At 56.0% G+C, this 57,671-nt stretch carries 52 protein-coding genes (1 of these 52 running past the window's edge); 35 read left to right on the top strand and 17 right to left on the bottom strand.

Annotation, left to right across the window (positions count from 1 at the left end; all coding sequences use genetic code 11):
- Nucleotides 1-321, top strand: the end of a protein-coding gene (locus tag DC28_RS05470; protein WP_037546674.1) for a nitroreductase family protein. Its footprint begins 420 nt before the window's first position; 321 of the gene's 741 nt are visible here — the last part of the coding sequence; its start codon lies beyond the left edge, outside the window; it ends in the stop codon at nt 319-321.
- A gap of 151 nt (nt 322-472) precedes the next feature.
- On the opposite strand, the gene DC28_RS05465 is transcribed toward DC28_RS05470, so the two are convergent.
- On the bottom strand, nt 473-1,438 hold the full coding sequence (locus tag DC28_RS05465) for an HAD family hydrolase (RefSeq protein WP_037546673.1): 966 nt from the start codon (nt 1,436-1,438) through the stop codon (nt 473-475).
- Nucleotides 1,439-1,585: 147 nt separating this feature from the next.
- Between DC28_RS05465 and folB the strand changes: the two genes are divergently transcribed.
- The 5 genes from folB to DC28_RS05450 all read left to right on the top strand — a co-directional run bounded on the left by folB (nt 1,586) and on the right by DC28_RS05450 (nt 4,127).
- Complete coding sequence (gene folB, locus DC28_RS05460) at nt 1,586-1,951, top strand: dihydroneopterin aldolase (protein ID WP_037546672.1); 366 nt, start codon at nt 1,586-1,588, stop codon at nt 1,949-1,951.
- A gap of 79 nt (nt 1,952-2,030) precedes the next feature.
- Nucleotides 2,031-2,201, top strand: coding sequence for a 4Fe-4S binding protein (locus tag DC28_RS16190; RefSeq protein ID WP_081941983.1), 171 nt, complete (start codon nt 2,031-2,033; stop codon nt 2,199-2,201).
- A gap of 175 nt (nt 2,202-2,376) precedes the next feature.
- The gene (locus DC28_RS16605; RefSeq protein WP_193382276.1) at nt 2,377-2,550 is read left to right on the top strand and encodes a hypothetical protein; all 174 of its coding nucleotides are present in this window, start codon (nt 2,377-2,379) and stop codon (nt 2,548-2,550) included.
- Nucleotides 2,551-2,568: 18 nt separating this feature from the next.
- Nucleotides 2,569-3,108 carry a dCTP deaminase gene (dcd, locus tag DC28_RS05455; protein ID WP_037546671.1) on the top strand — a complete coding sequence of 180 codons (540 nt, stop codon included), beginning with the start codon at nt 2,569-2,571 and terminating at the stop codon, nt 3,106-3,108.
- A 233-nt stretch (nt 3,109-3,341) separates the two neighbouring features.
- The gene (locus DC28_RS05450) at nt 3,342-4,127 is read left to right on the top strand and encodes a PilZ domain-containing protein (RefSeq protein ID WP_037546670.1); all 786 of its coding nucleotides are present in this window, start codon (nt 3,342-3,344) and stop codon (nt 4,125-4,127) included.
- An 86-nt stretch (nt 4,128-4,213) separates the two neighbouring features.
- Here the strand turns inward: DC28_RS05450 and DC28_RS05445 are convergent, their stop codons facing one another.
- Together DC28_RS05445 and DC28_RS05440 are read right to left on the bottom strand one after the other, a co-directional pair.
- Nucleotides 4,214-5,884 (bottom strand): UTP--glucose-1-phosphate uridylyltransferase, encoded by a 1,671-nt coding sequence (locus DC28_RS05445; RefSeq protein ID WP_037546669.1) that lies wholly within the window; start codon nt 5,882-5,884, stop codon nt 4,214-4,216.
- A gap of 43 nt (nt 5,885-5,927) precedes the next feature.
- A complete protein-coding gene (locus DC28_RS05440; protein ID WP_037546668.1) occupies nt 5,928-7,001 on the bottom strand; it encodes a glucokinase in 1,074 nt (357 codons plus the stop codon).
- 79 nt (nt 7,002-7,080) lie between these two features.
- Here DC28_RS05440 and DC28_RS05435 point away from each other — a divergent pair, with 79 nt between their 5' ends.
- The 14 genes from DC28_RS05435 to DC28_RS05370 all read left to right on the top strand — a co-directional run bounded on the left by DC28_RS05435 (nt 7,081) and on the right by DC28_RS05370 (nt 20,090).
- Nucleotides 7,081-8,016 (top strand): exopolyphosphatase, encoded by a 936-nt coding sequence (locus DC28_RS05435; protein WP_037546718.1) that lies wholly within the window; start codon nt 7,081-7,083, stop codon nt 8,014-8,016.
- Nucleotides 8,017-8,018: 2 nt separating this feature from the next.
- On the top strand, nt 8,019-9,005 hold the full coding sequence (locus DC28_RS05430) for a hypothetical protein (protein ID WP_052078496.1): 987 nt from the start codon (nt 8,019-8,021) through the stop codon (nt 9,003-9,005).
- Nucleotides 9,005-10,165 carry a DUF3179 domain-containing (seleno)protein gene (locus DC28_RS05425; RefSeq protein ID WP_037546667.1) on the top strand — a complete coding sequence of 387 codons (1,161 nt, stop codon included), beginning with the start codon at nt 9,005-9,007 and terminating at the stop codon, nt 10,163-10,165. Before DC28_RS05430 ends, DC28_RS05425 begins: the two co-directional genes overlap by 1 nt.
- A 175-nt stretch (nt 10,166-10,340) precedes the next feature.
- Nucleotides 10,341-10,532 carry a DNA-directed RNA polymerase subunit omega gene (locus tag DC28_RS05420; RefSeq protein ID WP_037546666.1) on the top strand — a complete coding sequence of 64 codons (192 nt, stop codon included), beginning with the start codon at nt 10,341-10,343 and terminating at the stop codon, nt 10,530-10,532.
- Nucleotides 10,533-10,551: 19 nt separating this feature from the next.
- A complete protein-coding gene (gene miaA / locus DC28_RS05415; RefSeq protein WP_037546665.1) occupies nt 10,552-11,466 on the top strand; it encodes a tRNA (adenosine(37)-N6)-dimethylallyltransferase MiaA in 915 nt (304 codons plus the stop codon).
- A gap of 282 nt (nt 11,467-11,748) precedes the next feature.
- Nucleotides 11,749-12,651, top strand: coding sequence for a dihydropteroate synthase (gene folP, locus DC28_RS05410; RefSeq protein WP_238565775.1), 903 nt, complete (start codon nt 11,749-11,751; stop codon nt 12,649-12,651).
- Between the two features lie 27 nt (nt 12,652-12,678).
- Entirely contained in the window at nt 12,679-13,455 is a 777-nt protein-coding gene (gene cdaA / locus DC28_RS05405) for a diadenylate cyclase CdaA (protein ID WP_238565774.1), read from the top strand.
- Nucleotides 13,448-14,473: a CdaR family protein gene (locus DC28_RS05400; RefSeq protein ID WP_037546663.1), complete on the top strand. Its 1,026-nt coding sequence runs from the start codon at nt 13,448-13,450 to the stop codon at nt 14,471-14,473. The genes cdaA and DC28_RS05400 overlap by 8 nt, the downstream gene beginning before the upstream one ends.
- Nucleotides 14,470-14,841 (top strand): holo-ACP synthase, encoded by a 372-nt coding sequence (locus DC28_RS05395; RefSeq protein WP_037546662.1) that lies wholly within the window; start codon nt 14,470-14,472, stop codon nt 14,839-14,841. Before DC28_RS05400 ends, DC28_RS05395 begins: the two co-directional genes overlap by 4 nt.
- 9 nt (nt 14,842-14,850) lie before the next feature.
- Nucleotides 14,851-15,735 (top strand): DUF2225 domain-containing protein, encoded by an 885-nt coding sequence (locus tag DC28_RS05390; protein WP_037546660.1) that lies wholly within the window; start codon nt 14,851-14,853, stop codon nt 15,733-15,735.
- Nucleotides 15,736-15,767: 32 nt separating this feature from the next.
- Nucleotides 15,768-16,520, top strand: a complete 753-nt coding sequence (gene truA / locus DC28_RS05385) for a tRNA pseudouridine(38-40) synthase TruA (RefSeq protein ID WP_052078495.1) — start codon at nt 15,768-15,770, stop codon at nt 16,518-16,520.
- Nucleotides 16,517-17,368 carry a uracil-DNA glycosylase gene (locus tag DC28_RS15305; protein WP_052078494.1) on the top strand — a complete coding sequence of 284 codons (852 nt, stop codon included), beginning with the start codon at nt 16,517-16,519 and terminating at the stop codon, nt 17,366-17,368. Before truA ends, DC28_RS15305 begins: the two co-directional genes overlap by 4 nt.
- Nucleotides 17,361-19,469, top strand: coding sequence for a replication restart helicase PriA (priA, locus tag DC28_RS05375; RefSeq protein ID WP_238565773.1), 2,109 nt, complete (start codon nt 17,361-17,363; stop codon nt 19,467-19,469). The genes DC28_RS15305 and priA overlap by 8 nt, the downstream gene beginning before the upstream one ends.
- Nucleotides 19,470-19,481: 12 nt before the next feature.
- Complete coding sequence (locus tag DC28_RS05370; protein ID WP_037546658.1) at nt 19,482-20,090, top strand: 2'-5' RNA ligase family protein; 609 nt, start codon at nt 19,482-19,484, stop codon at nt 20,088-20,090.
- Here DC28_RS05370 and DC28_RS05365 read toward each other — a convergent pair.
- From DC28_RS05365 to DC28_RS05335, 7 genes are all read right to left on the bottom strand, one after another.
- Nucleotides 20,018-21,109, bottom strand: coding sequence for an NAD(P)/FAD-dependent oxidoreductase (locus tag DC28_RS05365; protein ID WP_037546656.1), 1,092 nt, complete (start codon nt 21,107-21,109; stop codon nt 20,018-20,020). The two genes, DC28_RS05370 and DC28_RS05365, sit on opposite strands and share 73 nt — an antisense overlap.
- Before the next feature lie 3 nt (nt 21,110-21,112).
- The gene (locus DC28_RS05360; RefSeq protein WP_052078493.1) at nt 21,113-21,811 is read right to left on the bottom strand and encodes an amino acid ABC transporter permease; all 699 of its coding nucleotides are present in this window, start codon (nt 21,809-21,811) and stop codon (nt 21,113-21,115) included.
- A complete protein-coding gene (locus DC28_RS05355) occupies nt 21,811-22,632 on the bottom strand; it encodes a transporter substrate-binding domain-containing protein (RefSeq protein WP_063135615.1) in 822 nt (273 codons plus the stop codon). Before DC28_RS05355 ends, DC28_RS05360 begins: the two co-directional genes overlap by 1 nt.
- A 54-nt stretch (nt 22,633-22,686) precedes the next feature.
- Nucleotides 22,687-23,709, bottom strand: a complete 1,023-nt coding sequence (locus tag DC28_RS05350; protein WP_052078492.1) for an ABC transporter ATP-binding protein — start codon at nt 23,707-23,709, stop codon at nt 22,687-22,689.
- On the bottom strand, nt 23,706-25,403 hold the full coding sequence (locus tag DC28_RS05345) for an ABC transporter permease (RefSeq protein ID WP_052078491.1): 1,698 nt from the start codon (nt 25,401-25,403) through the stop codon (nt 23,706-23,708). The genes DC28_RS05350 and DC28_RS05345 overlap by 4 nt, the downstream gene beginning before the upstream one ends.
- A gap of 4 nt (nt 25,404-25,407) precedes the next feature.
- Nucleotides 25,408-26,472: a Fe(3+) ABC transporter substrate-binding protein gene (locus DC28_RS05340; protein ID WP_052078490.1), complete on the bottom strand. Its 1,065-nt coding sequence runs from the start codon at nt 26,470-26,472 to the stop codon at nt 25,408-25,410.
- 353 nt (nt 26,473-26,825) lie between these two features.
- Nucleotides 26,826-27,356, bottom strand: coding sequence for a metal-dependent transcriptional regulator (locus tag DC28_RS05335; RefSeq protein ID WP_052078489.1), 531 nt, complete (start codon nt 27,354-27,356; stop codon nt 26,826-26,828).
- A gap of 193 nt (nt 27,357-27,549) precedes the next feature.
- Here DC28_RS05335 and DC28_RS15300 point away from each other — a divergent pair, with 193 nt between their 5' ends.
- Nucleotides 27,550-28,119, top strand: a complete 570-nt coding sequence (locus tag DC28_RS15300) for a Crp/Fnr family transcriptional regulator (RefSeq protein WP_052078488.1) — start codon at nt 27,550-27,552, stop codon at nt 28,117-28,119.
- Between the two features lie 192 nt (nt 28,120-28,311).
- Complete coding sequence (locus DC28_RS05325) at nt 28,312-29,001, top strand: CPBP family intramembrane glutamic endopeptidase (protein WP_037546653.1); 690 nt, start codon at nt 28,312-28,314, stop codon at nt 28,999-29,001.
- A gap of 211 nt (nt 29,002-29,212) precedes the next feature.
- Here the strand turns inward: DC28_RS05325 and rlmN are convergent, their stop codons facing one another.
- The 4 genes from rlmN to yccX all read right to left on the bottom strand — a co-directional run bounded on the left by rlmN (nt 29,213) and on the right by yccX (nt 33,908).
- Nucleotides 29,213-30,268 (bottom strand): 23S rRNA (adenine(2503)-C(2))-methyltransferase RlmN, encoded by a 1,056-nt coding sequence (rlmN, locus tag DC28_RS05320; protein WP_052078487.1) that lies wholly within the window; start codon nt 30,266-30,268, stop codon nt 29,213-29,215.
- Nucleotides 30,269-30,365: 97 nt separating this feature from the next.
- Nucleotides 30,366-31,178, bottom strand: coding sequence for a ferredoxin reductase domain-containing protein (locus DC28_RS05315; protein WP_037546651.1), 813 nt, complete (start codon nt 31,176-31,178; stop codon nt 30,366-30,368).
- Nucleotides 31,179-31,182: 4 nt separating this feature from the next.
- Entirely contained in the window at nt 31,183-33,579 is a 2,397-nt protein-coding gene (locus DC28_RS05310) for an MFS transporter (protein WP_037546649.1), read from the bottom strand.
- Nucleotides 33,576-33,908 (bottom strand): acylphosphatase, encoded by a 333-nt coding sequence (gene yccX, locus DC28_RS05305; RefSeq protein WP_238565772.1) that lies wholly within the window; start codon nt 33,906-33,908, stop codon nt 33,576-33,578. Before yccX ends, DC28_RS05310 begins: the two co-directional genes overlap by 4 nt.
- Nucleotides 33,909-34,179: 271 nt before the next feature.
- Here yccX and DC28_RS05300 point away from each other — a divergent pair, with 271 nt between their 5' ends.
- The gene (locus tag DC28_RS05300) at nt 34,180-34,617 is read left to right on the top strand and encodes a DUF4032 domain-containing protein (RefSeq protein WP_037546647.1); all 438 of its coding nucleotides are present in this window, start codon (nt 34,180-34,182) and stop codon (nt 34,615-34,617) included.
- A 293-nt stretch (nt 34,618-34,910) separates the two neighbouring features.
- On the opposite strand, the gene mltG is transcribed toward DC28_RS05300, so the two are convergent.
- From mltG to DC28_RS05285, 3 genes are all read right to left on the bottom strand, one after another.
- Nucleotides 34,911-35,939 (bottom strand): endolytic transglycosylase MltG, encoded by a 1,029-nt coding sequence (mltG, locus tag DC28_RS05295; protein ID WP_037546645.1) that lies wholly within the window; start codon nt 35,937-35,939, stop codon nt 34,911-34,913.
- A gap of 57 nt (nt 35,940-35,996) precedes the next feature.
- The gene (gene leuA / locus DC28_RS05290) at nt 35,997-37,733 is read right to left on the bottom strand and encodes a 2-isopropylmalate synthase (RefSeq protein WP_037546643.1); all 1,737 of its coding nucleotides are present in this window, start codon (nt 37,731-37,733) and stop codon (nt 35,997-35,999) included.
- 360 nt (nt 37,734-38,093) lie between these two features.
- Complete coding sequence (locus tag DC28_RS05285; RefSeq protein ID WP_037546640.1) at nt 38,094-39,509, bottom strand: EAL domain-containing protein; 1,416 nt, start codon at nt 39,507-39,509, stop codon at nt 38,094-38,096.
- 585 nt (nt 39,510-40,094) lie between these two features.
- Here DC28_RS05285 and DC28_RS05280 point away from each other — a divergent pair.
- From DC28_RS05280 to DC28_RS05225, 12 genes are all read left to right on the top strand, one after another.
- Complete coding sequence (locus DC28_RS05280) at nt 40,095-41,924, top strand: DEAD/DEAH box helicase (RefSeq protein ID WP_052078486.1); 1,830 nt, start codon at nt 40,095-40,097, stop codon at nt 41,922-41,924.
- A gap of 323 nt (nt 41,925-42,247) precedes the next feature.
- Nucleotides 42,248-43,927: an alpha-amylase family glycosyl hydrolase gene (locus tag DC28_RS15295; protein ID WP_052078485.1), complete on the top strand. Its 1,680-nt coding sequence runs from the start codon at nt 42,248-42,250 to the stop codon at nt 43,925-43,927.
- A 230-nt stretch (nt 43,928-44,157) separates the two neighbouring features.
- Nucleotides 44,158-45,582, top strand: a complete 1,425-nt coding sequence (locus tag DC28_RS05265) for an aminotransferase class III-fold pyridoxal phosphate-dependent enzyme (protein ID WP_037546635.1) — start codon at nt 44,158-44,160, stop codon at nt 45,580-45,582.
- A gap of 378 nt (nt 45,583-45,960) precedes the next feature.
- The gene (locus tag DC28_RS05260; protein WP_037546633.1) at nt 45,961-47,688 is read left to right on the top strand and encodes a glycosyltransferase family 4 protein; all 1,728 of its coding nucleotides are present in this window, start codon (nt 45,961-45,963) and stop codon (nt 47,686-47,688) included.
- Nucleotides 47,657-48,868, top strand: a complete 1,212-nt coding sequence (locus tag DC28_RS05255; RefSeq protein WP_037546631.1) for a hypothetical protein — start codon at nt 47,657-47,659, stop codon at nt 48,866-48,868. Before DC28_RS05260 ends, DC28_RS05255 begins: the two co-directional genes overlap by 32 nt.
- Entirely contained in the window at nt 48,865-50,049 is a 1,185-nt protein-coding gene (locus DC28_RS05250; protein WP_037546629.1) for a WG repeat-containing protein, read from the top strand. Before DC28_RS05255 ends, DC28_RS05250 begins: the two co-directional genes overlap by 4 nt.
- Nucleotides 50,050-50,115: 66 nt before the next feature.
- Nucleotides 50,116-51,288 (top strand): WG repeat-containing protein, encoded by a 1,173-nt coding sequence (locus DC28_RS05245; protein WP_037546627.1) that lies wholly within the window; start codon nt 50,116-50,118, stop codon nt 51,286-51,288.
- Between the two features lie 84 nt (nt 51,289-51,372).
- Complete coding sequence (locus DC28_RS05240) at nt 51,373-53,595, top strand: peptidase domain-containing ABC transporter (protein WP_037546625.1); 2,223 nt, start codon at nt 51,373-51,375, stop codon at nt 53,593-53,595.
- Nucleotides 53,592-54,731 (top strand): HlyD family secretion protein, encoded by a 1,140-nt coding sequence (locus tag DC28_RS05235; protein ID WP_037546623.1) that lies wholly within the window; start codon nt 53,592-53,594, stop codon nt 54,729-54,731. The genes DC28_RS05240 and DC28_RS05235 overlap by 4 nt, the downstream gene beginning before the upstream one ends.
- Nucleotides 54,732-54,841: 110 nt before the next feature.
- Nucleotides 54,842-56,149: a hypothetical protein gene (locus tag DC28_RS05230; RefSeq protein ID WP_037546620.1), complete on the top strand. Its 1,308-nt coding sequence runs from the start codon at nt 54,842-54,844 to the stop codon at nt 56,147-56,149.
- A gap of 18 nt (nt 56,150-56,167) precedes the next feature.
- A complete protein-coding gene (locus tag DC28_RS16920) occupies nt 56,168-56,401 on the top strand; it encodes a divergent PAP2 family protein (RefSeq protein ID WP_081941974.1) in 234 nt (77 codons plus the stop codon).
- A 65-nt stretch (nt 56,402-56,466) separates the two neighbouring features.
- On the top strand, nt 56,467-57,669 hold the full coding sequence (locus DC28_RS05225; protein ID WP_037545877.1) for an IS256 family transposase: 1,203 nt from the start codon (nt 56,467-56,469) through the stop codon (nt 57,667-57,669).
- The last annotated feature ends 2 nt before the right edge of the window (nt 57,670-57,671 follow it).

The following is a 57,671-nucleotide window of genomic DNA, read 5'->3' as shown; positions in this document are numbered from 1 at the left end:
GAACAACACCAGGAGGTGACCAGCCTGCTGACCCTGGACCCCTGGGTCGTCCCCGCTGCCATGCTGGTCTACGGCTACCCCACGGAACAGCAGATTCAGCGGAGAAAACCGCCCCGGTTTGACCCCCGGTACATCGTCCAGACCGACAGCTACAGTCCATTGAGTGAAACCCAGATCAGGCAGATGTTTCAGGAGCGCTCCGGCAGGGATGACTTTGATTTTGACCACTACATCCAAGGCGTCTACCAGCGTAAACACATCTCCGAGTTCGCTCTGGAAATGGCCCGAAGCGTGGAAATCTACCTTAAGGCCTTTGCCTGATCCCGGGGACGGGTTCACTGTCGCGGAGTTTCCCGGGACGCCGGGGACAAGGGCCTGCGCGCCTGAGAGCGGTTTCCGGGGGTATAGCCCTGCAGCCCCCCGATCCCTGGTTTATGGAGCTTGTCCCGGGCTGGAACTCGTACTCGGTGTGCTACTCTCCGTTATAGCCGAATCCTCCCTCGTCCAGAGGGGGCAGGCTTGTCAGAAATTCTTCCTGTAAACGGGTTAACCCCGTCTCCGCGTTCTTGCCCGGAATTTTTCCCGGGACAGCCCAGGAATCTAACCAGATCAGCACCGACTGCCAGGATTGCACCTCCCTGCCCGGAATGATGGGAAAGAAGAGAAATCCCGCCTCCCGGGCTGCCTCAAGATCAGCCGGGGCGTCGCCGAAGAAGATCCCCGGGGGATGCTGGGGCGGGGCGTATTGTGCAGACGGCAGGGCCGGCTGGATTCTATCTGTAGGGCCCGGGGACGGCAGTGGGGGAATCCTGTCCTCGGCGGGGTGCCGGGTTAGGTCTATGAGGCAGTCTGCCTTCTTTCCGTCCTCCTGGCCGAACATTCTATCCGAAAGATGATACCGGGTTATGAGTCCCCGGCTCTGCCAGTGCTGGATAACCGATGTCCGGGGACTCTGGCTGACCACCCCCAGAGTGAATCCCTGGTGCGCCAGAGTGTTCATGGCTTCCTCAGCTCCGGAAAAAATCCCGGGGTCTGCCAGGACGGTTTTCCCTAGATTGTTTACATCCTGGGACCATGCTAAAACCCGGGTTAACTCCTGTCTTGCCTCGGATACTTCCGGGGTATTCCCGATGGCCTGTTCCAGGGCCGGATTAGAGAGCGTTGGAGCGCCGGCAAGCCATTCCCGTAATGCCGGGAGGGTGGGCAGATCGGAGAATCCGTAGTCCTTCCGAAGGGTATCCAGGGTTGCGATAAGTCCGGGGAAGCGGTTGAGCCCCCGGCTGCGGCTGTACAGGTTTATCCTACACCACACCTCGGTCAGCTCCTGTTCTAAGGCCTCAAGACCGAAGTGGCGGACTACCTGGGGAATAAAGGTGCGGCGGTGTTTGGGTTCCATGGTGTCAAAGACGCAGCCGTCGCTGTCAAAAACTGCAAGCATATAGTTCCTCTCGGGGGTAGTATCATCCGATTTTCCCCCCAACGCAAGGCCGGGCTGGTAACCGGGTGCCCAGGGGATTCATAGACCCAGGCCTTGGAACCCGGGGGGGTTGAAGGGTAGGATGGACACGGACAAGGAGGGCTATCAATGAAGGATAACCAGTTTATATGTCAGGTTGGATTCGAGGATTTTGTCTTTGACTGTATTATCGGGGTGTATCCCGAGGAACGGGATCTTCCCCAACCCCTGGCGGTAACCCTCCGGTGCAGTTACGATGCAACCCGGGCGGCCCAGAGTGATGATGTACAGTTCGCGGTGGATTACGCCGGGATGAGCGAGGTCATTATGCAGACTGCCCAGGAGGGGGAATACTACCTTCTGGAGACCCTGGCGCTGGAGGTAATCCGGGCGCTCAGAGCCCGGTGGCCCCAGGTTGTCTCCGGACGCCTGGAGCTGCGGAAGCCCCGGGCCCTTTCTCGAGCCGGGGCAAGCCTGCTGGTAACGGAGTTTTAGCCATGCCGGCATAACGCTGCTTGTCAAAGCCGGTGACTGGGGTCTATAATGGCCCATCCACAGAATAAAGGAGCACGCTATGGCTTATTCAATTAATAGCGAATGCATCAACTGCGGCGCCTGTGAGCCTGAATGTCCTGTAGAGGCCATTTCCGAGCAGGGTGACGTACGTGTGATTGATCCCGAGGCTTGTACCAGCTGCGGAGCCTGCGCCGAGGTTTGTCCTGTAGACGCCATCGACGCCGGTTGATCCAGGGTATTGATCAATTTGGGGGGCGGTCTTCCGGGATTAGCCCCCTTTTTTTCGACTGAGGTATCCGATATCCAGCAAGGGGTGAATGTCCCGCCTCTGCGGACTTGCCTTTTTCCGGCTTATCTGGTACATATTCAGCTCGATTTAACTATACACCGCAAAGGAGATTCTTATGGCAGGTGGTAACATTTCAAAGAACGCACGTCGTGAAGGTGCGAAGGAACTAGTAAGCCGCTGGGGCGGTAAGATTATTATGAAGTCTGTATTCGAAAATGGTAAAATGCGGCACTTTGCCGTGTGTGAAAAGACCGGCAAAGAAGCCCGCAAACCCCGGGATCTGATGTAAGATCCCCTAGTCCTTCCAATGATACTCTCGGGTCGTGAAATTCAGAACAAACTCGGTTCTGAAATAATTATTGATCCCTTTCACCCGGATCAGCTGAATCCCAACAGTTACAATCTGCGTTTACATCAGGACCTGCTTGTCTACGACAATCCTGTCCTGGATATGCGCACCCCCAACCCGGCATCACGGATTACAATTCCCGAGGAAGGACTGCTGCTGGAGCCCCACCGCCTGTACCTGGGACGTACCAAGGAGTACACCGCCACCAACGGCCTGGTTCCCATGCTGGAGGGGCGGTCGTCCATCGGGCGCTTAGGGCTCTTCGTGCATATTACCGCCGGTTTCGGGGATGTGGGGTTCCGGGGTTTTTGGACCCTGGAAATCTTCTGCGTTCAGCCCATCCGCATCTACAGCGGGGTGCAGATCTGCCAGATTTTTTACCACAGTATCCAGGGTGATTACGATACCTACTCGTCGGGGAAATATCAGAACAATACGGGGGTGCAGCCCAGCCTGTTGTACCGGGATTTTCAGGGCGGCGACACCTCGGCACCCTAGGGTTGGGTGCCCATGGTTCGCGGGGCCGCTCTTCCTCGGCCTGGACGGGGGAAGCCCCGTCAGCGTCTGAGACCCCAGGCATGGAAATCACCCTAAAACCGGCAAAAACTGATGCAAAATCCCAAACCTCATGGTATAACTTCACCCAAGGGGCCTCGGATAACGGGTAGCTCCCCGCCCCCGGCTTCGGGGATTAAGTAAAAAAAGAGCATTTCTTGTGTGTAAGGGCTGCCATGATTGAGGGAAGTTCTGTCTTGTTCTTTGCTCCGCCCCCATGGGTTCGGGAGCAGGTTGTTCCGTTATTCATTCGAAAACAAATCCCCACCCTGGTTACCCAGAGCCATGAGGGTATCAAACAATGCGCCGAGGTCTTTCCGGGGAGCATCTTCTTTTGCAACCTGGATGCCGGGGTGCCGGCCGATGAATGGCTGCGTATTATCGGCGGGCTTGCCGGACATCTGAAAACCCGGGATGTGGCCCTGGGCTTGTGCACCAAGGCTGAGGCCGGAATCATCGCCAGCGCCCTGAAGCCCTATGATCTTCCCCACCGGGTGGTGGATAGCCAGCGCAGTCCCCAGGTTGTGCTTTCCCAAATGGGAGAGACCCTGAAGGCCTTTTACAAGCCGGGTAGGCGTAAGCACCTCCGGGTAAACTGTACCGATCAAACCCGGGCGGGATATAACATCAAAACCGACGGTTCGGTCCGAACGGGCCGGATTTATGATATCTCCGTGGCGGGAATGGCCTGTGCCTTTGATCCGGGACACCACATCCACCTGGAGCAGAACCAGCGCCTGCCGGGAATTCAGCTGAATCTCGGAAACCGCTTGGCCCTGGTGGACGGGATCGTGGCAGGGATGCGGAAAACGGATACGGCGACGGTGTATGTTGTCCTCTTCCAACACTCCACAGATACCACAGCCCAGCATAAGATTCTAGATTTTATCAGCCGGGAAATGCAGAGCCAATTTGAACGGAAGGTCCTGCAGGGTTCGCGGCCCATGCTGGGGCTGGGCTAGGAGGCGGTTCTCCGGCTTACTGAACCTGGCTTACTGAACCTGGCTTACTGAACCTGGCTTACTGAACCTGGCTTACTGAACCTGGCTTACTGAACCTGGCCGGCGCCCGGATCGATCCAGGTTCCGTCCTTCTGGATGAGGCCGTACCGGTGGGTGAGCAGGTATTCAAGCCCCTCGTGGAGCTCCCGGGCTACCTGGTAGACCTCCGGGGAGATCTCAGGCCTGGCTGGATGATCCTGTTGGTCCCGTTGGTCCGTATCTGGGGGTGTGGGGAGCAGTCCGCTGGTTAGGTAGGTGTCCATGAGAATTTTGGCAGCCAGGAACCGGTGGTATTTATTCACACCGAACACCAAGAAGCGGTCCAGGAGTGATAGGACCTCCCAGGTTACCTGCTCTGCCTGACTGTACTTTCCGGCATCCTTATTTTGGTCGGTAATCCGGGTCGGCAGCTCCTCAATGATCCGTTCCAGGTGTTCGTCCAGGTAATCCAGACGGAACAATCCGGTAGCGCAGTTGAAGAGGATTTTTGTACCCTGGTCTTCCGCCTGGGATACCTCTTCGGGGCTGATGGCGGGACCGATGTCCGCACAGGTAAGTCCGCCGTCCTCCCGGCGTAGCAGGATTCCCCCCTTGGTATCCACCCTGGTTTTGAAGGCAAAATCAAAGGCAGCACAGGCCCCGTCGATCACCAGGTAGCCGATACTCTGGGGATCGGGCAGAAACCCGAGATTGTCTACATTCCCGAGATAAACGAGGCGTTTTCCCTGGTTAAAAAGGTCCCGGTAGATAGTTCGGAGGGTCAGAAAGTTCTGACCATGGCCGCCGGGCAGGGCAAGGGGGGTATGGGGCTTTCCGTAGGCCTTGAGGAAAATGCTCTTGGGCTCCCCCTCATCGCTATGGGTCAACGCGGCTACCATGGGCTGAATACCGGTTTTCCAGTCGGAGATCTTGATGCCCAGCTCCTCGGCCAAGGGCCTCAGCAGGGGGTGGTTTTCGTACTCCCGGTAGGTGTTCAGGATGGTCTCGGTATTCGCCCGGCTGGTCATTTGAAAGAAGGGAAAGAGGGGCCGCAGGTCCTGGGAGGTTGGCAGTTCTAAGCTTTTGCGGATGGCCAGGCATTGTTTTGCCATGAGCAGGCTGGCCCGCAGCTTGAGAACCAGAAAACTCGGCCCCGGGGAGCCGTCCTGATTGTAGTACCCAGGGGCAATTCCCTTGGGTATGCCCCGAACCTCCTTGGCATGACGGGCAAAGTAGTCCCTAAATGTCGAAAAAACCCCCGGATCGGGTTGTTTGTTCTTCTTTTCGTCGGCATAGCTGGTGGCTGATCCCCCGTTCAGGACCCCAAAACTCACCAGGGGCAGCAGGATCCAGCCCAGGAAGGTGTAATGCCTCGGACTGAGAATCATGAGGGTGTCATGGGCCGGAGGATCCAGGGGTTTGGCCCCGGAGTACTCCGGGGCCCCGATGCTGTAATCCTTCCCCGGAGCCAGCCACTGCAGGTGGATCAGGATGGTATCCTGCTCGGAAGCGGAAATGCCCAATTCGCCCAGGGCCCGCCGGATTTCCGATGCGGGCAGACTGACCGTAGGCAAGGCATCATGGTCCAGGATTCGGTCGCCGTCTAGATTCGGTATCCCGGAAATCGTTTCGGCGTTCCGGTGCAATGCTCCCGTGTTGTAGCGCTCAAGAATGGACAGGGACAGGTCCGCGTCGATACCCTGGTGCTCGAGCAGGGCTGCAAGTTCCTGGTTATTCATGATGGTAACTCCTTTCGCCGTCCGGCCCGGTTATGCCGCCGGGTTACTGGTTAAGGGAGAAGAAACCATGGGCTGCTCCGGAGAGTGAAATCCCATAATCCTCTACAATGTACACGGGTATATTATAGAGGGCTGCCTTCATGGATTCTTTATAATTTTTTAGAAAGGTTTCCATGAAAAAAGAATCCTTGATGAACCACTGCTTGTTTTTCGCTGCGATTCCCCCTGCTAAGAATAATCCGCCCTTGGGCAGGTAGGTCAAAGCCATGGAGCTGGCGAACCGGGCATACATCTGAACGAAGAGCTGTAAGCTCTTTCCGCAGATCGGATCGCTGTCTGAGGCCTTGGAGATCTCTGGGGCGCGCTGATCTCGGGGAAGGCCGAGGATGGCGGTATTGGTTTCATTCAGAGCGGACTGGCGGGAGCAGAAAAACTCATGGATGTTTACGATGCCCTGGCCGGATACGTACTGTTCGGTGCCGGGGTTCGCCCCGATCTTCTCGTGAAGGTAGGCTTGCAGCTCCCGGGTTTCGGGGTCAAAGGCTCCGAAATCGCTGTGTCCGGCTTCGGAGGGGAAGGCTACATAGCGTTGGCCTTCCTTTACGAGGTACCCGATTCCCAAACCGGTACCAGCGCCTACCACGGCCTGCACCGACAACCCGGGTAGCATCTCGCTCTGGGCCGGCATGGTGCCGTCGGGGTGGGGCAGGGGGGTTAGCTGTGCCGGGTCTGCCGGATCCAGCAGGGGGATGCCGTAGCAGATGGCAGAGAAGTCGTTAATAATGATGGTCGGCAGGCCGAATTTCTTCTGGATCGCCGGGCCGTCAATGTTCCAGGGGATATTGGAGGTGTGGCAGATATTGTCCACCACCGGACCGGCCCCGCTCAGGCAGCATCCCCGAAGGCTCGCCTGGGGATGGTCTGCGGAAAACTCATCCAGGGCCTGGGCGATGGCCTCTTCCATGCCGGACAAATCCTGGCTGGAGAACCGTTTGCTGGCTAGGACGGTAAAATCCCCGGCGGATCCCCGCTCCACCAGGGCCAGGGTTGTATTGGTCCCGCCGATGTCGCCGGCGAGTACCATGGGTGATTGGTTTGAGTATGGTATGGTTTTCATGCTCGTATTGTACCGGCAGAATACCGTCTTGCAAAGCCTCATGCTTTCTATTACCCTTTTCGCATACACAGGAGGATCCATGGATCAGACCGCTGAGGGGACCTACCGGCTTCTTACCAGAAGCGATTTTGATGGTCTTGTCTGCGCAGTGCTGCTGCGGGAAAAGGGCCTTGTTGACGAGATTACCTTTGTACATCCCAAAGATATGCAAGACGGGTTGATTCCTGTTACGGATCGGGACATTACCACGAATCTGCCCTATGTTCCCGGGGTTTACCTGGCCTTTGACCACCATGTCTCCGAAACCCTGCGGGTCGGCCCCCAGGCCAATCATATCATAGATCCCCAGGCCCCCTCCGCTGCCCGGGTGGTGTACGATTACTACGGCGGCAGCCAGGCCTTTCCTGCCATCAGCCAGGAGATGATGGACGCAGTGGATAAGGGAGACAGCGCCCAGTTCACCCTGGATGAGGTGTTGAATCCCCAGGGATGGGTCCTGCTCAACTTCATCATGGATGCCCGTACCGGTCTGGGCCGCTTCAAGAACTTCCGTATCTCTAATTACCAGCTCATGATGGATCTCATTGATTACTGCCGGGACCATAGTATCGAAGAAATTCTCGCCCTCCGGGATGTGAAGGAACGGGTTGACCTCTATTTTGAGCACCAGAATCTCTTCCGGGAACAGCTTAAACGCTGTGCCGTCGTACATGAGAACGTGTTAGTAATCAACCTCAAGGATGAGGATCCTATTTACGCCGGAAACCGCTTTGTGAAGTACGCCCTCTTTCCGGATACCTCGGTTAGTATCCAGATTGTATGGGGATTCCAACGCCGTAATACGGTATTCTCCGTAGGACGCTCCATTTTTAACCGCTCATCCCAGGTCAATATCGGTGAACTGATGCTCCGATACGGCGGGGGTGGTCACGCCGCTGCCGGCACCTGTCAGATTGATGGACAGATTGAAGACGAGGTCCTTAAGGATCTCATCCAGTCCTTACACGAGGAATAAGTATGAACATGAACAAACCGGCTAATCTCACCGTGGGCCGATGGGCGGCCATCGCCCTGGGATCCTTTGCCCTTATCACGGCCCTGATGATCATCCTAACCCCCTTGCTGGTGGAGGCCTTTTATCCCCTCCCAGAGGATACCGGAGCCTCGTTCTACGCCTGGCAGACCGAGCAGATGGGTGGGCTGGTGCGCTGGAGCTATTGGACCGGGTATGTCCTCCATCAGGTTGTGGTGTGGTGGCTGTTTTTCAAGGGTCGGAAGATCGAGCCGGAACCCGGCAGGGTGAGCAGGTGGCACATTGCCATGCTGGGAGCAAACCTGGGATTCGTACTCCTGCATCTGCTGCAAACCCACCTCTGGTACGATGGACTTGCCCGGGATGTACCCATCTGGACCAGCCAAGGCTCGGTCATCGTCATGCTCGTATTGGTGTTGTACATCATGATTCCCAAGCGGGGCTTGTTCTGGGGCAGACGGTTTGAACCGCCCCAGGCCATGTTGTCCCTGGTTAAACGCTGGCACGGCCTGTTTATCTCCTGGGCCCTGGTGTTTACCTTCTGGTTTCATCCCATGGATGGGAACTGGGGGCTTGTGAGCGGGTTCGTATACATGTTTTTGCTCTTTATCCAGATGAGTCTGTTTAACACTACCCTGCATACAAACAGGTGGTGGATCGTGCTTCTGGAGGTTTTTGTGGCAGTCCACGGGACCCTCATTACGGTGTATAAGGATAATCCCATTTGGCCCATGTTCATGTTCGGCTTCTTATGGATGTTCGTCCTTACCCAGGTTCATACCCTGAGGATACCTGGATGGCTCAGGTGGGGGCTGCTGGTTCTGTTTCTCGGTGCCATTGCCTGGGTCTACGGATCGGTCCGGGGATTCAACCACATCTATGAAGTAACCTTTATCCCCGTTGCCTTGTACGGCGGGGTAATCGGACTACTTGGCTTGGGTTGGATCTGGGACAGGGTGATTTCGCGGTAATGGCTACTCCTGTTTCCCCGAGAGTCAGCCGTCGGTTTTGGACGGCTGTGCTGCTTTGGATTGGGTGCGCCGGTGTTTTCGGTTTTGCCCAACAGCCCGCCGCCGAGGGCGCCGGAAACCCACCGGTTAAACCATCACCTCGGGAGGTTCTTGAGCTGGTAGAGGGACCGGTTCCCTCGGCTGCCCCGGGGGTCGTAATGCCAGCCCTGGATTCCCCGCGCTTCTCCGCCAGTCTGACGGGGTACGGCGATGCGGAGCCCATGCTCCTGGTCCGGGGATCCGCTAGAACCCGGCTCTATCCCCTGCGGATCCTGCAATACCATCCTGTAGTAAACGATGTCCTCGGCCAACAACGGATTCTGGTCACCTTCAGTCCCCTGGCGGGCACCATCGGAGTGTATGACGCCCGTATTGACGGCATGGATGATCACCTGGAGTTCGAGACCACCGGGGTGATTATGGCCGGGAGCGATATTCTTTGGGACCGCCGGACCGGCAGCCTATGGCTTCAGGCCTCGGGCAAAGCCATCGCCGGGCCCCTGGCAGGCGCTCAATTAACCCGAATTGTCGGAAAACGGATGGGATTCAGCGATGCCCTGACCATGAACCGAACCGGTCCCCTAACCATTCTCAGCGGCCAGACCGGATACAGCAGGCCCTACGGCCAGCCGGCATACCCGGGCTATGATGAGCTGGCCAGGCCGGGGCTTCTATGGCCTCCGGTCCAGGAGGGGTTTTTATCCCAGGAAAATCCCATGGAGATGGTCACCCGGCTTGGTATGGGGGATACCGTTCATATCCTTTCCCACCGCCAGATAGCCGGGTGGGGAGCCCGGAATCTCTGGTTGGAGGAAGGCGAGGAGATGCGGCCCGTGGTAGCCTGGTGGAATCCCGGAGTTGAGTCGGTGTACAGTTTCCGGGACATTCCCCGAACCACCGGGGTGCTGATGGTGTTCCACCGGCAGATCAAGGGGTTCGGTAGCCTCACCTTTGAAGAGACCGGCGATCCGCGCCTTCCCCTCCGGGACCTACAAACCGGCAGCAAATGGAACCAGTTCGGCCGGGCCGTGGAGGGGGAGTTAGCGGGAAGAACCCTGGAAGAAATTCCCGGGCTGGAGTGCTTCCGGTTTGCCTGGGAATTGCTCGCCCCGGTTATGTGAGGCCAAGAAGGAAGAGTGAGGCCAAGAAGAGTGAGGCCAAGACGGGTGCTGATAGAGGCTATTTGCGGTAGCAAAGCCCGACGTGGCAGCCACAGCCGCCGAACAGGGCGGGCCTTGTGTAAAACCGGAGCATTGTGGTATTCTGGCAGGTATTCGAATACATGAGGAGTGCTCCATGATAATTCCCCTTGACTTGCTTATAAGTGAAGAGGAAAACGTGTACGAAATGACGTGCGCAGCCATCCGCCGTGCTTACCAGGTTACCGTTACCGGTGATGAGGAACTGAGCAAGAACAACGGTAAGGTAGTTTCCACCGCAATTAGCCAAATTCTGACCCGGAAGGTTCAGTACCGGCTTGAAGCCTAATTCCCCAGGGAATTAATCCATGCCATCTCCCCGGCCCGTATTGGTTCTGTTCGGCGCCACCGGGGTCGGAAAAACGGACAGTCTCCGGTACCTTCAAGAGGGACTGGGGACGCCCATTGAGGTTATCAGCGCCGATTCCATGCAGGTGTATCGCGGTATGGACATCGGCACTGCTAAGCCCTCCATCCAGTTCCGGTCCGAACTGCCCCACCATCTCATCGACATTCGCAATCCAGATCAGCAGTTTACCTTGGGTGATTTCATTGGCGGCTGCCAGGATGCAGTTTCCGATCTGCACCGCCGAGCCATCCTCCCGGTGGTGAGCGGCGGGACGGCCTTCTATATTAAGCATCTGCTGTTCGGGATGCCCGAGGCCCCGGTGTCTCAGCCGGAGGTTCGCGGGGAGTTAGAAGAGATCCTGAGCCTGCGGGGATTGGAGTATCTCCGCAGGGAGCTTGAGGCGGTGGATCCGGTGAGTGCGGGCCGGATCGGTGCAGGTGATGCCTACCGGATCATCCGGGCCCTGGAGGTTTGGCGGATAAGCGGTAGACCCCTGTCATCCTTTTCCCGGGAGGGACGGATGCGGGAGGATTGGCGGGTGCTCATCCTGGGGCTGGAACGTCCCCGGGAGGAGCTGTACGCCAGGATCAATACCCGGGTGGAGCAGATGTTCCAGGCGGGGTTGGAGGACGAGGTGGCGGCCCTGGTAGACCGGGGATACGGACCCGAGGATCCGGGGATGCGGGGTATCGGGTACCGGGAATTTTTTGCCGCCGAGTCCCGGGCAGAACGGATTGAGCTCATTCAGCGGAACACCAGGAGATATGCCAAACGGCAGGAGACGTTTTTCCGGGGGCTGAGGCAGACGCATTGGAATCACCCTGGAACCATCAAGAAAATGATCCCGGAGATCAGGTCCTGGTACCAGGGTTGACATGGTCTAGGGTCTCGTTCATAATGGCAATTCATTCGAAAAGAACCAGCTTCGTAACGAAGATACCCTATGTGATAAGGAGCCTATAGTGCCTTGCGGAAGAAAACGTAAACGAAAAAAGATCGCGACCCACAAACGGAAGAAGAAGCTGCGGAAGAATCGGCACAAGAAGAGAAAATAAGCCGGCTCTGAAACGCTATATCAGTAATCCGTACCCACAAGGGTGCGATGGTAAAACCCGCTGGATTGTTCTAGCGGGTTTTTTTTGCTAATCTGGGACGCATGCGAGACACCCTGAAAGAGATGCTTGGCCGGATCCATGATCCTGAACAGCCACCCGTGGTAATGGGCATCGTGAATGCCACCCCGGATAGTTTTTTTGCCCCCAGCCGGGTGCCAGGTACCCCCGAGGGGGTGCGGTCGGCCCTTGGGTTGGTTGAGGCAGGGGCCGATATCCTGGATGTGGGAGGGGAGTCCTCCCGTCCCGGGGCTGAGTATGTGTCTGCCCGGGAGGAACTGGATCGGGTGCTGCCGGTGATCCGGGGAATCCGGGAGCACAGTGATGTGGTAATCTCCCTGGACACCAGGAAGGCCGAGGTGGCGCGGGCGGCTCTGGAAGCCGGGGCTGATATAATAAATGATATTTCCGGGTTCCGGGATGATCCCGAGCTTCTTCCCTTGGTTGCTGGGACTAACACGCCGATAGTTATTATGCATATGAAGGGAAGTCCCCGGACTATGCAGGTTGATCCCCGGTATGATGACCCGGTTTCTGAGGTTCGGGGGTTTCTGGCCAGGCAAGTGCGTTTGGCCCTGGCGGCGGGGGTTAACCCCGAGGGGATTATCGTGGATCCGGGTATCGGGTTCGGCAAGCGCTTGGAAGATAATCTGGCCTTGCTGGACAACCTGGGGGAATGTTCCCGCCTTGAGGGGGCTCCGCCTGAGGGCTTCCCCGTGCTTCTGGGTCATAGCCGGAAGGGCTTCATCGGAACCCTCCTGGAGCCGGTGTTAACCGCCGAAGATGATTCGGCTGCCGGGGGGGCTCCGAGGTTGATTGGAACCCTGGCTGCGGGACTGTACGGGATTCTGCGAGGCGCCAGGATTCTACGGGTGCATGACCCCCGGGAAACCCGGATGGCAGTTCAGGTGTGGTGGTCAATACAACAGGGAAGGCAGGTGCAGTAGGTGGAGTGGCTGACCAATATCTGGTATGTGCGAAGCATACTAATTCCCATTATCGATATCTCCCTCTTAACCCTTATTTTCTACAAGGGTTACCAGATCTTTCTGCAGACCAGGGCCATTTCGCTGATCCGCGGGGTGATTTTTCTGGTGGTGCTCTACGGTGTGGCCTATCTGCTTCAGCTCCGTACCCTCCTGTGGCTCCTGAATATGGTGGCCCCCAGTTTGCTCATCGGGGTGGCGATTATCTTTCAGCCAGAGCTTCGGAAGATATTTATCCGGCTGGGTCAGGGCCAGCTCTTTCATTTTCGGGAGAGCGATAAACCCCTCCAGATTGAATCGGTGTTGAAGGCTGCGGGAGTGTTGTCCGACCAGCGGCGGGGTGCCCTGGTGGTATTTGTGCGGAACGTGGGCCAGAAAAACATCATTGAGACCGGAAGCAGGCTGGATGCCGAGTTGAGCCCTGCCCTGCTGATTACCATCTTCGGTCATGACACCCCCCTCCACGATGGAGCGGCGGTGGTGGAGAACGGACGGATTGTTGCCGCCGGGGCGTTTTTACCCCTATCGGAGCAGCAGGATATCCGGAGGAGTTTCGGCACCCGGCACCGGGCGGCCCTGGGGTTAGCCGAGGAGAGCGATGCGGTTATTCTCGTGGTCTCCGAGGAGTCAGGGGCTATCAGCCTGGCATACGATTCCATGCTGCATTACAACCTGGGTATTGAAGAGGCCCGGAGCCGGCTAAGCGAACTTCTGAATGTTGATGCGGTGCCTGAAGAGGCCGGGGACGGAGGATTTGATGAGTAAAAAACGCCTTTCCTCCAGGATTTCACGGATTTTTCAGAACTGGCCGGCCAAGATTTTAAGCTTGGCTGCGGCGGTCTTGTTGTACACCCTTACGGGGATTAATACCCTGGATGAGCGCCACATTACGATTCCCGTGGATGTGCCGGTTCCCGCCGGGTTAGCCTTGGTGGGCCAGTCGGTCCAAAAGGTACAGGTACAGATTCGCGGTGATAGTGAACGGGTATGGGATATCGGCGAACAGGATATTCAGATCGGGGTTGATATGTCGGAGATCCGCGCTGCAGGAATCTACCGTCGGCCCCTGGTGATAACCAAGCGTGGGAACGCCCTGGGGGTTGATCCCCTGGAGCTCACCCTCGGGTATGAACAGGTTGAAGTGGAGCTCCAGGAGTACCTGGAGAAAACCCTCCCTGTCATTCCCAGGTTTACCGGACAACCGGCTCCGGGGTACCAGCTCGGAACCACGGGGGTTAGTCCCGGGGATGTCCGGGTAGGCGGGCCCCGGGGTGTACTGGAGCCCGTTCAGCGCTTAGAGACCGCTTCGGTGGATCTATCCGGTCGAACCGGCAGTTTTACCCAGCGGGTTGAGATACTTCTGCCCGATGAACGCTTGGCGTTCTCGGATCAAGCGACGGTTGAGGTCCGGGGTACGGTGAGCGAGTCTGTTATTCTTACCTCCTTTGAGGATGTGGATGTTATTGTGTTGGATCCCCCCCGGGGGCTGCAGCTATCCGAGATACCTGAGCCGGGTTCGATCCGGGTTCAAGGCTCCCAGGTTCTGATTGAACGTACTACCCCGGATCAGGTCCGTTTGTTGGCCGATGCCCGGACTGTTCCCAGGCCGGGAACCTACCGTCTGCAGGTGCGTCCCGAGGTACCCCGGGGCTTATTGATTCTAGGCTACACACCCCAGGAGGTGGAACTGGAGTTCCAAACGCCCCCTGTTGAGAATCCGGATAATGCGGGGACAGAAACCCCGGATGGGTCGGATGTCCCCGGCGGAGAGAACCTGCCATGATTTACGGTACCGGGGTTGATATTGCAGAGGTGTCTCGGTTCCGCACCTGGGTGGATAATCCGGGATTGATGGAGCGTTTTTTTAATCCTGGCGAGATCAGGGAGGTGTTAGCCCGGGGGCAGGGGGCTGAGGCCCGGTTGGCGGTGCGCTTTGCTGCCAAAGAGGCCTACGGGAAGGCCCTGGGAACCGGGTTACGGGGTATATCCCTGGTGGATGTGTGGGTGCGCAACGATGCCTCGGGCCGGCCGGAGCTGGTATTGGAAGGCCGGGTACGCCAGCAGTACGAGTCCCTGGGGCTGAAGGCCCGGCACGTGAGCCTCAGTCATGACGGCGGTATGGCCATTGCGTTTGTGGTACTAGAGTGGTAGGGAGGCTGTATGGACGGAAAAATTCCGGCTGTTAGTTATTTTCAGAAATCGAAAACCGTGTGTCCGGTATGCGACACGGGGTTTTACCGGGAGGAACTCCTGACCGGTCGGGGCAGGCTCATCGCCGGGAACCTCACCACCGAACTGCGGCGACTCTACGAGCCCAGTAAGAAGTACGGGAAGGTGAATCCCCTGGTCTACCCGGTAACGGTCTGCCCGAATTGTTACTACGCCGCCTGGAAGGATGACTTTCTCCTGCTACCCGAGGCCAGCCGGGAGCGTGCGGAGGAGGAAATAAACCAGCGGATCGATCTGATCGGCCCGGTTCTGGGCGGTATTGATTTTCGGGCCAACCGCCATGTTGAGGAGGGCTTGGCAAGCTTTATTCTGGCTACCCACTGTTATGATTATTTCCGCGGGGAGCAATCCCCGGTTATGAAACAAGGGATTTCCAGCCTTCGCGCAGCCTGGTTAGCCCTGGATAAGCATGAGGACGATCCCGAGGGAAACTACTTGTATCTGGCAGCCCTTTTGTACCGCAAGGCGCATTTCTTTTACGCCACGGCCCTGGAGTACGAGCAGAAAGGGGTGCAGAGTATCGGGGGCTGTCCCAATCTTGGGCCTGATCTTGATAAAAACTACGGGTACGACGGGGTTATCTATCTAACGGGGTACCTCGAGTACCACCACGGGCCGACCAAGGATCCGGAGATCCGCCACAGGAACCTTGAACGGGCCAAGCGTATGGTGGCCCGTATTTTCGGCATGGGCAAGGCAAGCAGGAGTAAACCCCAGGCTATTCTGGACAACGCCCGGGATCTCTACCAGGAAATCAACCGGGTTCTCGGGGTGCGGGATGCTGATCCGGAGAAGGATGCCCAGGCAGATGTCTAGGCGTGGAGGATTGGGAGAGGGGAGTACCGGCTATGCCTAGGGTGAAAATGGTGGTTTCCTACGATGGCACCGGGTTTTTCGGGTGGCAGAAACAGAACAGCGGCAGAACCGTCCAGGGGGTGATGGAGGAACAGATTTCCCGGATGGTTAAGCAGGAGGTCCGGATTATCGCCTCGGGCAGGACGGACTCCGGGGTCCATGCCGCCGGTCAGGTTGTTCATATGGATGCTGCTCTGGAGAGGGTGCCCCAGGAAAAACTTGCGGTGGCAATGAACAGTTTCCTCCCCCGGGACATCCGGATCCGCTCGGCGGTGTTCGCACCGGATAACTTCCATGCCCGTTTTGATGCCCGGTTGCGCACCTACCGCTACTTTTTATACGGGGATGGGTGTGAAAACCCTTTTTACCGCAACTATGCATGGTGGTGTCCCCGTCTTCCGGGACTGCAGCAGCTTAATGAGTATGCCCGGGTGTTTGTGGGAACCCACGATTTCACCGCCTTTTCGGCAGCAAATGAGCAGATCTCCCACCGGATTCGGACGGTGAGCTCGGCGGTCTTCTTCCGTCAGGGGCCGTTTACGGTATTCGAGATCTCGGCCAACGGCTTTCTATGGCGGATGGTACGGTCGATATTAGGGAGCATCCTGGATTATTCAGCAAAGGGCATATCCCCGGGCCGGGCAGCCGAATTTCTGGCGGAGGGTGAGCGTATTGCCGCCGGGCCGAGTGCGCCGCCCCACGGCTTGTATCTTCAGGAGGTCCGGTACGATGAGGGAATGGAATGAGTAGTAAGGGAAACCGAGTTGTTCGGGTAATTCAGGATATTGAGGATGCCATTATCCGGGGAAGCCGCCGGGAGATAGATCCGGTTGAGGATGCTGGGGCGGGGATGGGAACTGAGATCCAGGCTCCGCTCCGGGAAAGTCCGGCACCCGAGGTAGCTCCGCGGTTGGAATCACCCCAGAACAAACCAACCAACCCGCCGGAACCGGTCGAAACGAAAAGGAATGATCCCCCTTCCGGGATGCCCAAGCCCCGGGTCCAGGCCCTGGATGAGTTGTCGGGACGGGTTCGGTCCTGTGAGAAGTGCAGTCTCTGCATCACCCGGATTAATGCGGTGCCGGGGATGGGGCCCCTGCATCCCCTTGTATTGGTGGTTGGGGAGGGGCCCGGAGCCGATGAGGATCGCCACGGACTGCCCTTTGTCGGGAAGGCGGGGCAATACCTGGATCAGTGGTTGAAGGCCATCCACCTCTATCGCCAGGAGAACGTGTATATAACCAATGTGATTAAGTGCCGGCCCCCGGAGAACCGCGACCCTCATCCCGAGGAGATTTCAGCCTGCATCTCCTATTTGGAAGAGCAGGTGGAGATTCTGAAACCCCGGGCGGTGTTGACGGTGGGAAGGATCTCCAGTTCTGTGCTGCTGGGAGAGGGCCACCGGATGGCGGACATCCACGGCCGGTTGTTTGAATACCGGGGAATTCCGGTGGTGCCGACGTACCATCCTGCGGCGGTCCTGCGGAACCGCGATCTGCGCCGGACGGTGTGGCAGGATCTCCAGGTGCTGCATCAGCATTTGTTCTCCCGGGGCCTGCTTCCCGCCCTGCCGGGACGGGGTGACAATGGGTAGAGAGACTGGAGGGGTTCCCGGTGGCCCGGAGACCCCGGATGATCAGGAGGAAATGAAGGGGCCGGATGGTTCCGGTGAGCAGGCTCGCGGCAAGATTGAGCCTGCCGACGGCGGAAGGTGGGCCGGGGTGGTGTTCAATCTTCCCTTGGATCAGATGTACACCTACCGTATTCCAGAGGGGTTGCCGGTGCTCCCCGGGGTGCGCGTCCGGGCTGAACTGGGACGACGGACCCTCATGGGCTTTGTGCTGGAGGTGTATACCGAGCTTCCCCGAGAGCTGGTGGAAAAGGATATTACCCCCAAGGATCTTCTGACCCAGGTGGATGAACTGCCCCTCTTTACCCCTTCCCAAGTAGAGCTGGCCCGGTGGATGAGCACCATGTACTACTCGAATATCGGTGAGTGTTTGGGGGCGATGATTCCCGGAGGAAAACAGGAACGGGCTGTGGTGCTTGGGGGAGAAGAGGAGGCCTACCAGGAGAAGGATGTCCGGCTTTCTGAAGAACAGGAGCTGGGGGTGCGGAGTATTTGCTCCAGCCCCCGGGGTATGTACTATGTCTACGGTATGACCGGATCGGGGAAGACGGAGGTTTTCCTGACGGCGGCCCGGAAGACCGTGGACGAGGGCCGGGGTGTGATCTACCTGGTCCCCGAGATCTCTCTTACCCGGCAGGTCGCTGATTCCATCCGTTCCCGGTTCGGGAGCTCGTCAGCGATTCTTCATTCCCGGCTGACACCCAGTCAGCGTCTTGGCGAGTGGCGGCGGATTGTGCGTGGTGAGGCCCGGGTGGTCGTGGGGGCCCGTTCAGCGGTCTTTGCTCCCGTTCCGGATTTGGGTCTGATTATTGTGGATGAGGAACACGAGGGTTCCTATAAAAGCGGAAGCAGCCCGCGGTATCATGCCAGGCAGATTGCCATGCGCCGTGCCTCCGCCGAGGGTGCACGCCTGGTTATGGGCAGCGCCACCCCCTCGGTGGAGGCCTACCACCTCATGGAGGAGGGCAAGATCAGCCGGGTGAGCCTGAGCCGTCGACTCGCCGGGGGTGATGAGCCGGAAATTCGGGTGGTTAATCTCAAGGGTGTGGAGGGCTGTTTGAGCCCCGACCTTATAACCGAATTGAAACAAACCAAGGACCTGGGGAAACAGAGCATTCTCTTTCTGAACCGCCGGGGGTTCAGTCATTTTTTCCATTGCCGGAGCTGCGGGTACGAGGCGAAATGCCCCCGGTGCTCCGTGGGGCTTACCTACCATAAATCTCGGAACGCCATGGTCTGCCATTACTGCGGCTACCGGACCCCGCCGATGGCCAGCTGCCCGGAGTGCGGTTCCCTGGACGTGGGCTACGCCGGATTCGGTACCGAGCATGTGGAGGAGGAGGTGCGCCGGCTATTCCCCGGGTGGGTTATCGAGCGGCTGGATACCGATTCGGTTAAGAAGAAGGGGAGTCTGGAGCAGATCATCTCCCGCTTCCGCCGGGGTGAGATAGATGTGCTCCTGGGTACCCAGATGGTAGCTAAGGGGCTCAATTTTCCCGGTGTCCGGTTGGTCGGTATCGTTTTGGCTGACACCGGATTACACATGCCGGATTTCCGGAGTGCCGAGCGTACCTTTGGATTAATCACCCAGGTGAGTGGCAGAGCGGGCCGGTATACCCCTGACGGGCTGGTCCTGGTCCAGACCTACAATCCCTCCAGCAGCCCCATCGCCCAGGCCTCCACATCTCGGATATCAGACTTCTACACCCAGGAGATTCAAACCCGCCGGGAACTCGGGTTCCCGCCCTTTTCCCGGATGATCCGGTTACTAGTTCGCTCAAAGAACCACCACAGGGCCTGGTCCTCCGCTCGACAGATCGCCGTCAGGCTCGAGCATAACCGCAGGAATCTTCAAAACCAGCAGCCCTCCCTGGGGGAGACGGAGATTCTCGGCCCGGCGGAAGCCCCCCTGGGAATGGTAAATGGCAATTTCCGGGTGCATATTCTGGTTACCGGGGCTGTTTTCCAGGCCGTTCATCGGATGGTGGGCGCAAGTATTCAGGGCGTTGTCCACCCCCGGGGTGTATATCTAGAAATTGATGTAGACCCCGTTTCACTTCTGTGAGAAAATTATTCCATGAACGAGCATTTCGGAATAATTGCCCTCCTGGACAAGGATCTGACCCACCGGATTCGTGAGCTCTGGAAGAGCGTATCGGAGCAGGGACTGGGCAAGGATCTGTTCAATTCACCCGTTCCGCCCCATATTACCGTGTATGGGTTTTCTACTCTTCTGGACTCAGCCACCCTGGTAGAGCGGCTGCATGATCTGACCCAGGCGGCTAAACCCATCCCCCTGCGGTTCAGTATGACCGGGCGATTTCTGGCTCCGCCCCATCCCTTTATTCTGGTACCCTCTCCGGTTCCCGAGCTCACCCGCCTCCGGGATCGTTTATACCGCACAGCCCTACCGTACACCGCCCATCCCAGACCCTACTTCGAAACCCAGGAATGGATGCCCCACTGCACCCTGGCGGTGGAATATCCCCAGAATCGTCTGGAACAGCTCCAGGCCCTGATCGATGCCCAGATCACCGACGGTCATAGTCTATCCGGAACCATAACCGATATAGCCATCGCACGGTACAGTCAGGACGGCCTCTACCAGCTCCGCTACACCCTGCCCCTGTTAGGAAGCAGATCCTCGGGAAGTGAGTCGGTTCCCCCCAAGGCATCCGCCAACTGAGCTGCCAAACCCGGAGCCGTTAGCAGCCCCCGGGTTCCCAATCCGTTGAAGCAATACACCCCGTTGTTCTCGTACCCCGGAACCGGACCCATGAAGGGCAGTCTGTCCCGGCTCGCCGGCCGAATTCCCGACCAGCAGGCCTCAATCCGGCGGAACAAATCCGCGGCGTCGAATCCCCCGAGGATAGCCGCTGCCCGTCGACAGAGGTCCTGGGCATCATTGGGGGGGGTGGTCGCGTCTTTGTACTCCCGGTGGTAGGTTGTGCCGATTCGTATGCGCCCGGTTCCGGGAATCGGCAGGATGTTCACCGGACCGTGAATGAGCCCCGGAAGCTGCAGTTCCGGAAGATAGAGTTCAATAATCGAGCCCAGGACACCGTAAAAGGGCAGATGAGTTGCCGGCGGCAGCCAGGGCAGACCGTGGCCCTGGCTCGCCTGAAGCCCGGTGGCGAGCACCAGGGCTGAGTATCCGAGGGTCTTACCCCCGGGTAGGGAAATAATACGGTCCTTGAAATTAATGTCCCGTTCTCCCAGGATAGCCGTACGAAGCATGTTTCTCCGAGCCAGGTACCCCCTGATGCCCGATACTAGGACCCGGGTATTCAACCAGGCCCCAAATCCGGCATGAACAATCCGGCCGTCTTCCAGGATGTGTTTCTCGGCATCCCGGCTGTTTGCACCCATCGACCCGGTGTCGGGGGATGCCAAGGCTGGTGATGGACCGGGGGACTTTCCCGAGGGTGATAGCCTATACAGGGAGAGAGGATGCCACACCCGTAATCCTAGCATCGCCTCAGCTGACCGATACCAGCGCTGGGCGGTTTCGAAGCTTTCAAGTCCCCGCCAGGTAGGTCTCTGTTTGGAAAGGACCCAGGGGTGAACGCTTCCCCCTGCCGCTGCGGTGGAACCGAAGATCCATGAGGCATCAAGCACAAAAGGCTTGTACCCCCGCCGGATCAGTTCGAGGGCCAGGGTTGAACCGGCAATGCCCTGGCCCACAATGACGATGGGTTTGTTCATGGGTCAGCCGTGTCCCTCCTGAGAGGATCCCAAGCGAGCCTCGAGCCTTCTCACCAGCCATGATGCAAGAAGGATCAGGGCAAGGTATTCCAGAATGAGAACGGTGTAGATTTCCAGGGGGCGGTATTTGATTAGGGTTAACTCGTTCGCTTTCCGGGTGAGCTCCGCAAACCCGATGACCGACGCCAGGGAAGAAATCTTCAGCATGTATACAAATTGATTACCCAGGGGAGGCAGAATCCGGCGGATAGCCTGGGGAAGAACCACGGATACCATGGTTTGTCCGGGGGTAAGGCCCAGAGACCGCGCCGTCTCAAGCTGGTCCTTCCCGATGGATTGTATGCCACCCCGGAAGATCTCCGCCTCGAAGGCGCTGTCGGTAAGTGCCAGGGCTACCACCGCGGCGGAGAAAATATTCAAATCAATCCCAATGCTGATGGGCAGTCCGTAGTAAACCCAGAGGATCATGACCAGAAAGGGGATCGAGCGGAATAGCTCCACCCAAACCCGGTTGAGGATCTTCGCGGGTTTCCAGGGAATAAATCCCAGCAGGGCGATCACCAAGCCCAGAGCAATGGATACACCGAAGGCGGCCAGGCTCACGCTCAGGGTGGGTAGCAGGCCCTCCAGCATGAAACTCAGGTTGCGTTGTCCCTGAGCGCTGAAGGGCGAAACCTCATACCAGGCCCATGAATAGTCCATTACAGGTTCCAGCGCTGCCGCAACTCTTCCAGCGCCCCGGAATACTCCTGGGATGCAATCCAGGTGTTGAGGAAGTTGATAAGGGTGAAATCACCCCGGGGAGTGAGCATTCCTATGGGGGTCCGGACCCTGGCCGGAAGATCCGGGATGGCGAGCTGGGGATATTGGGAGACTAGGTTGGCAGCATCGATACTGGATGTTAGGGCAAGGTCGGCCTTTCCGGTTAGCACCTCTTGGTACTCCGTTGCCGGGCTGGCAATGGCGGTTATCTGGGCCTCCGGGGCGATGACCCGGCTAAGATCTTCAAAGGATGTTCCCTGACGCACCGCTACCGTAACATTCCCTGAATTCACATCCTCCCAGGTGGAAAACTCGCCGACCCTGGCAGCCAACACCAGGGGAACCGTACCGTAGTCCAGAACCGGATTGGTATATCCTGCACTCCTCGCCCGGCCCATGTTGTAGCTGGCAGCTCCGGTAATATCGTACTTTCCGGCGGCGATTCCGCTAATCAGGTTAGCCCAGTCCGTCTGTACCCACTCCACCTCAATATCAAGATCCTCCGCCAACATTTGAACGAGCTCAATCTCAAACCCGGCCCGTTCACCGGTTTCCGGATCTATAAAACTCAGAAAATAGTCACCCGTGGTGCCGACTCGGATGCTTCCCCGTTCGAGTATCTGGTCGAGGGCTGAACCCCGGGAGCCCGCGGCGGATGAATCACCCCCCTGGGTACCCCCTTCAGACGGGGTACAACCAACCATTAGAATCACCATTACCAATAAAAAAAGACCAAGAACAGGTCTGTATCCGTGTCTCACAATAATCCTCCTGTAGAAATTCCGTGATGCTATCCTAAAACATGATAAAAATACTCATAAAGGAAGGCGCTGCAAAGCACTCTTTCTGAAATACAGGGAAACCACTTGATCCCCGGGAAGGGCGGTTCCGGCGACATAGCAGGAGACAACCTGACCGGCAAACTCGGGAACCTCCGGACAGCGCTGTATCAGCCCCTCCAGTTCCCAGTGATGACCGCGGTAGTAACGCCCAAGGATTTCAATCTCCATGACGCTGGAGGTTTCTTCCGCCAGGGGTGTGAAAACCAGATGCTCCGGACGGATCATATACGTTTCGCCCCTGCGATGGAGCATGGATGCCCGGCCGAAGAACTCGGCTACGTAGCAGCTCACCGGCCGTTCGTAGAGTTCCTGGGGGCTTCCGCTTTGCAGGATTCTGCCCTGATGCATGATGGAAATGCGGTCAGCCAGATCGAAGGCCTCGTTTCGGTCGTGGGTGACCAGGAGGGTGGGGGTTTGGGTGGCTTGGATGGCCTGGCGCACCTGGGGAATGAGATGCTGCTTTAACCGAACGTCCAGGCTGTTAAAGGGCTCATCCATGAGCAGTACTGCAGGCCGGGGTGCCAGGGCCCGGGCGAGGGCCACCCGCTGGGCTTGGCCCCCGGAAATTTCATGGGGGTATTTGCGGCGGAAGGGCCGGAGGTGAACAATCTCCAGCAGCTCATCAATACGCTCCCGGATGGCCGGTTTGGATAACCCGGATGACCGGGTCAGACCGAATCCGATATTTTCCTGGATGGTGAGGTGGGGGAAGAGGGCATGATCCTGAAACACCATACCGATGTTCCGTTTTTCAGGGGCAAGACTTTTTCCCGCCTCTGCATCGGCCACCAACCGGTCCTGAATGAGAACCCGTCCGGCCTGGGGATTCTCGAACCCAGCAATGATCCGCAGGGTTGTGGATTTTCCTGACCCGCTCTCCCCGGTAATGGCATGGATTTCCCCGGCTTGCAGCCCCAGGGTTACCCCCTGGACCGCCGGAGAAACCTCCCCGGGATAGGTTTTCGTGATACTCAGAACATCCAATACATGGTTCATAAGAGCCTCTTTCGTATGAGCAGAACCCCGATCATCCCCAGGATAACCAGCATTGAACTCGGAATCGCCGCCGCATGCACCATCTCGTTCGCAGCAAGCTCGTAAGCCCGGACCGCCAGGGTATTGAAGTTGAAGGGCCGGAGGATGATCGTTAGGGGGAGTTCCTTGGCAATATCCAGGAACATTAATACCAGGCCTGCAGCTGCCGGACGCCCCAGGGTCGGTACATGCACCCGCAGCAGGGTCGCCAAGGGCCCGCAGCCCAGACTCCTGCCTGCCTCATCAAGGCTGCGTCCGGAATGCTCCAAAGCTGCCGATATGGGCCGCTGAGCCACCGAGAGAAAACGCACCAAATATCCGAAGACCAGGAGCATGATTGCCGCCGCGCCGACACTGGTGTTGAGGCCGAGCCATGAGGATACCACTCCGCCCAGACCCAGCACCCCGAGGCTGACGACCGCACCGGGAATGCTGTGGCCCAATAGGGAGATCTCGGAAAACCGGAACAGGACCCCCCGGCCGCTCAGCCTCCTGGCATACCCCAGGAACACACTGAGAACCACCCCGAGAAGGGCCGTTCCCAGGGCGAGCCCCAGGGTATTGCTGATCCCCGCCATCACCGGAGCCCACCGAGCCTCCGGCAGGGCCATCCATGCCCAGGAGAGGATCTGCATCACCGGAACAAGAAATCCCAGCACCCCCGGGAGAACCGCAATCAGCCCCAGGCCGGCCGCCTTCCAGGGGAGAACCCCCATTCGTTCCAGATCACGGCTGCGTCGGTACTCGGCGCTGAACCCCCGGTTCCGGCGAAGCCGCTGCTCCACCCACAAGATCCCCAGCACCAACAAAATCACCATGCCACCCAGACGCCCAGCCGACGCCAAATCGTAAAACCCGAACCACGCCTTAAAAACCCCGGTGGTCAGGGTATCAAACCCGAAGTAGGTTACTGCGCCGTATTCCCCCAACACCTCCATGAGCACGATGCCCATAGCCCCCGCCAAGGCAGGGCGGCTGATAGGCAGCGCCACCCCCCAGAACTGCCGGAAGCCCCGGGCACCCAAACTCCGGGCCGCCTCCAGGGGCGCAGTGAGGCCGTGAGAAAAACGGCTTCGCATCACGATGTACACGTAGGGATACAGGGAAACAGTCAGTACGAATATAAGCCCCGGAAGGCTCTGAATCCGTAGGCCCGAGGCAGCCTCCCGGCTCATCCCCAGAAACACCAGGGCATCATGCAGGGGGCCGAAATAGTCAAACACTCCGGCATAGGCATAGGCGGTAAGGTAACTGGGCAGTCCCAGGGGCAGGATCAGGAGCAGATCTACCATCCATCCCAGGGGCAGGCGGTAGCGGCTCACAATCCAGGCGCTGACGGTACCCAGGATCCCGCTGAGGGGAACCACCCCCGCCACCAGAATGAGGGTGGTGGCGCTGTACCGCCCAAGAACGGTGCCGGCCAGGTGGTCCCAGGCCTTCCCCCGGGGCAGAATCAACTGTGCCAGGGGGCCAGCCAGGGGGATTATCAAGGCCAGGGATACCAATACCAGGAAGAATTTCCAGAATCCGTAGCGACCGAGGCCGTATGGTCTCGGTTTAGGGTGATTCCAACCCTCGGAGATCCCCCAAAATCTGGCAAAACCCGGACGGAGCCCCGGTCCCCCCGGGGCTTCCGGATTTTCCGGCTTCCGCATCTGTCTAGCGCCAACCGGCCTGGTCGAAGATCCGTATCGCTTGGGGACCCAGCTCACCGAGAACCTTCAGATCAGCGGTATCCTCGATAAACTCACCCCAGGCGCTGATGGTTTCCCCGGGTTCGACCCGGGGATTCACCGGATACTCGTAGTTCACCTGGGCGAACACCCCCTGAGCCTCCTCCCCGGTGAGGAATTCCAGGAGCCTGAGGGCATTCTCGGGATTGGGAGCGTGGGCGGTTATTCCCGCACCGCTCACATTGACATGGGCGCCCCTTCCGGATTGGTTGGGGAACAGAATGCCGATCCGTTCTCCCACCCGCTGTTCTTCCGGATCCGAAGAATTCAGGAGCAGACCCACGTAGTAGGTATTTACCAGGGCATAATCCCCGGCGCCGGCCACCAGGGCCTTCATTTGATCCCTATCGTTTCCCTGGGGGGACCTCGCCATGTTTTCCACCACACCCCGGGCCCATTGGGCAGCAGCATCCTCGCCCCGGGCATTGATGATACTTGCCAGCAGGCTGATATTGTAAATGCTGGAACTGGAGCGCACCAGTATCTCCCCGGGCAGATCGGGATCTGCAAGGTCCTCATAGTCCATGGCCCCGGGACCGGTCTTGGTCTTGTCGTAGACAATAACCCTGGCACGTTTCGTCAGACCGTACCAGTAGCCCCCGGGATGGCGTAGATGTGCCGGGACATTCTCTTCCAGGGTTGGGGATTCGACTGTTTGAAGGAGCCCCAGGTCGGTGGCCCGGTGCAGTCTCCCGGCGTCCACGGTAATCAGGAGGTCCGCGGGACTGTTTTCACCTTCCGCCCGGAGGCGTTCGATGAGCTGGTCCGCCCCAGCCTGGACCACATTCACTGTAATCCCCGTCTGCCGGGTAAAGTCCTGGAAGAGCTGCTGATCTGCATCGTAGTGGCGGTGGCTGTACACGTTCACCACCCCGGGTTGCTCGTCACTCCTCCCTTCCTCTGCGCCGCCGGCCGAAACCAGGCCTGCAGTCAATACTATGAAAAGAACCGCTCCGAGAGCCAGTTTCCAATTGTTTCGGTACGTAATCATGGTAAATCCTCCCTCCGAAAACACCTGAATCAACAAAACGGGGCATTACCGGGCATCCACCTCTCGGTGCAGCCAAGAAGGGAACACCGTCCCATCCCGTTGTATCCAGTCTGCTGTCATGTAAACATGACTAAAATAGTCATAATAATAGGATAATTGTTAATGCAAAGAAACTTTTTTGTCAATCCGATGGATGGAGATTTCTGATCATGGGCGGGAGGGGAAGCCGTTGCCGGGTGTTGCTCCTGGGTGTTGTTCCTGGGTGTTGCTCCTGGGTGTTGCTCCTGGGTGTTGCTCCTGGGTGTTGCTCCTGGGTGTTGCTGAGCGGGGGGACGGTATACCCGGGTTGAGGCTCAGCCCTCCGCTGCAGGGCCCTTGGCTGCATGAAATCCGAAATCCGGGTGCCGCATAGCAGCGCAGTTTCTGCACTCCGGGGAATGTCCCTCGCAGAAATACCCCATATCCTCGATAAAGCGGACCTTTTCGCCGGGGCAGGTTTCGTAATACTCAATGAACTTGGTCAGCCGGCTCAGCACCACAGGGCTGACGGCATGTTCCAGCCGGTTTGCATTCTCCTCAGCCACATCCGCCGAGAGCGCCAGAACCGTGGACAGAAAGGTCCGCAGAACCTTCTGGCGCCGCTCGATACTGTCGGCCAGTTCCTGTCCCCGGGCTGTAAGGGTGATAATGTCATAGGGAGCATAGTTCACCAGCCCCTTTTCCGACAGGCTCCGTAGAGCGCTGGTAACCGAGGGACCGGTTACTCCCATGCGCCGGGAAATATCCGTAGCTCTGGCGGCTTGTTTCTCCCTGACGATGCGCCAGATGGTGGTGAGATAGTCTTCTTGGCTGCTGGTTAGCTCGGTTTCATGGGGCTTGTTCACAAATGTTAGAGTACTCTAAAAAAGCTTGAAGGGTCAACGCTGGGGAGGGTATTCTGGGGTACGGGGCTGGGGTCGAAAGCGGCTTGCTTTTCCCCATCCCCCAGGCCATCAAGAATAAATCCGCCGAAATGGCTCTGGCGGGCCGGGAATACCGGATTTCATCGAAAACAGAACCAGGAAGGAGGGTGTAGAGATGGATCAAGGCGTTCGGGACAGGATCATTTCCCAATTTCTCAAACATTTTCCAGCTAATAGGGAGGCAGCCCAGGCCTTCGCGGAAACCAGTCAACTGCAGTCCTGTAAGAAGGGGGACATTGTTAAACGCGCCGGAACCAGGGAGGAATGGATTTATCTCATAGTATCGGGTAGCGCTGGGATTTTTATACCCGGAACCGACAAGACCATCTGCCTGGATCTTTGCTTAGAAGGAGATTTCCTGACCGAATACGAAAGCCTGATCACCGGAGAAATCACCAGCTGTTTCACCCAATGCCTTGAACCCTGTACCCTGGCTAAGATCCCCGTGTCGACCATCCAATGCGATCAAACCGGGAGGCTCCGGGGTATACTCGATTCTGCGAGCCAGGCGATGTTCGTTGACCGTCAGAACCGGTTAATCAGCCTGTTAACCCAAACCCCCATGGAACGCTTCTCCCAACTCCGCAGGGATCATCCCGAGCTCATGGCGAAGGTCTCCGTTACGGTCCTGGCTTCATGGCTTGGTATAAGCCGGGAGCATCTGAGCCGGTTGCGCGCTCGGTAGCCGCCGAAATCCCATGGCCGAGGGCTATCCTAACCTTGAGCCGGTTGCACGCCCCTAGCTACCCCGGATATTCCGGAGCACGGTCTTCAAGAGCTGAGATGGTACGTGCCCCGCAGTTCCCTCGGACGATTGTGATCCTGATCACAGACATGACCACCCCCTGGCCGGTACATTCCCGGGCAGGAGGTAAGAATGACAATGAAACCCATACTACTATCGGGACTCAGCATGGTGTTTTTCGCCCTGTTCATGCTGGTTTTCTCAGAGGTAATTCCCCTGGAGGGTGTTTGGAAGATGGCTACCTATCAGGGGGGTATTCTGATTGTATCCCTCATTTCCTTGGGCATCCTGGCGTTACGGCGCAAAAAACCCCTGGTGTTTCTCCGGAAAGGAGACATTGCAGCCCCGGGTGATCGGATGCGCCTGTTACTCGTCAAGCAGGGGACCAGTTGGACCAACACGGGGTTAAGCCTAACGGTGGTGATATCCCTGGTTCTCGGGGTATTCATGTTCGGGAATGCCTCCCAGAGCGGGGCAGAGTTTTCTTCCCGGGCGCTGCTTCAGCATCTCCCCATCATACTCGCCTTTTCCATCAGCAACGCCTGGAGCGAGGAGCTGTTCTTCCGCCTGATCCCCGGGGAAATCGTTGCAGGTACGCCTGGCGAAGGATATTTCCCCCTACTATCTGCTATCGTGTTTGGGGCCGCTCATTGGTGGGGAAGCCCTGGCGGTCCGGTGGGAATTATCATGTCAGGATTTCTCGGGTATGCCCTGGCACGGTCGGTACTCGAGACCCGGGGCATGTTCTGGGCGTTTCTAATCCATTTTATCCAGGATCTGATTATCTTCAGCGCCCTGTTCGGCTTCGACCTTGTAGCCTAGGAGGGGATTTGGCCGAGGAAGGATCCTTGGCTGACGCCGACCCGCCGAAGAAGACCCGGTTGTGCACCCCGGGGTGGGAGGTGGTCCGGGGTGTCTAGGTGCTCCAGGCACTCCGCGTGAACCCTGTACCGTACCTCGGGGGCGGGCCGTACAAGCCACAAGACCGGCAAAGGGAGGGCCAGGGTCAGCCGTACCTCCTGGGCTGGGGTGATTAATAATCCGGGTCGGAATCTGTTTTGGATTGGTTAACCAGTTCCTTGGTGCTTAATAATCCGCACGCCGCCTGGATGTCCTCCCCCCGGCTTTTCCGGATTGTGGTCATAAGCCCCTTTTCCTTCAGAATAGCCTGGAAGGCCTCCATAGTTTCCCGGGGGCAGGGACGCATGGGGCTCTGGGGTATGGGGTGGAAGTGCAGCAGGTTTACCCGGCAGGGCAGACGGCTCAAAATCCGGACCAGTTCCTTGGCATGGGCCGGGCTATCGTTCAGCCCGTCGAACATAATGTATTCGAAGGAGAGCTTCCGCTTGGAAAAATCCTGGGTTTCTAAGAATGCCAGCACATCCCGCAGGGGGTACACACTCTCGATGGGCATTATCTGTTTACGTTGCTCGTGGAAGGGATTATGTAGGCTCACCGCCAGATTCACCTGGGTTTCCGCCATGAGTGCCTGGATACCCGGCAGAATACCGATGGTTGATACGGTGATGCGGCGAGGACTTATCCCGTATCCCCGGGGGTGGGTGAGGAGGGCGATGCTCTTTATCACCTCCCGGGTGTTATCCAGGGGTTCACCCATACCCATGTAGACCAGGTGGCTGATCTCATCCCGTTCAGGAATGGCCTCCAGCTGGGCCACGATTTGACCGGCCGTCAGCTGGGTCTGAAACCCCTGACGGGCGGTCATACAGAACAGGCATCCCATCTTGCACCCCCCCTGGGTAGAAACACAGAGGGTTTTCCGCTCGGTTTCGGGGATATAGGCAGACTCAACAAAGGTGTGACCGGATACCGGGTAGAGGTATTTCTTCGTCCCGTCCTGGCTCTCATCCGCCTTGCTGATGGCCAGCCGATCCAAGCCCCAGTGCTGCTCCAGGGCGTCCCGCAGGTCCGCCGGCAGGTTCGTCATCTCCTGAATCCTTCGGGCGTGGTGCCTGTACATCCATTCAAAAACTTGGACCGCCCGGAAACCCGGCTGTCCTAGAGGCGTTAAAATCCCCTCAAGCTCATCCAATGTCATGCCATATAGTGAGGGTTTTTGAGTATTCATATGCGTGTCCTTCCTTCCGAGGATCCTTTCCCAGGGTGATTCCCATGCCCCGGATAGTATTCCGGTCCGGCTTCCCAATGGGCTGAACCGCCCGGTTCTAAAAGTAGATCTCTGAAAAAATCCGATCGTAGGCCAGCCCCTTGGCCATGAGCAGCTCCCGCAGATCCAGAATCATCTGGGTGGATCCGCAGAGTAACACCGCGTCCACCCTCTGGAACACCTCGTCCTCGGTCTGATCAATCCATGTGGTGATCCGCTGATGCCGGACCCCAGGGCCCGGCCGTTCCCTGGTAGAGAAGGGACAATACCGTATTCCCGGCGCATTGGTAAAGTAGTCCCGAAAATACAGGTCCTGCTCCTGCCGGGCGGAATGCAGCAGGAGACGCTCCGGACTGTCCGAGACAGTTCCGTACCCGGCTTTGCGAGATTGATCTGAAGCGAACCAGCCGTCCCTGGGCGTGGCTGCCCTGTAGCCGTCCCCGGTATGCTGATTCCCGTCGGGGGGCTGTTTCGAGACCGTATCTCCCTTCCCCGGGGGCTGAGCACCGGACCGGTTTCTGCCTAGGCGGCTCATGGCATAAAATGGGGCGATACCGGTGCCCGCTCCGATCCACCATACCCGGCCCGGGGGGTCAAAAAAGCTTCCCCGAACCTCGGTGGTCAGGATTCTGTCTCCCGGTTTCAGGCTCAGCAAATCCGGGGTGAGCTCTCCCTGGGGTACCGGGGTAAATAGAATTCCGAAGTGTTCCGGCCGATCCACCGGGATTATGCTGTAGAGCCGGGGTTCCGGGCCTCCGGGAAGGGTCACCCCGATGTGCTGACCGGGGATGTAGTCCAAGGGGCCGGCTATGGACAGGACCCAGCCCGAGGGACCCAAGGGTTCTAATCCAGTCACGCGTCTAATCTCCATGGCCCTACTCCTGATACCATTCCGGGGGAAGTTCCCCTGCTGCTGCGAGAATCAAACTCTTGCATAAAAACACAAAGGCTGCCGATTCCATGAGCCCCGGTCTGGCTGCTAATAGCCGGGCCTGTTCCAATAGCGCCGGTCCGTGGCCTCCATGGTCCGATCCAGGATCTGATAAGCCCTGCCCCAGGGCTTCCGGATCCCAGGGGGTCTGGGTCGGGGATTCTGCCGTCGTTTCGTGACCGGGGCGGCTCCCCTCTTCACTGAGGATGATGCCAAGGGCTTCAGCCTCATGAAAGAGTTCCCCGGGGGTTGCATGGAGGAGTTTCTCCGTCCAGTAGGGTTCATGGTTCTTTACCAGGGTCTCCCCGGCCAGGGCCAGGCCTTCCTCGGGGTCCTGCTGGTATTCACGGTACGCCCGGTACACTGTATTCTCCAGTCCGAGAATCCCTGCAGCGGAGAATGCCGCTTCTTGAACAACATAATCCGGTACCCCGGGTTGTTCACCCAGTTGATAGAGGAAGGGCAGACTCTCCCAGGCATCAAATACCCGTAGGGCGGCAGCCCCGTATACCAGAATCATGGGATTGGTGTGGCTCAGTACCATGGCCTCAATCCGGGGGCGGGAGGCGTGGTCGCCAAGATCGGCCAGAGCGAGCATGCTGTTGGCTGCCAAGAGGTAATCGTTACTGGTAACCGCCTCCCTCAATACGGGTATAGCCTCCTTGCTTCCCCGCTGGCCCACAATCCTGGCGGCGTGGTAGGCCGTGGCAAACTGATGGCAGCGGATCTGTTCCAACAAGGCGTCTTGTACCTGCCGGGAGTAGGGGAGGTAGTACAGGGCTGTGAGGGCCTGCCTGCGGATCCGGAAGAGGGGGCTTGAAAGCCGCTCTAACACCTCTTCTACGGGAAGCGAGCTGGATGAGCCCTGGAGATCCCGGAGCACCTGCTGTTCCTGATCAATGGTCCTTGAACCCTCCAGCCGCTGAATCATGCTTATAGCCCGCCAATCCCGAAGGCTGAAGAGCATCGACAGAGCCGAACGCAAACTAGAGGCATTAAGCCGATCCATCCGTACCTGAAGAACCACCGTCAATAAAATACCCAAGCCGGCTAGGATGAAAAAGACCGAGAACGAACTCTGAATAGGCATTACTGTTTTTAACCCGTCCAGGAGCACTCCTCCCAAGGCCGATCCAAGGGAACCCGCCACACCCATGATAAGATAGTACCAGATTCCCAAATCCAGCTCGCCCTTCCGGGGAAGAATGGCGTAAAAATAACCTTGGCTGCTGGTTTCACTTCCCGCAATACCCATCAAGGACAGAAAGAAGCTGCCCCCTAACAGCAGGAGCCCCAGGATACCCTCTATCCGGGGAACCAGGATGACCGGCCCCAGGGAGAGCAGCAGTATTCCCGTAAAAATCATTACCATCGGCTTAGCCCCCAGCCGATCCATCACCCTGCGGTTGATAAGGCCCATCACCACCGCCCCCAGGCTGCCCGCCAGATTGAGCATCAGGACCATATCGTCCCCCAGGAGATACACCTGCTTGGCATATACGGGAAGGAAGGCCCGGACAAGGCTGGATACGCAGATGAGCAAACTGAAGGCTGGAATGAACCGCTTGAAATCCCGGTGTTTCCACTGCCGTGCCAGGGCATCAACCAAGCCAGACCGAGGATCAGTCCGGTTTTCTGTCCCAGGGCCGGGGCCGGATTCAAGGCCGGGGCCCGTCTTAAGTCCGGGGCCGGTTTCAAGGCCGGGGCCTTGGGTAATCTCGCTATCCCGGGGTTCAGGTAACCGGGTGAACAGGAGGGTAGCCCAAATCCCCAGAAGGGATCCGAAACCCAGAGAGATCGAATAACGCCAGAGGGGCGCTTCCCGACCGATAAGAAACGCCACGCCAAGGCTTGCGGAGATGCTCGCCAGATGAACCAGGATCTGTACCCGGTTGAGAAAGGTTCCCTGGTCCTTTCCGTGGCTCAGTGCCTTCATAATAGGGTTGAAACTCACGATACCGATACCACGGAACACCTGGAAGCCGAGGTACCCTGCAACAATCAGAGGAATCGCCGTGCCCGGAGAATCCTGCCACAACAGGGGTACAAAAATTACCGGAATCATCACCACGTACCGGGCCCCCCAGGCCCTGGCAAAGGTGGCAACCAGCCCGAATTTCCCTACTAGCATACGCCCCAGGGGCATGAAAAAGAATGAGAGGTACACAAAGCTGTTTACAACCCCGATGAGGGTATTACTCGCCCCCAGGCGCAGGAGCAGCAGGGTCAGTACGTTCCCCGCCAGAAACGAGAAGGAAAGGGTGTTAATGAACTGGAACCAGGAAAAGGAGCTTCGTCCTTGCCTCTGCTGGCTCCGAGAATATGGTCGTTTCGGATTCACCGTCGTATAGTAAATTCTTTTTGCGGCTCTGTCAGGTGGATCGGGGAGGATTCCACTGCCTCAACCCGGGCGAAGGCGGGGCCCTCCTGGAGCCAGCGCCCCAGATCCTCCAGGGCATGGTCGGGTCCCTGGGCCACCACCTCGACCCTGCCGTCGGGAAGGTTCCGGGTCCAACCACCCAGTCCCAACCGGCTTGCCATCTCCATAGTACTGTAACGGAACCCGACCCCCTGGACCCTCCCTGAGACCAGAAACCGGATTGCATCACCGTGAATCCCCTGGTTCTTCATACCGTCATTGTACTGGAAGTCCCAGAATCTGAGTAGCATATTCTTTTCCTATAAAAAATCCTTGACAAATTTATGGACCCATGATTGACTTCTGGCTTTTTTGTGACTATTGTTAGTCCCGAAGGGATGATAGAGAAAAAAATAACGATTGAGTTTGCCGCTACCCGGTAAGCCGGGAGGCCGGCACGGTTCTCAATCTCCGGGTCTTCCTCCCAAACGGGAGGAGTAGCGACCCCATATAGAAGGAAGTTGCGCAGGATCAGGAGATCCGCCGCGTAACCCTCGCTGCCAAACACCAAGGAGGTTCGTTATGGCACAAACAACAGGCAGATTTCGAAAGGAATTCGAATCGTTAGTACTGGGAACCCCGGAATTTTCGGGTGAGAATTTTCAGCTGACATCCGATGAACAGTACCATGAGGTACTTCAACACATCAGCGACCATAAATACCTGACCAATGAGCGTATACCCTATGAGATCTCCATGAGGGATGCAGTATATTCCTGGTACGAGAATGTGTACGAGCCTATTAGCAGGGCTATTGATCAGGAGGGATTAGCAGGAGCCTTTCCAGGCCATAGTAGAGCCGAACTCTACCTCTGGGTTTGCCGTCACTGGCACTACCTTAAGGAAGAATCCCGGCGCGAAGTGGGTGCAGCCGAGGCTGTCTGCAGCTTCGGTTCCCAGTTCGCCCACCGGAGTTTTTCCCGGTTCATGTACCGCTTGAAGACCTTCACGGCGGCATGAGCCCTGGAATATAGGGGTTTAGGGGATTCTGGATTACTCCTGGATACCTCAAGCCGATTGTAAAAGACCTTCGCAATTGGCATTCCCCGTACTAAAGTCATCGGCCCCTGGAGTTGGTTCCGGGGGCCGTTTTTATTGGTTCAAGGAGCGGAGCAGGACATGCAATTCCCCGCATCGTATCCCATCTGCTACCGGAAGCCCTACCCCCGGGAATATCTCAGGGTAGCAGGCGGTACGCACTACCCACTGATTGCCTGTCCCTTCGAGTAGTTCCGGGTTCGGTGGTTTGGTGGCTATTCCCAGTGGATTCTGCGGGCTGCCAGATGCTCCTGGAAGGTTCTGGATGGAACCGTTACACCCTCCGGGGTGTGTAAAAAGAAGAGGTAGTCATGCTGTTCGGGATTTAGAGTGGCTCGGATAGCCTCAATACCCGGATTTCCGATAGGGCCCGGTGGAAGCCCCCGGTTCAGATAGGTGTTGTAAGGATGCTGAACACGGATATCCGTGGCGGTGGGAATGAGCTTGCTGGTTCCGAGGATAAAATTGACCGTTGCATCCGACTCAAAGCGCATACCGCGTTCAAGCCGATTTTCAAAGACTCCAGCGATCAGTTCCATGTCTTCCAGGGGGCTTTCCTGCTGCACAATACTGGCAAAGGTCAGTATTTCGTGGATCGAAAGCCCCTGGGGACTCCGGTAATCCCGATTGGTTATACCGAGACTCTGCAGTTTTACCTGAAGATTCTCCACCATCGTTCTGATTATACTCCGGGGTTGCGTCCCGGGACGGATTCGGTAGGTATCCGGAAACAGATACCCGTTAAGGCTCTGCCCAGGCTCAAGTCCCTGGATGACCCAGAGGTCCTCCCAGGTTTCATCCATCACGGCCAGGGCGTTAAATTCCTGGCCCGATGAAAATCCTGCCTGCTCCAGGATCTGACCCATCTGATCCACCCTCATCCCTTCGGTAAACCGCAGGGTAATATCATCTGGAATGCTATTCCCCGATACAATATCCTGGGTAAAGTCCCGAAGGGAGTCACCGGGTTGGATTCCATACCGACCCGCCTTAATATGCGGTGCATACCCGTAGAGCCGAACCAGAATCCGGAAGCTCCAGGAATTCGTGAGCAGCCCTTCTTGTACCAGGCGGTTGGCAATGAGTTCCGGGCTGTCTCCCCGGGCAATGGTAAATTCCCTGGGTTCTAGGGAGGTCATGGGGGACCTCCAGCTCTGATACAGCAGGACACCCCCGGCAGCCCCCAGGCCAAGGCCAACGGCTGCCATCACCAGAAGTATCAACCCCAACTTTTTATATATCACTATCCTGGATCCTCTCATGTATCATATCGCCCGGAGCCGTTGGCAGATTCCACTGCATCAAAGGCTGGAAAAGGCCGTGTTTCCTGCGGCAATCCCCCGGTTTATGGCGCTTAGGATCGCTGCGAAATTCGCCCCTGAGGTGTCGGTATCCTGTCCAACACCCCAAATACGGTCCCCGTGTTCGGTTTGAAGGCAGATAAAGGCGGCAGCCTCCGTTCCGCTCCCCGCCCCGATGGCCTGTTCGGTGTATTCAGCCACGCTCAGGGAAAGCCCGAAGGCCTCTTTCAGTGCATGGACAAAGGCATCAATGGGACCGTTGCCTAAGCCTTGGAGTCTCATGTCCTCCCCCTCCTGGAGCAAAACCCCGGTAAAGGCTACCTGGTGGCTGCCGTTTCTCTGGAGAGAATAGGACTTTAGGCTGAACGGGCTTCGGCAGTTTACAAATTCCTCTTGGAAGATGGTGAAAATTTCTTCGGCTGTCAATTCCCTCACCAGAGAATCGCTGACCCGGTTCGCCGCGGCCCCCAGTTCTGGCTGCATCGCCCGGGGTACCCGGAACCCGTACTCCTGTTCAAGGATGTACGCCACGCCCCCTTTGCCGCTCTGGCTATTAATCCGGATTATGGCCTGGTAGGTACGCCCGATGTCCTTGGGATCTATGGGAATGTACGGAACATCCCAGAGGGGAGTGTTCTCAGCAAAGGCCTGGTTCCAGCTAGACCGGGCCTTGGACTGGGTACCCAGAGCCTCGGTTTTGCCCTCCACCAACGCCATCCCCTTGGAAATTGCATCCTGGTGACTGCCAGAAAACGCGGTAAAGACCAGATCCCCGGCGTAGGGGTGGCGGGGATGAACATCCATCTGGGTGCATTCCTCGTACACCTGCCGTACTCTGGGGAGATTGCTAAAGTCCAATCCGGGGTTGATTCCCTGGCTGAAGAGATTTAATGCCAGGGTCACGATATCCACATTCCCCGTGCGCTCCCCATTACCAAAGAGGGTGCCCTCAACCCGTTGGGCACCTGCCATGAGGCCCAATTCTGTGGCTGCCACACCGGTACCCCGGTCATTATGGGTGTGCAGACTGATAATGATCTGTTCACGGTGGTCTAAATTACGGGAGAACCATTCGATCTGATCAGCATAGATATTCGGGGTGGATAGCTCCACGGTGGCGGGCAGATTGATTATAACCGGTCCCCGGAGCTTTGGATCCCAGGTTTGAATGACCTGCTGGCAGACCTCCAGAGCATAGGGCAATTCGGTTCCGGTAAAACTCTCCGGACTGTACTGCAGAGTCACCTCGGTACCCTCCAGCTCCGGCAGCAGTTCAATAATCGTCTTGGTTCCCGCAATGGCGATGTCCAGGATCTCCTGTTGACTCATGGAAAAGGTAATCCGCCGCTGTTGTTCGCTTGTGGAGTTGTACAGATGGATTATTGCCTTTTTACAGCCCTTAAGACTCTGAACCGTGCGCTCAATCAGGTGCCTTCGGCTCTGGGTCAGGACCTGAATGGTCACGTCTTCGGGAATCAGGTCCTTCTCGATGAGGGATCGGAGAAAATCATACTCTATCTGGCTGGCTGAGGGAAACCCAATCTCGATTTCCTTGAAACCGAGTTCGACCAGCAGGGAAAACATCTTCATTTTCTGATCGATATTCATAGGGGTTGCCAGGGCTTGGTTCCCGTCACGAAGATCAACGCTGCACCACTGGGGCGGCGTGCTGATTACCCGTTCCGGCCAGGTCCTGTCGGACAATTTCACCGGGGGGTAGGGTCGATACTTTGCCATTTCTTCCTCCTTTTGAATGTACCCGTCCCTGGGGATGCGTGGATTGCCCGGGGAGTACCGGACAGGGTTAAAAAAAAGCCCGCCCGGATCTCTCCGCAGCGGGCTTGGTAATACCCAGGTAGGCTATCGGCTACCTCGTACCGCCACTGCAGAGCCAGAGAAAAGGAGTAGGGCTAGGAGGTGGAGGTTGAAGTGTTCAGACCGATAATCATTCATGGGACAAATCTTATCAAATCCTAGAAGATTGTCAATGTTCTTCAGGGTGATTTTAACGAAAAACGCCCCTGGCGTGGAACGAAGTTGCCGGTAACGGGCAGACGGGCAACCCGGGGCAGCAGGGGATCCTCCTCTCGGCGATTCCTAATAGAGTTCCTCGTCTGAGAAGAGGCTCAGCAAACTATCTGTTTGATCCTCCATCCCCCCGGGAAGACTGCCGGCAGCACCGGGGAGGGAAAGCCTGCCCACCCAATCTGCGACCTTTTCCAGATCCAGGGGTTCGCTGAAGAAATTTCCCTGAGCATAGATGAACCCACCATCCTGTAGGGACTGCACCTGTATTTCTTCTTCTACACCCTTTGCAATGACGGAAACCCCTATGGTTTCAGTGAGCCTATGAATTATTTCAAAATGCGAGTGCCCCTGGTGTTCAGGCTCTGTATCAGGTTCCAGGTTTCCCTTGATTAATTCCCGGGTGAAACGCTGGGATAGCTTCACCCTGCTGGGTTGAAGAAACCAAACCGACTCGTAGTTATTCGGGCCGCTGCCAAAATCATCGAGGATGATTTCAATGCCGCTTTCCTGCAGGGTGCGCAAATTGGCAACGGTGCTGTAATGTGGCCAGGAATCCACCCTGCCGGATATCTCCAGGCCCAGCCGGTCCACAGGAGCATTCCAGTGATCTACCCGGCGGAAGAACCACGGACAGAAATCCTTCCGGACCAGATCAGCCATGGTTACATTGATGGTCATTAGCGGGAGCGGCAGGTTTTGTAATTGGAAGACCTTTGCCAATGCTCCCGCAGCAGACAGGCTTTTCTCAATAAGTAGTTCGCTCAATCCCAGCTTATCTGCGATATGAACGAAGTGGTCCGGGCTTACAAACCCGGTTTCCGGATCAAACCACCGGGCCAGGAGCTCTAAACTCACCGGCTGCCCCGTGGTGAGATTCATCACCGGCTGGGCTACCATGTATAGCAAATTGTGGGACAGGGCCATGGGAAGCTGGTCAATCAGCCGGTACTCCTCGGACAGACGCTGGATGACCCGGGGTTCTTGGTTCAATATGATGTTATCCAGGGAAAAGTCTGACATGGAAATGGCCCCGGTGAGGATATCGGCGGTTTCCAGCACGGTTTTCCCCTGGAGGGGATATTGAGCGCAGCCGAGGCGGAACTTTCCCGGGGTGAGGGATGGATTAATCTGCCCAAGTTCCAGGAGTCGCCCACGGATGGTATCCAGAACAAGCTCCAGGTCTCCGGGCTGTTGTTTGGTATCCCGCCAGGCTGCCATGTACACATCGGAACTTATCTGCCCGAAGATACACTGGGCCGGCATCACCTCACCCAGCCCCGATGTTATGAAACGCTGTTTCCTCAGGAGATCGTCAAAGCGGGAGAGCCTCCGGCGGAGTCCCCCGCCGGGGAAACAGCAGGCTGCAAGGATTACCGGTGTAGCGGTACTGGCATTGGCTGCCAGGGCTTCAAGACTCAGAATAAAATCAGCAGTGGAAAGAACCGCGATCCCTTGGGAATCCGGATGTGAGTTCGTGTTAGTCATAAACGCCTCCTCCGGTATAACCCCTCCCATAAGCAGTGCACGCTTAGAAATACCGCAGCTTTTTTTTTACATGCAGGGCTCTATTGCAACACCCGGTATAACCCGGTTCAAATCGAACCCCGGGGTAGTACAAGCCTTTGACAGCCGTCCCAACCCCCTTAAAATATGCACCCTTTAACAGCAAAAATCAAGAAATTATCGAATTCTGCATGACTCAGGTGGAACCGGGTTCACGGGTGAGTTGACATTTATTCCTATCCGTGGGATAAAACCTGAGCCAATTACAAAAGTTTTTTGGGTTGGCATACAGCGGAGCCCACACAATAAGAATTCTGGACACCCAGAACCATGAGGTTTGTAGAAGTTCCGCCCCGAGGTACCGTATGCTGGAGTATGCTACGGACCAATAACGGCTGATCTTTTTTATACCTTCCCCCCTGATGCAGTGTTAATGAAATCAGACTGAAAAATCACATCAGCATAGAGTAGTCCCGGTATCTTCCAGGATGCTCAACTACACCATAAGCGGCGGGCCGCCAATCCCTGGGGTGAAGGGGATTCTACCGGTCTGTCAAAAGGACGATTATGACATTTTCTCAGACCGGGCTGAAGCCCGAAGTTCTCCAGGCCCTCGAGGGTCTTGGGTTCACTGAACCTACACCCATCCAGGCCCAGGCAATTCCTGCCCTGTTGGAAGAGGGGCCCAAGGATCTGCTGGCCCTGGCCCAAACCGGAACAGGTAAAACCGCAGCCTTCGGACTGCCGGTGATTCACTACGCAAAGCCCGAACTCCCCAGGGTACAAACCCTGATTTTGAGCCCCACCCGGGAGCTCGCCCTGCAGATCGCCAGGGATCTGGAACGCTTCTCCCTTAACATCCCCGGGCTTTCGGTTGCAGCCATTTACGGAGGTGCGGGTATCGTTGCCCAGATCCGGGCGCTCCGGGCCGGTGCCCAGATTGTGGTAGGCACCCCCGGCCGGGTAATCGACCTCATGGGTAGAGGCGCCCTGGATGTATCCGCATTGGAATTCCTCGTTTTGGATGAGGCCGATGAGATGCTCAATATGGGCTTTAAGGATGATCTCGATGTTATCCTTGGCCAGACCCCTGCAAGCCGGACCACCCTGCTGTTCTCCGCTACCATGCCCAACGACATCGCCCGTATTGCCGCCACCTACATGAAGGATCCCCAGACCATTAAAACCGGCCAGGAGGGCGCTTCCAAGGGGCTGAAGGGGGCGGAAACCGTCCGCCACGAGTACATGGTTGCCAGAGCCCGGGACCGCTACGCCGCCTTGCGCCGGTTCCTTGATTTTCATCCGGACATCTACGGGATCGTATTCTGCCGAACCAAGCGGGAGACCCAGGAGGTCTGTGATCATCTGGTACGGGACGGCTACGATGCCGAGAGTCTGCACGGTGACCATAGCCAGATCCAGCGCGATCAGACCATGGCACGCTTCCGTTCGGGCCGTCTCCAGATTCTGGCGGCTACCGATGTGGCAGCCCGGGGGTTGGATGTCAACGAGCTCACCCATGTGATTAATTACCAGCTCCCCGATGATCCCGAAACCTATGTTCACCGCAGCGGCCGGACCGGGCGCGCCGGAAAGGACGGGGTCTGTGTTTCCATCATTCATAGTAAGGAATTCGGGCGGCTCCGTGCTATTGAACGCGGTATGGGCAGGCCGATTATGAGGATTCCGATCCCCGTAGGTAAGGATATTATCGTGGCTCGGATGGACGCCATGGTTGAATCCTTGGCAAAACCCCTGGAGATTTCGCCGGACATCGAACTAATGCTCTCGGATTTCGAATCACGCCTTGAGTCCCTTGACCGGCGCACCCTCATCGCGCGCCTAGCCCAGGAAGAGCTGGGGCGGCTTCAGCACCACTATGCGGATTCAGAGGATTTGAATGTCCAGGAAGGTGATTCCAAAGCCAGAGGCCGCAATCAGCGGGGTTCCAGCGACCGGACAAGCCGGGGCCGTCGGGGCGATCGGCCATTCGAATCACCCCGGGAAAACCGGAACTCCACATTCCAAGGCTTCACCATGCCCCTTGGTGCCGCTGATGGCCTTACTCCCGCCCGGATCATCGGTATTTTGAACAACTGCTTCCCCCAAGACCGGGTTGAGGTCGGGAAGATCCGCATTTCGAATGGCAGCAGCTATCTCGAGGTGGATCAGCAATTCGCTCGGGATCTGCCCAAGGCAATGGCGACCATGCAAATTCAGGGCCAGCCCATTCTTGTACAGAAAACCTCATCCGACCAGAGCGGGGCGAAACAACCCAGACGCTCAAAAAAGCAGAAATCCTGGAATGACCGTCCGTATCCGTCCAAGGGACGAAAGAGTGCCAAGCCAGGGAGGAAGGACAGTTTCAATATGAACCGGGAACAGCGGGCCGGTTAACCACCCGCCACCCCGAAACGATTGATACCGGCTCAAGCCGGTGGTATACAAAGCCCCGCTCATGGCAGCGGGGCTTTTTTTTGGCGGGAAGGGGCCTGGGGGCGAGAAGCCACGGATGCCTACCCCGATTCCCCAAAGCAGCAACTAATGGATAGAACAGCAGGCGTGTCGACGCGGATTCCGTGATGGAGCTAGCGGTCACCGCCAAGGGCTGGATAGAAGCACCAAGGGCTGGATAGAAGTGCTGGGGGCTGGATAGAAGTGCTGGGGGCTGGATAGAAGCGCCGATCCCATGTATGGTAATCCCGTACAAGGGGGTACACATGAACAATCTCAAACGGGGGACCGCCGATATCTGGGCGGTTCTATTGGTTCTCGGGGTCATGGCTTTTCTGGGGGGATGCGTCACCCCCGGCTTAGATAAGCCTGCCGGGGATGAATTTCAGTTCCACACCTCACCGTCTCCGGAAACCTTTGAGGATCTTGAGCAGATCCAGCCGGTAGCAGAAACCAGTCTTGGATCCGACACCCGGGACTGGTACCGGGATGCAGTGTTCTACCATATTTGGGTCAATGCATTTAACGATTCGGACGGTGACGGGGTAGGGGATATCCCGGGTATTACTGAGAAGCTGGATTATCTGGCCGATTTGGGTGTAACCGCTCTCTGGCTGTCACCCTTTTTTGAAAGTGCCAGCGAGGCAATCAATCTGCACATGTACGATACTACGGATCATTACCGGGTTGATCCTCGGTTTGGCACCCTGGCCGATGTAGATCACCTTCTCGCCCAGGCCCATGACCGCGGTATTAGGGTCATCTTCGATTTTGTACCGAACCATGTTTCGAACAAGCATCCCTGGTTCCAGGATTCGGCTAAGGGACGGGATGGCAAGGATGGCTGGTTTGTCTGGCATGATACGTCCCAGGCAGGAAGCGGTCCCTGGGGTCAGCAGGTACTCCATGAATACGCTGCTGGCAGCTACTATTACGGTGTATTCTGGTCGGGGATGCCTGATATAAACTACCGCAATCAGGCTGCCAAAGATGCCATGACGAATGTGGCGATTTTCTGGCTGAATCGGGGATTTGACGGTATGCGGGTAGATGCAGTGAAATACCTGTACGAGGATCCTGGAATGATCCGGGGCGGCTATGAAGACCAGGCTGAAACCTTCCGGTACTACCAGGCGCTGCGTTCCCAGATTCTGGATGCCTACAGCAGCCATACCGACGGCCAGGGACGGCCCCTGCATAAGATGATGGTGGCGGAGAACTGGACCAGTGACCGCTCCAGCCTCGAATCCTACATGGTGAAAGACCAAAAAACAGCCTTCCACATGACCCTGGATTTTCCATCGGCGTATGCTCTCAACGACCGGAATATCGCCATGATTAACAGTCATTTCTCCTGGGCGGTAGAGTCCCTGAACCCGGAAGCCCGCATGGGCACCTTCCTCTCCAACCATGATAATGTGGTTATACGTCCCGGCAGCCGTCACTCGGTTCAGATGGTGCGTGCTGTAACCGCGGCTCAATTACTTGGCGTGGGAACACCCTTTATCTACTACGGGAACGAGGTGGGGCAGGCCGATGCAGATCAGTATGCCGGTCAGAGCCATGAGGACCGAAGACACCGCCAGCCCCTGGAGTGGAGCCTCGTCGCGGACCAGGAAGCCGACCCGGCATCCCTTCTCAATCTGGTAAGGGAGCTTACCGCCCTGCGGTCGGAGCGGGAGAGTCTTCGCAGGGGAGATTGGCAGGTAGTGTCAACAGCCGGGAGTGTACTCATGGTACGTCGGACAAGCAGTGCCGACAGCACCCTAGTAGTCATAAGCCTAGCAAGCGTTTCCCGCAAACTATCCGTGGGTTCTGATACACTCGGATTTTCTCCCCAGGACAGCCAAATCCTCCTCACCGACCGGGCAGGCATCGAGATGTCCAGTCCGGAGACGGTGGATATGGACCTTCAGCCCGGGGGAATCCTCGTGCTGGGATTCTAAGCAAAACCGCCGAAAACCGATACGAAGGGGCACATGGCTGTCCCTGGAACCTATTAATGCCGCCCCGGGTCGAATTCATTTCGTGGCCCGGGGCGTGCTGCTTCTCCTCCCGGAGTACTCGGAAGTTTTTTTCTCCAACCCTGTTAAGCCCGTCAAAACTGTGTAACAATAGAGGTATGCCCCCGGGCGAACCCTGAACCGCTCGGCGATTCGGGTTCAAGGAGGATCGGATGCAGAACAGCCGAAGGCCCCAGGTGCCCCCGCACCACACCGTCCAACCAAACCCCGTATCCGGGGCTAACCCGACCAAGAGGGGGGATGATGCTCTGGGAACCCCCGGGATTTCTCAGCAATCCAGGGCTCAGGAGAATGGGAATCCCCTACCTAACGGTCTTTCGGCCGCAAATTTCAGTGGGCTCAGTATCCATCCCCTCATCATTACAAGCGCCTCGGGCTGCCGTTTCAAGGATACCACCGGCAAGGATTACATCGATTTTACCAGCGGGGAGGGATCCGCTATCCTCGGTTTCGGGGGTACCAGGTTTTACCAGCCGTGTACCGGGCTGCAGAATCCGGATGGGGCGCTCCGGGGCGAGGTGAAAAGCGACACCCCCAAGGCCGCCAGTCGGGCAGGGGGGAGCCCTTCGGATGCCTTTGAAGCCGGCTGCTTGGACCGTCTTCCCGAACCGTCCAGCCTTACAATCACCCTCGCCCAGAAATTGACAGAAACAATCCAGGGGACAACCTGGACGGCCATAACCCATGACGGCACCAGCGCAGTGGAAGCGGCCGTTGCCCTAGCTCGGCAGGAAACCGGTAAACGCCTCATCCTCCTACCCCGAGACTCCCGGCAAACCGCCTACCCATTCTGCCTCAGCGGACAGAGGACCTTTCCCCTGAATCTCCTAGGCCCGGATCAGATCCAAACCTTGGTTTACGGCGATGAACCCGCCCTGGAAGAGCTTTTCCGGCGTCATCGGGGTAAAATCGCCGCAGTACTTCTGCCGCCCTACCTGGAACCCGCATCGGATCACGCGGTAATGCCCCACGGAACCTGGTACACCCGGGTAGAATCCCTCTGCCGGCAGGAAGGGGCACTCTTTATTCTGGATGATCTTGATACAACCCTGCGGCTGAGTCTGCATGGGAGCCATGCCTACTTCGGCGCCCACCCGGATTTGATCTGTTTAGGCTCCACCCTGGCAAACGGTCTGCCCATGGGGGTGCTCCTGGGAACCAAGGCTCTGGAATCAGCCGGCAGCCGAATTCCCCGGGAGTTCTTCCATCCCGTCAATACCGCCTCAATCTCCGCAGCCCTGGGGACCCTGGAAACCCTGGGATCCCAAAATCACATGGAGATCCTCCAACTCCGAGGGCAGTCCCTTCGCCGGGGACTGCATGAGATTGCCGGTGAGGCGGGGCTGTCCCTCTCCATAACCGGTCCTCCGGCGGTTCCCTCAATCCGGATCGCTGGCGATCCCCAGGGGCTGCTCAATCCTTCCCTGAGTCGGCATTGTATTTCCCAGGGCGTTTACCTTGCTCCCCATCGGGGTACATTCCTCTCCCTCGCTCACAACGAGGCAGATCTTGAGCTGGCCATGGAGCGTCTAGGCCCTGCGTTCGCGAATTTTGCCCGGGAGAACTCCCTCTCCTAGTTGTCTGGGCACTTATTTGGTTGTTTAAGGGGATTCCAATGTCCCAACACTCCAGGCCCGGCCGTGTAGCCGGGTCGCCCGCTCTGACCTCCCTTTTGGCGCCTGGGGGAGCGTTCCAAGTACCGGAGCCCTCCGAAGAAACCCTTCCGTTGTGAGCGAGCCCTGCAATGATGCTGAATATCCCAGCGTAGACCGGGAACCGCCTCCTGGCCGGTTTCACCAGCCTGCTAGGGTACAGCCCCTCACCTCGGCGACACCACCCCGGGTGGGACCTCTCCTTGTTCTGCCTCGGATCCTGCCTGTCATGTATGCAAAAAAAAAAACTTAAAAAAATCACAACTTTGAAGCACCGTGAAAAAAAATCTGGATATATAAGGTATGAGCCTAGAACCCCGCAAACCACTGCGTATACTCATGGTCACCACCGAAGACCCCGGCCGGCAGATCGGCGGTCTGGGGGAGTTTGTCAGAGAGCTGACCCAAGCTCTCCGGCACCTCGGCCATCAGGTAAAGATCCTTCTCCTGGATTATACCGACCCAAGCTGCGAGACGGAGGGGCCTCCTCCCTCGGGGTTCATAGACTTCCATGTTGCATGCAGACCGGTTTTTCCCACCTTCACCCCCGAGGGAGAGGTGCTTGAAGCAGGCTTCTCCCTGCTTTCCCGGATGATTCCGGTATTTCAGGAGTTTTGTCCAGACATTATTCACTGTAATGACCGGCAAACCTATATGCCCTTCCACTGTATGCCCAATGTGGTTTTTTCCCTGCATCTCTCTATGCCTGATCTCTCAGGTATGGCACTCCTGGATGATCAATGGATGCAGGAGCTCAAGATTGACCGTTGTGCCGCCGAACACGCCACCCTCACCCTGGTGTACTCGGCTTTCAGCCGGAAGCGACTGCAAAACGCCATCTCTCCGAATGCCCGGGCTGTCATCATGCCCCTGGGCGCAGTACCCTGTGAGGCTGGGGTTCTCAAAACAAAGCCGCGATCGATTCCCCGGGTCATCAGCTTCTTCGGACGCTTGGATTCGAAACAGAAGGGACTTGACGCCTACCTCCAGGGTGTCTCCGGCTTCTGTAACCGGTGGCCGGATCATTCTGAGGAGCTGCAGTTTCGGGTCTACGGGTTCGGGCCGCCTCCTCCCGAGGACGCCTACCCCCGAGTATCATTCATGGGCTTCGTCCACGGCTCCGCTCGAGAAAAAGCCTACCAGGAGGCGGATGTTGTGATCATGCCCAGCCGGTATGAGCCCTTTGGGTTGGTTGGTCTTGAAGCATTGATGCATGGCTGCTTGCTCATGGCTCCCCCCGGCCTCGGAATGGATGAGTACTTTGAACCCGGCAAAAACGGGATAGCAATTGCCAGTACAGCCGAATCGGTAGCGACTACCTTGTACTATGTCCTTTCCAACTGGTCAGCCCTCCGCCCCCTCATACTTCAAGGCATTGAGGATACCCAAAAATGGTCTTGGCAACGGGCGGGATCGGAGCATCTTCGGATGTACAAGGCCGTCCTCAATGGATTAGCTCCCAATCTCCATCTATCAGCCCAGGCTGGCCTGCCCTCGCTACCCCCGCAACACCCAACCAGAACGGAATTAGCTGAGTTGCTGCGGCAGCTTCTTCCGTGGGTAGATAACGACATCCCCGCCCTCATTTGGGGTGCCGATTGGGCTGGCGATGAGCTACTGGATAGCTACCCGGAGTATACCCTGCAGGTAAGTGCTGAAGCCGCCTGCTTAGAGACCCTCCAAGTCTATCATCCCGATGTGTTCCAAATTATCATCCTCGGGTGGCTGGAATACGCTACTGACATCCACACCGCCTTGAATCAGATTGCAACCTCCGGAGCCCGGACGATAATACTTGGACTCCTCCGTGGACCACGGCTTACTGGACAGCGTTGGCAGATCGAGTCGACCGAGGAGGTTCTCACCGGGTTGCCCGGATTCACCCTTCATCACTCCATCACCCTCCAGAACATGGAGATTCTGATTCTGGTTGCACTACAGAAACAACACCCCTGTACCCCTGACTTCGGTCAGACAATAAAAAAGGAGGAAGCACTCCATGAAGTACTTCGGATCCCAGTTAGAACTTGAGGGTATTACTGAGCTTACCCCTGAACAGCTCATGACCTGGGGAGGCGGATACGGAAACCCATCAACCTACAACCGGACTTCTACCAGTAAAACCACCCCTGCCCGTACTTCACCTTCCAGCTACTCAACAGCATCTCGGCCCACATCCGTAACCAAAATGCAACAAATCCGTACAAAGGCAAACAACGGTGGTACTAAATCACAGAAACCTCAAGTCCCCAAGAAGGATCCCGGAGCAAGCGCCGGTCCTGGGCCCAAAGCAAAAACCACTCCGACCAAAACCATGGCTGCGACGACCTCAAAAACAAAGACAAATCCCTACGCAGTTCGATCCGTTCCCCCGCCCAAGACGAAAAATAAACCTACCTCAACCGCGATTGCCGGAGGCAAGGCGAGACCGAATAAAACCTCACCCACCAGCCAGGCAGCCGCTCAGGATAAAAAGAAAGACCTAAGCGGTTCGAGTCCAACCTCAGGGGGTACTAAATCCCCCAAGCCCCAAAAAACAGGCTATACCACCGGCGTCAAAACCAAAACGAAGGATTTCTCTCCGACTTTGCCGGAAACGGGGAGTAGGAAACGTCCCGAAGAATTAACCCCTGAACAGGAACGGCTTTTAATTGCAAGGGAAAACCAACGACGAAGAGAGCTGAACATGCCCATGCAGCACACTTTACCCTACACCTATGAGGTAAGGAGTGTTGTTCACCAGATAAGAGAATTTCACCTGGATAGTGAGGCCTCAACCTGGGACCCGGCACTGCATCGATGCGATAATTATGTTGAAGAGTTTTTCAAAGAGGTAGTCAAGATTCCTATCAAGGATATTTGGGGGAGTGCTGAGACATACACCGTTGAAGGTCATGAAGCCTACCTTGATGCTGAAAATGCCCTACGTTCAAAACCTGCTGTCGGAAAATGGAATGTTGTCCTGGCGACCGATCCAACAAAGGGTGCTAGTGGTCATGCGGCCGCTATCCGGGTAAACAGGGACGGATCGGTTCTCGTTGCGGCCTTCGGGTACATGTACGATAGTCCCTCGCGTGATCGTGGACAGCATGTGGAGGTTTATTCCAGCCTGAGTGAGATGAAGCGGTCATGGCAGCGTGGGGGCCTAAACTGGCAGGACTTCGACTTTTGGGATCCATCAGTGCCGATCCGGGGAAATAACAGGCCATGAAGACCATACTGTTTATATTCTGGATTGTTTTCGGATTACAGGGAGTATTCCCGGATACAGCTGAGGGGGATTACCACCGGTTTTATTATATGGGTAAGACCGGACTGCTAGACCAGCACCTCCAGGTAGTACTGGAACCCCTGTATCAGGAGCTGAGTCTACCCAGTGAGGGATATTGCACTTACCGACTCAATGACACCACCTGGGGTGTGGTGACCCTGGATGGTCAGACCTTATTTGAGGTTGATGCCATCCGGCTGTATCCAGTCCGGGATGACCTTTCTCTCGCTATTTTTAACCTAGGTGTGGGTAAACAACGGTATGCTGAATTTCTGACATTGGAAGGCCGGAACCCCTTCGGGGTGCAGTACCCATCGGCCAGACCCTTCGGGAACGGGCTTGCCCCGGTGAGCAGCCCCGTTGATAGTGAACAATACACACTTATTAACCTCCAGGGGACCTACCTGAAGATGAGACCCATGCTGGAGATCCGGCCTTTTCAGGAGGGTTTGGCAGCTGCGGTTACTCCTGAGAATTGGGCTGGGTTCTTAGATGCCCAAGGGCGATGGGCCATCCGGCCGGAATGGACGGAGATTGGGGATTTCCATAACGGGTTAGCTCTGGTTCACCGCTTTGATTACACCTACTTTATCAATCACCAGGGTGAACCGGTAATAGATTTAAACCCTAAGCATATTGATGATCTTCCATACGAGAACTGGTTCATGAATAGCCGTAAGGTCAGCGGAGACGGCTACGTATATGCTCTGGGAACCACCGATAGGGCAGCACCCCAACCCTGGAATACCAGAACCCTCTACTACTACCGAGACGGCAGCCAAGTTTTCATGTCTTCCTTCTTCGCCATAGGAGGAGACTTTGAGGAGGGTGTCGCAAGTTTTACCGGCATGGTAGATGGGGAGCTTACCCGGGGGTTCTGGGATACCACCGGTCAGATAGTCCAGGTCTTACCCGAGGGATTCATCTTTGTTGATGAAGTGTTTGATAGTTTTGGCGACTACAAATCCAACTACCAGAATGGATGGGTTCCCATAATGGAAAAGGACTATCGAACAGGCACCTGGGAGGGTTGGGCCTTTCTCAACAAGGAAGATGAGGTGATCTATGTCCGCGACATCATGGATCAGTACTACCGCAATAAGGAATCCGGTGAACAGTGACAATGAACTCGCATTGCTTGTCTGGATCAATCCTCTAAACACTAGAAACAAGAAGGAGAGATGCGTATGAAAAATCTGCTCGTACTGCTGCTGGTTTTTCTCGGGGTGCAGAGCATCTTCACCCAGGATGCAGAGCGAAGCTATCATCGGTTTTTTTACAACAATAGGGTCGGGCTTTTAGATCAGAATTTGACCCTTATTATTGAGCCGAGATATGCGGAACTCAGTTACCCCAGGGAAGGATACCTAAGCGCTTTGCTGCCTGATGGAAAAACATGGCAACTATTGGACTCAAGGGGTCAGGTGGTATTTCAGGTGCAGGGAGAGCGGCTTGATCCTCCCTCCGACGGGTTGTGCAGGCTCATTCGCGATTATGGATCAATGTTCGACGATAAGGTGGTTTTTCTTGATTTGAATGGGCAGGATGTCTTTCAAAGGGAGTTTGATCGGTCGACTACGGAATTTTCCCAGGGTGTGGCCGGTACAGCAAAGCCCTTTTTCCCCGAACATCATGTTTTAATGAACAGATCGGGAGAACTCATCAAAATGAATGCGCTGTTTCACATCCAGCCCTTCAGCGAGGGGTTGGCAGTGGGAGTTAAGTATGGGAATTCGGTGGGATTTTTGAACCCTGCGGGGCAGTGGGCCATTGAGCCCGTATGGGATGAAGCTGAAGATTTTCATCTTGGACTGGCTCAGGTAAAGCAGGATACCTTCACCTACTTCATTGATACGCGGGGAGAGGTTGTCATCCGTTTTCATCCCAAGCTGATACGTGATCGCCTGCCTGGCGAACGTTGGTTCATGAACAGCCAGAGGGTCAGCGGTGACGGCTATGTCTATGCAATAGGAAGTACGGACCGAGTTGCCCCCCAGCCCTGGAATTCCAGAACTCTCTATTTGCATCGGGACGGAAGCCGGGGGTTTCTTTCTCCTTTTTCTGCCATCGGCGGTGCTTTTGAGGAAGGGGTCGCAAGTTTTCAGGGTTCGGTGAACGGAGAGTTAATTCTAGGGTTCTGGGACACGTCCGGACAGATTGTCCAGTATCTACCGGAAGGATTCATCTTTACCAATGAAATTTACGATACCTTCGGCGGCTACCCTTCCGTCTATAAACACGGGTGGGTTTCCATAATGGAAAAAGATTACTCCACGGGCACCCGAGATGGGTGGGCTTTTCTCAATCGGGCTGGTGAAATCATCTATGTCCGCGACATAATGGAACAGTTCTCCCAATAGACCATTGTATAGACGGGAACTCCTGGTCCGATGACGACCAGGGAATAAACCAGGCTGTATGAGGATGAGCAGGGAGGGAACAGGGTGGGGTTACGATTTATTTCTCAACTTGATGAAACGGACTGCGGTGCAGCCTGTTTGGCGATGATTTCCAAATACTACAAACTTTCTGCTAGTATAGGGATGATCCGTGAAATTGCCGGTACCAATACCCAGGGCACTAGTTTTGCCGGTATGCTCCAGGCTGCCCAGGTGTTAGGGTTCACCGCCCACGCGCTGTTCTCCCAGGATAAGAGACTGCCGAGCCACACTCCGATGCCTGCCATCCTCCATGTACAACAGGGAGAGCAGTTCCACTTTATGGTTGTTCTGAGAATATCCAAGGGTTCGATACGGGTAGCAGATCCAGCCGAAGGTGTGAAGAAGCTATCCATGGAGGAGCTTTCAGCCATATGGACCGGGTCATTCATTATTCTTGCACCGGGCCCAAACTTCATTGCCAAGGGGAAAGCCTCAACTCCTCTGATAGCGTTCATGTCTCTTCTGAAACCTTTCAAACGCGAGTTTGTGGAGGTGTTTATTGCCTCCTTTGCCTTGATACTCTTCGGTATTACTCAATTCCTATACATCCGATTCATCATTGACTCGGTTGTCGGTGGTCATATGCAACGGACCCTTCATATAGTCTCCGGGGGTATGATTGTTCTGGTGTTGGTTCAGAATATCCTCAATGGGATCCGTCAATACACGCTGAGCCATCTGGGGAGCAGGGTGGATCTTTCTATTGCCCTGCTATATTTCAAAAAGGTTCTATTTCTGCCCCAGTCTTTTTTTGATAAGCGGAGGGTCGGCGAGATACTAACCCGATTGGAGGATGGACGCAAAATACGGGAGGTGTTGTCCGGACTGACCCTATCTGCATGTATTGACAGCTTGATGATCCTGGGAGTTGGGATATTCCTGTTCCTTCAAAGCCCTTTGCTCACCCTGCTCAGTGTCTCATCCCTTCCGTTTTTTGCCCTGGTTGTAATTCTGTATCGAAAGCCCTTCACCCGAAATAATACCAGAGCCATGTCCCTTCATGCAGCTCAGCATACCCACTTGGTGGAGAGTTTATCCGGTATTTTTCACATTAAAGCCTTCGGTTATGAAGACCCCATGTATGAGCAAGCAGAACAACGGGTGTTGGCGTCATTAAAACAGGAATTCACCCTTGATGTACTGGGTATAACCCAAGGAGGGTTATTGGGGGCTATTGAGGCTGTTTCACAGGTTCTCTTATTTTGGGTAGGTGGATGGTTAATCCTTCAGGGGCGGATATCCATTGGCCAGCTCATTAGTTTCAATGCTTTACTGGGATATTTTATCGGGCCAATTAAGCGGTTACTTCTGCTTCAACCTCAGTTGCAGGGTGCAAATGTTGCTGCTAGACGACTGCTTTCCATCCTGGAGCTCCCAGACGAGAAGGAGATACGGCGGAAAAGACCCATGGTATCTGGGAATCCTCCTTCGCCAATCTCCGAGTCAGAAACCCTTTTCGGTGCGATCTCATTTAGAAATGTATCCTTCTCCTATGGGGTGAAAAATATTGCATTGCAGAATTTTTCCTTGGAAATTGAATCTGGTGAAACTGTCGGAATTGTGGGACAGAGCGGGAGCGGTAAGTCCACCCTCGTCAAACTCATTCTTACGATGTACACGCCCTCCCAGGGAACACTGCTATTTGACGGACGGGACAGTCGACTTTTTGACTCCCAAGGACTACGTAGGCAAATCGGATATGTGCCCCAGGATCCGATGCTGTTCTCCGGTACGATTATGGATAATCTCATCATCGGCTTAGAAAAGCCCCATATCAGCGATGTGCTCTATGCCTGTACTATGGCTCAGGCCTTACCCTTCATTCAAGGATTGCCTGATGGATTCGCTACCGAGGTCGGGGACCGTGGTGCGAAATTATCCGGCGGGGAGCGGCAGCGGCTGGCGATTGCCCGGGCGTTGATACGGAAGCCCCGGCTCTTAATCCTAGATGAGGCAACCAGCGCCCTGGACACCAAAACTGAATCGGGATTTCAGATGTTCCTTGAAGGATTACGTCATGTAGGTACTACCATTTTGATTATTGCTCATCGGCTCACTACCGTACAGAACTGTAACCGGATAGTTGTGTTAGAAAATGGTAGGGTACAAGAGACCGGAACACACCAAGAGCTTCTACAAAAACCAGGGGGGCAGTACCGACGGTTATGGGAGTGCCAGAAACAGGTCACCATTACTTCAGGGGTTGAGGGTGAGGACGACCAATGAACATTCTCTCTGGTGATGTCATAAAACATAGCCGAGAATTTTATGAGCTTTCAAGGCCCATCATCTGCAGGGTCGGCATTCTATTAATCTGCTTGTTCTGTTTGTCGCTTTTGGGTTGGTCTTTCCTATTTTCGGTAGAAGATGTTGCATACGGGATTGCAGAAACCCGTCCAGTAGCAAATCCAAGTCTTATCTCGCCGGGATCCTCAGGGATTGTACAGACTGTGCATGTCAAGGACGGGGATTTGGTTGAGGCCGGAGAGATACTAGTCACCATGAATATTACAGAGCAGCAGATTCAACTGAATGAGTTAAAACCGCGGCTCAAGACTGCCTTTGAGAATTTGTATGCTAATCAGGTGCTTCTCCATAGCCTGAGCGGAATCGCAGCTCCTCAATATCTAGGCGGGGGCTATGAACAGGTGCTTTGGGAGGATTTCAATGCAGAAAAGCGTCTCCGTACCCATGGAATCCGAACCATTGAATATGAACTCTCGATCGAGATGGAAAAACCGCAACTCCTTCAAAGTATGGTTACCATCAGACGGTTGGAGTTACAGCGAGAACAACTGAGTCTTGATCTGCTCCGATGGGAACATCAGCGGATTCTCCAGGCTACCCAGATTATTCAGAACACCCAGGAAGAGGTAGGATCTCTCCAAGCCAAAATCGCATTTCTGGAGAAGCAGGTAAACGAAGCAAACATCCCTGCATCCATTACCGGACGCGTACATAATATGCTTAAACTCAACCCTGGGGATCGGGTAGCTCTCCATCAACCCCTGCTTGAATTGGTACCTGGAATAGCTGGGGTTCTAAAGGTTCAAATTCAGGTTACTCCAGCAGAGATTGTCTCTATACAGCCGGGAATGAAGGTGATTATCCATTTTGAGTCTCTGCCAATAAATGAATATGAGCCGATTGTTGGTACCGTGGTTACCATTCCTGCAGATTCTTCCCATACCCATGCCGGAGAGCCTGTATATTTTTTGGAAGCTGAAATCCCATCTCTTGTAAAGCATAGGGAGTCCTCCTCTGAGATTCCGATTCCGCCGGGAATTATCGGGGAGGCTAGAATTATTCTGCAACGACGGAAAATTATTCATTTCATTTTAGAAGTCTTGGACTGGGTATGAAAAAAATAATTCTATGCTGGTTCTGCATTACATTTCCCTGTTCGGCTATGACTTGGGAAACCTTTTGGGAAATTTGGCAACAGGAAAGCCTCACGACACAAGGGGTAAGAATGCGGGCATCCCAAGCAAATGCCGCAAGACTAAACGCAATTCCGAGATTCGGCTTAAGAAGTACTTCACTGACCCTATCCCCCATCTCCGCCTGGAGTGGGTATCTGCCCGGGGACATCATTCTAAAGGGTAGTGTTTCTTCCCAGATTGATCTCCCCTTCGGAGGAAAAATAACGGGGACACTTTCCCACAGCAGCGGCATCACCTTGCCCGGACCGGACCAGGAAGGAGGGTTTTATCAGGAAATTAGCTGTGATTTTTCCTGGACTCAACCCCTCCAGTTTGCCGGAGCATACCGTCTGGGAGAATCCCAGCGGCAGTCCCTATATAGAGGGGATCAATTAAACCTCTCTGCTGGGCTTGATTCAATCCAGGATCAACTAGACTGTCTTGGGGTGTTTCAACAATGGTGTATCGTATCTGAACGCACTGCGTATTTAGAGAGGCAGCGAACCCTGATCCAAGAGATTGAAGTCGGTGAAGAGAAGCAAGCTGACCTGGGATCATCCCGGGTCAACTTGGAGGCGATCCGTCAGGAACTGCTGCGACTTGAGCTTGAGACCCTCACGTTAAACCGAGAGTATCACAGCCTATTCGCCTATCTCCAGAGTGAAGGGCTGTTCCGCCGTATTGGGTTTGAGGAGTTTCTCCGGATAATACCTCGTATAGCTGATAACCCGGGGGGGTATTACAAACCAGGATTCGAACGGAGGAGTGATGAAATTCGGTTGGCGCTTTCTCGGTTAGGAGTTCAACGGGTTTTAAACCAGGGCTTAGAGGCTAAGCGATATTCCAGTCCCATTGTCGAGATCACCCTAGGGTATTCCCTTTCCAGCAATGCTTTTTCAGTTGCGGGTACCGGGTACGGTGATAGTTGGAAGGGAATCGCGCCGGAACTCTGGTACGAGCCCCTGATTCTGAGCGTTTCCCTGGCTTGGACCCCCTGGGACCGACGACGGCGTATGGATGTGTTGGATCTTAATTGGGAGGAGAGGTTGGTTTTTCACGAGTATAGAGCTGAGCAGGAGCGGATCTCAGAAAGCAGGGTTGTCAGGGAGCATGAATACCAACACGCGATCCATCGGTATAAGGCGCTCCTGGAACTGCAATCAAGAAACGCCGAAAGATTACGGTCGTTGGAGGAATCAGCGTCTCAGGGTGATTACACCTACGCCCAATTATATCGCGATCGAATTCAACAGGCTGAAATTGATTATGAGGTGTTCCTTTCAGAGCTTGAAATCTGGACGTTATATCGAGAATCGATGATTGATGCGCCAACCAAACTTGCAGAGAAACCTGGATGAGGCTATTCTTCGGGTACTATGAATGACAATACTATGTTTCCCGGACTTGCCCTTATCATCGCAGCTGGCATCCAACTATCATGTCAGCTATTTAAGTTTGTTGTGTATTCTATTCGCGATGGCCGGATAGAGCCTAGGTATCTAACAACAGCCGGCGGGATCCCCAGCGCGCATTCTGCCTTTGTAGTCAGTGTGACCACCGGGGTTGGTTGGCTCTACGGAAGTTGGTGTACAATTCTTTCTGTAAATTAGGTTGAAGAAAGCAGGCCGATCAGGCTCAAATGGTAAGTGACGAAACAAACCATAAGGAGAGCCCGATGGCCTACCAATCAGAGTATACACTTTTAGAGCAAGTGATCCAAATGTTAGCCACCAAGGAAGACAGTAAATTTTCTAAGGTGATAGAAAAGGTAGTGAACGAAGCAATGAAACTTGAGCGAGCCAAAACCCTTCAGGCCGAACCCTATGAGCGGACCGAAGATCGAATGGGCTACGCCAACGGGTTTAAGAACAAAACCTTGGCTTTGGCTACCGGGAAGGTATTACTCAAGATACCTCAAGTCCGCGGACTGGAATTCTATCCCAGCTGTATCGAAAAGGGTATTCGGAGTGAACGAGCCTTAAAACTTGCGATAGCCGAGATGTACGTAAAAGGGGTCAGTACTAGACGGGTTTCAGATATCGTAGAAATCCTATGCGGCACCGAGGTGAGCTCCTCACAGGTAAGTCGATTGGCGAAGGAGCTGGATGAAGAGGCAACATCCTGGCGATCCTCGCCGGTAGGACAAATACAGTATCTCGTGCTCGACGCTACATATGAATCAGTGCGTGTAGGCTCGAAAGTGGTCAAACAGTCCCTACTGATGGCCATAGGCGTCGATTATGAAGGCAAACGTCAGATTTTGGGCACAGAAGTAGCCAATAGCGAAGCGGAGGTAAATTGGCGATCGTTTCTAGAAGGCCTGGTTCGTAGAGGGCTCCATGGTCTGACCATGATTACCAGTGATGACCATGCGGGTCTTCGAGCAGCTATCGATGCTGTGTTTCCTGGAATCTTGTGGCAACGGTGTCAATTTCACTTGCAGCAAAATGCTCGTGGTTACGTGACAAGGAAAGACGATGTCCCGGCGGTAGCGGCGGAAATCCGCAAGGTTTTCAATGCCCCAGATGAACAGAACGCCGAAAGGTACTTGCAGAGCCTGGTAGAAAAGTATGAGAAGACCCAGCCCCGTCTTGCCCAGTGGGCTGATGAAAATCTCCGGGAGGGATTAAGCGTATTTCATATCCCGGAAAACCACAGGAGGAAGTTACGAACCTCAAATTTGGCTGAACGTCAAATGAAAGAAATAAAAAGGCGAACAAAGGTCGTAGGCGTATTCCCTAATGCCGATAGTTTGCTTCGCCTTGCGGCGGCCATGCTGATCGAACAGAACGATCAATGGCAGAATGAAAAACGGTACTTACCCGAGTCTAATGATCGCCCTGCTTTTAAAGAAATTTACAGAAAAAAGGTTGCTTAATC

Origin of the sequence: Spirochaeta lutea, from assembly GCF_000758165.1 — a bacterium.
Classification (GTDB): Bacteria; Spirochaetota; Spirochaetia; order DSM-27196; family Salinispiraceae; genus Spirochaeta_D; species Spirochaeta_D lutea.
The sequence above is the reverse complement of the archived record's forward strand: the minus strand, read 5'-3'. Positions and strand labels throughout refer to the sequence as shown.

What these genes read in the sequence shown, in the direction of transcription:
- miaA (WP_037546665.1), top strand. Translation starts at nt 10,552, where the DNA reads ATGCCATCTCCCCGGCCCGTATTGGTTCTGTTCGGCGCCACCGGGGTC.
- DC28_RS05265 (WP_037546635.1), top strand. Translation starts at nt 44,158, where the DNA reads ATGCAGAACAGCCGAAGGCCCCAGGTGCCCCCGCACCACACCGTCCAA.
- DC28_RS05400 (WP_037546663.1), top strand. Translation starts at nt 13,448, where the DNA reads ATGAGTAAAAAACGCCTTTCCTCCAGGATTTCACGGATTTTTCAGAAC.
- DC28_RS05435 (WP_037546718.1), top strand. Translation starts at nt 7,081, where the DNA reads ATGGATCAGACCGCTGAGGGGACCTACCGGCTTCTTACCAGAAGCGAT.
- DC28_RS05345 (WP_052078491.1), bottom strand. Translation starts at nt 25,403, where the DNA reads ATGCGGAAGCCGGAAAATCCGGAAGCCCCGGGGGGACCGGGGCTCCGT.
- DC28_RS05325 (WP_037546653.1), top strand. Translation starts at nt 28,312, where the DNA reads ATGACAATGAAACCCATACTACTATCGGGACTCAGCATGGTGTTTTTC.
- DC28_RS05465 (WP_037546673.1), bottom strand. Translation starts at nt 1,438, where the DNA reads ATGCTTGCAGTTTTTGACAGCGACGGCTGCGTCTTTGACACCATGGAA.
- DC28_RS05225 (WP_037545877.1), top strand. Translation starts at nt 56,467, where the DNA reads ATGGCCTACCAATCAGAGTATACACTTTTAGAGCAAGTGATCCAAATG.
- DC28_RS05300 (WP_037546647.1), top strand. Translation starts at nt 34,180, where the DNA reads ATGGCACAAACAACAGGCAGATTTCGAAAGGAATTCGAATCGTTAGTA.
- DC28_RS05260 (WP_037546633.1), top strand. Translation starts at nt 45,961, where the DNA reads ATGAGCCTAGAACCCCGCAAACCACTGCGTATACTCATGGTCACCACC.
- DC28_RS05315 (WP_037546651.1), bottom strand. Translation starts at nt 31,178, where the DNA reads ATGGAGATTAGACGCGTGACTGGATTAGAACCCTTGGGTCCCTCGGGC.
- DC28_RS05430 (WP_052078496.1), top strand. Translation starts at nt 8,019, where the DNA reads ATGAACATGAACAAACCGGCTAATCTCACCGTGGGCCGATGGGCGGCC.
- DC28_RS05340 (WP_052078490.1), bottom strand. Translation starts at nt 26,472, where the DNA reads ATGATTACGTACCGAAACAATTGGAAACTGGCTCTCGGAGCGGTTCTT.
- priA (WP_238565773.1), top strand. Translation starts at nt 17,361, where the DNA reads ATGGGTAGAGAGACTGGAGGGGTTCCCGGTGGCCCGGAGACCCCGGAT.
- leuA (WP_037546643.1), bottom strand. Translation starts at nt 37,733, where the DNA reads ATGGCAAAGTATCGACCCTACCCCCCGGTGAAATTGTCCGACAGGACC.
- DC28_RS05420 (WP_037546666.1), top strand. Translation starts at nt 10,341, where the DNA reads ATGATAATTCCCCTTGACTTGCTTATAAGTGAAGAGGAAAACGTGTAC.
- DC28_RS05255 (WP_037546631.1), top strand. Translation starts at nt 47,657, where the DNA reads ATGAAGTACTTCGGATCCCAGTTAGAACTTGAGGGTATTACTGAGCTT.
- dcd (WP_037546671.1), top strand. Translation starts at nt 2,569, where the DNA reads ATGATACTCTCGGGTCGTGAAATTCAGAACAAACTCGGTTCTGAAATA.
- DC28_RS05285 (WP_037546640.1), bottom strand. Translation starts at nt 39,509, where the DNA reads ATGACTAACACGAACTCACATCCGGATTCCCAAGGGATCGCGGTTCTT.
- DC28_RS05235 (WP_037546623.1), top strand. Translation starts at nt 53,592, where the DNA reads ATGAACATTCTCTCTGGTGATGTCATAAAACATAGCCGAGAATTTTAT.
- DC28_RS05230 (WP_037546620.1), top strand. Translation starts at nt 54,842, where the DNA reads ATGCGGGCATCCCAAGCAAATGCCGCAAGACTAAACGCAATTCCGAGA.
- DC28_RS05370 (WP_037546658.1), top strand. Translation starts at nt 19,482, where the DNA reads ATGAACGAGCATTTCGGAATAATTGCCCTCCTGGACAAGGATCTGACC.
- DC28_RS16190 (WP_081941983.1), top strand. Translation starts at nt 2,031, where the DNA reads ATGGCTTATTCAATTAATAGCGAATGCATCAACTGCGGCGCCTGTGAG.
- DC28_RS05440 (WP_037546668.1), bottom strand. Translation starts at nt 7,001, where the DNA reads ATGAAAACCATACCATACTCAAACCAATCACCCATGGTACTCGCCGGC.
- yccX (WP_238565772.1), bottom strand. Translation starts at nt 33,908, where the DNA reads ATGCTACTCAGATTCTGGGACTTCCAGTACAATGACGGTATGAAGAAC.
- DC28_RS15305 (WP_052078494.1), top strand. Translation starts at nt 16,517, where the DNA reads ATGAGTAGTAAGGGAAACCGAGTTGTTCGGGTAATTCAGGATATTGAG.
- DC28_RS16605 (WP_193382276.1), top strand. Translation starts at nt 2,377, where the DNA reads ATGGCAGGTGGTAACATTTCAAAGAACGCACGTCGTGAAGGTGCGAAG.
- DC28_RS16920 (WP_081941974.1), top strand. Translation starts at nt 56,168, where the DNA reads ATGAATGACAATACTATGTTTCCCGGACTTGCCCTTATCATCGCAGCT.
- rlmN (WP_052078487.1), bottom strand. Translation starts at nt 30,268, where the DNA reads ATGAATACTCAAAAACCCTCACTATATGGCATGACATTGGATGAGCTT.
- truA (WP_052078495.1), top strand. Translation starts at nt 15,768, where the DNA reads ATGCCTAGGGTGAAAATGGTGGTTTCCTACGATGGCACCGGGTTTTTC.
- DC28_RS15300 (WP_052078488.1), top strand. Translation starts at nt 27,550, where the DNA reads ATGGATCAAGGCGTTCGGGACAGGATCATTTCCCAATTTCTCAAACAT.
- DC28_RS05250 (WP_037546629.1), top strand. Translation starts at nt 48,865, where the DNA reads ATGAAGACCATACTGTTTATATTCTGGATTGTTTTCGGATTACAGGGA.
- DC28_RS05425 (WP_037546667.1), top strand. Translation starts at nt 9,005, where the DNA reads ATGGCTACTCCTGTTTCCCCGAGAGTCAGCCGTCGGTTTTGGACGGCT.
- DC28_RS05365 (WP_037546656.1), bottom strand. Translation starts at nt 21,109, where the DNA reads ATGAACAAACCCATCGTCATTGTGGGCCAGGGCATTGCCGGTTCAACC.
- DC28_RS15295 (WP_052078485.1), top strand. Translation starts at nt 42,248, where the DNA reads ATGAACAATCTCAAACGGGGGACCGCCGATATCTGGGCGGTTCTATTG.
- DC28_RS05350 (WP_052078492.1), bottom strand. Translation starts at nt 23,709, where the DNA reads ATGAACCATGTATTGGATGTTCTGAGTATCACGAAAACCTATCCCGGG.
- folP (WP_238565775.1), top strand. Translation starts at nt 11,749, where the DNA reads ATGCGAGACACCCTGAAAGAGATGCTTGGCCGGATCCATGATCCTGAA.
- DC28_RS05280 (WP_052078486.1), top strand. Translation starts at nt 40,095, where the DNA reads ATGACATTTTCTCAGACCGGGCTGAAGCCCGAAGTTCTCCAGGCCCTC.
- folB (WP_037546672.1), top strand. Translation starts at nt 1,586, where the DNA reads ATGAAGGATAACCAGTTTATATGTCAGGTTGGATTCGAGGATTTTGTC.
- DC28_RS05395 (WP_037546662.1), top strand. Translation starts at nt 14,470, where the DNA reads ATGATTTACGGTACCGGGGTTGATATTGCAGAGGTGTCTCGGTTCCGC.
- DC28_RS05245 (WP_037546627.1), top strand. Translation starts at nt 50,116, where the DNA reads ATGAAAAATCTGCTCGTACTGCTGCTGGTTTTTCTCGGGGTGCAGAGC.
- DC28_RS05445 (WP_037546669.1), bottom strand. Translation starts at nt 5,884, where the DNA reads ATGAATAACCAGGAACTTGCAGCCCTGCTCGAGCACCAGGGTATCGAC.
- DC28_RS05450 (WP_037546670.1), top strand. Translation starts at nt 3,342, where the DNA reads ATGATTGAGGGAAGTTCTGTCTTGTTCTTTGCTCCGCCCCCATGGGTT.
- DC28_RS05360 (WP_052078493.1), bottom strand. Translation starts at nt 21,811, where the DNA reads ATGGACTATTCATGGGCCTGGTATGAGGTTTCGCCCTTCAGCGCTCAG.
- DC28_RS05390 (WP_037546660.1), top strand. Translation starts at nt 14,851, where the DNA reads ATGGACGGAAAAATTCCGGCTGTTAGTTATTTTCAGAAATCGAAAACC.